Genomic DNA, 56,154 nt, shown 5'->3' on the forward strand with positions numbered 1-56,154 from the left:
ACAACCGGTGCAGAGTATGCGGCCGCCCGCGCGGTTATCTCCGCAAATTCGCGATGTGCCGGATCTGCTTCCGGGAGAACGCCCATCTGGGCGTCGTTCCGGGCGTGACCAAGGCGTCGTGGTAAGGAGGCTGTAGCACGTGTCGATAACCGATCCCATTGCGGACATGCTGACGCGGATTCGCAACGCGAATACCGCCAACCATAAGACGGTCGACGTCCCGGCCTCGCGGGCGAAGCAAGCCATCGCCCGAATTTTGCAGGACGAAGGGTTCATCGAGAGCTTCGAACGCCTCTCGGAGGGTCCGCAGGGCACGATTCGGATTGCGCTCCGGTACGGTCCTGAAAAAGAGAAGATCATCACGGGCCTGCGCCGCATCTCGCGTCCCGGTTTGCGCGTCTACACGCGTAAGACGGAGATCCCGCGCGTCCTCGGCGGCTTCGGCCTGGTCATCATGTCGACGCCGCAAGGCATCATGTCGGGGAAACTCGCGAAGAAGCGCGGCGTCGGAGGAGAGGTTCTTGCGTACATCTGGTAAGGCGGTGCAGCCGTGTCTCGGATAGGAAAGCTGCCGGTCGTCGTTCCCTCGGGCGTAAAGGTCGAGGTAGATGGCGGCGAGGTACTCGTTCGCGGCCCGAAGGGCGAGCTGCGCCAGCATATTCTCACGGACGTCGTCGAGGTGAAACTGCAGGACGATCGCGTCGTGGTCGACCGTAAGGGTGATGCCAAAGCGCACCGCAGCGCGCATGGCTTAACGCGCACGCTCATCGCCAACATGGTCGAGGGCGTCAGCAAAGGCTTCCGCAAGAGTCTCGAAATCACCGGTGTCGGCTACCGCGTCGCAAAGTCGGGCGAGAACCTCACCCTCAGTTTGGGTTACTCCCACCCGGTTCCGTTCGCGGCGCCCAAGGGCGTCGTGCTCTCGGTCGAGGGCCAGACGAAGATTCACGTCGAGGGCATCGATAAGCAGGCCGTCGGACAAGTCGCCGCCGATATCCGGCGGTTGCGCAAGCCCGAGCCCTATAAAGGAAAAGGGGTTCGCTACGAGGGCGAGCGCATCCGCAAGAAGCTCGGTAAGGCCGGAAAGGCTGGTAAGAAATGACGAGCCGTCGAGACGCCCGTCGGGAGCGACACGCTCGCCTGCGCAAGAAGTTGTCGGGCACGACCGCGCGTCCGCGCCTCTACGTGCGGCGCTCGCTCCATCACATCTACGCGCTGATCGTCGACGACAGCAAGGGCCACACGCTGGCCTCCGCCTCGACGGTCGATAAGTCGTTCGCGTCCTCGCTCGGTTCGAAGACCAATGTTGCCGCCGCCCAAGCGGTCGGCACGGCGATCGCCGGCAAAGCGAAAGAGGCGGGCATTTCGGAGGTCGTTTTCGATCGTGGCGGTTTCAAATATCATGGCCGGGTGCGCGCGCTCGCCGATGCGGCGCGTGAAGCGGGGTTGAGTTTCTAATGCAATATCGTGGTAGAGATCGAGATAACAGCGGCATCGATGAGACGGTCGTACGCGTCAATCGGGTCGCCAAGGTCGTCAAGGGCGGCAAACGTTTCAGCTTCAGCGCGTTGGTCGTCGTCGGCGATCGCAAGGGCAAGGTCGGCTACGCCATCGGCAAAGCCACCGAAGTTCCCGAGGCGATTCGCAAAGCCGTCGAGCAGGCTCGCAAGAACATGGTGACCGTCGCGATGGTCGAAAAGACGATTCCGCACGAAGTGCGGCACGAGGTCGGTGCGGCCACGGTTCTGCTCAAGCCCGCGGCACCGGGTACCGGTGTGATCGCGGGCGGATCGATGCGCGCCGTTTTGGAGCTCGCCGGCATCCATGACATCCTCACGAAGTGCTTGGGGACGACCAACCCGATCAACGTCGTCATGGCGACGGTCTCGGCGTTGAAGTCGCTGCGCACCGTCGAGCAGGTCGCGGCGATGCGCGGCAAGACCGTCAAAGAAATCTACGCGGCATAGGATCATGGCAGACAAACAAATTCTCAAGCTTGGAGCCCTCAAGCCGGCACCCGGAAGCCGGCCGAAACGTCAGCGCATCGGCCGCGGCCACGGTTCGGGCATGGTCAAGACGGGCGGCGAAGGCGGCAAAGGCCAGACGGTTCGCTCGGGCGGCGGCAAGGGGCCGGCGTTCGAAGGCGGCCAGACCGCGTGGGCGCGGCGCCTGCCGCACAAGCGCGGCTACTCGCAAAAAGCGCGCGACTACGGCCACTTCCGCTCGCGTCTCGCGGTCGTCAACCTCGGCCGTTTGGCGGAATGGGACCCGAGCGTCGAAGTCTCCCCGGAATCGCTGCGCAGCCGCGGCGTCCTCAAGTCCGAACGGGACGGCGTGAAGATTCTCGGCAGCGGCGCGCCCGCGAGCCTGCCGTCCGGACTGCGTTTCCGCGACGTGCTCTTCTCGAGGAGTGCGCGCGAAGCGCTCGAGGCTGCAGGAGCCGTCATCTCCGACGGAGCGAAAGAATAACTTAGGTGTTCGATAACCTGCGGGCGGCGGTGCTCGTACCGGAGATCCGCCAGCGTATCCTCTTCGTCTTTTTCGCCTTCGCGTGGTTCGTCTTCATGATCCACGTGCAGCTGCCCAACGTCAATCAGGCAGCCTGGCAGCGGGTGCTGCAGAGCGGCGCCTTCTACAACCTGCTGGGCTTCCTCTCGGGCGGCGCGCTGCAGAAGCTTTCGATCATCGCGATGGGCATCACGCCTTACATCAACGCGTCGATCATCATGCAGCTCATGACGGTCGTCATGCCGCAGCTCGAAGAGCTCGCCAAGAAAGGCGGCGAGGAAGGCCGTAAGAAGATCAGCCAGTACACCCGCTGGCTGACGATCGTTCTGGCGGCGGTTCAGGCGACGTTCATGGCGATCTCGATGGAGCGCTCCGGCGTCTTCTACGACACGAGCATCTGGTATCTGCTCTACGCGATCGTCGCGATGGTCGGCGGAACGCTCTTCTTGATGTGGCTGGGGGAGCAGATCAGCGATAAAGGCATCGGCAACGGCGTCTCGCTGATCATCTTCATCGGTATCGTGCTGCGCTATCCGCAGTACGTCACGCAGACCTACGCATCGGCGAGCCAGGGGGCAGAGTCGACGCTGAACTTGGTTCTCTACGTCCTGACCGCGATCGTCATCATCATCTCGATCATCTTTCTGTATCAGGGGCAGCGGCGCGTTCCCGTGCAGCAAGCGCGGCGGGTCGTCGGCCGAAAGATGTTCGCGGGGCGCTCGACGTACATTCCCCTGCGCCTCAACAACGCGGGCGTCATCTCGATGATCTTCGCGATCTCGATCCTGCTCTTGCCGCAGCAGGCGCTTTCGTGGTTCGGCCGCGGGCAGACGATTACAGCCTCGGGCATCTGGGGTGCGTTACAGCACGGCCTGCAGGCCTTCTCGGCCTGGCTCAACGTCTGGTTCACGCCCAACGGCCTGCTCTACAACATCGTCTACTTCGTACTCGTCGTCATCTTTACGTTCTTCTATAGCGGCATCGTGCTCAACACGCGCGACGTCGCGGATAACCTCAAGAAGACCGGCGCCTTCATCCCGGGAATTCGCCCCGGCCAGCCGACCGTCGATTATCTGAATAAGATCCTCACCCGCATCACGACGGCGGCGGCGATCTACCTCGGCTTGCTGGCGGTGCTCCCGGGTGCGCTGCAGCGCGGCCTTTCGGTGACGACCTTCTATCTCGGCTCCACCTCTCTGCTCATCGTCGTCGGCGTGGCGCTCGACACGATCACGCAGATCGAGGCGCGTTTGGCGATGCGCGACTATCGCGGCTTCATCAAGCGGTAGGGCCTCGCGGAATTACGTGCGAGTCGTCTTTTTGGGGCCGCCCGGTGCCGGCAAGGGCACGCAGGCGCGCATTCTTCACGAACGCTTTGGGTTGGAGCAAATCTCGACCGGTGACATCCTGCGGCGAAACGTCTCCGATGGAACCGAGCTGGGCCGCCGTGCCGAAGGGTACATGCATCGCGGCGAGCTGGTCCCCGACGACCTCGTGATCGCGATGATCGAAGCCGAGTTACGAAAAATGCCGGCGGGCTTCGTGATGGACGGTTTTCCGCGGACGGTCGCACAAGCGGAAGCGCTCGACAAAATGCTCGAACGCCGCCGTTGGCCGCTGGACGCTGCCGTGCTCTTCAAGACGGATCGCGCCGTGCTGATCGAACGGCTTGCCTCGCGCTGGACGAATCCGCGCACCGGCCGCACCTACAACGTTCTGACCAACCCGCCCAAGCGTGCGGGCATCTGCGACGAAGACGGCGGCGAGCTGATCCAGCGCGACGACGATCGTCCCGAAACGGTCGCAACCCGGCTCGACGTTTACGACGCGCAGACCAAGCCGCTGATCGAGTACTACCGTCGGACCGGCAGGCTCGTCGAGGTCGACGCGCTCGCCAGCGTGAAATCGGTCGCCGAGAAGATCGCGGCGGCGATCGGTTCGGCGCAGACTCCGGGCGCGCGATGGTAAGTCTCAAGTCACCGCGCGAGATCGAGCTGATGCGGCGCAGCGGCAAGATCACCGCGCGCGTGCTCGCCGAATTGATGAAGACCGCTCGTGCCGGAATGACGACCGGCGAGTTAGATGAGATCGCCGAGCGCGAGATTCGCAATGCGGGCGGCATCCCGACGTTCAAGGGATACAACGGTTTTCGCGCCTCGATCTGCGCCTCGGTGAACGAGGAGGTCGTGCACGGGATTCCGGGTTCGCGCACGCTGCACGACGGGGACTTGCTCTCGATCGATATCGGGACGACGCTGGCGGACTACGTCAGCGACAGCGCCGCGACGATTGGGATCGGCAACATCTCTGCGGGCGCGCAGCGCCTGCTCGAGGTGACGCGCGAGTGCCTGACGGTCGGCATTGGGCAGATGCAGCGCGGCAACCACGTCGGCGATATTGGGGCCGCCGTGGCGGAACACGCGGAAAAACACGGCTTCGGGGTCGTGCGCGAGCTGGTGGGCCACGGCGTCGGCCGGGCCATGCACGAGGAGCCTCAGGTTCCCAACTACGGGGAACGAGGCACCGGGATGGAGCTTCGGCCGGGGCTTGTCCTGGCCATCGAGCCGATGATCACTCAGGGAGGCCCGAAGGTGAACGTGCTGCGGGACGGCTGGACAGTTGTCACCGCGGATGGTAAACTCGCAGCGCACTTCGAACACACGATCGCCGTGACGGAGGACGGGCCCAAGATTCTTACCCTGCGCGACTATGCTGAGGATCCGGCAGTCGAGCAGTACCGTCCTTTAACGCAGGCCTTGGCGTGATTCGCCCGCGGCTTGAGGGCTTGGGCGAAGCGAAGGCGGCAGAACAACCTATCGATATAAGTAGAAGAAAAAGAACATGAAAGTACGACCCTCGGTCAAGAAAATGTGTGAGAAATGCAAGGTCATCCGCCGCCACGGAAAAGTGCGGGTGATCTGCGACGCCAATCCAAAACACAAACAGGTTCAAGGATAATCCTTCGACAGGCTCAGGATGACACGAAAATAAAGGAAAGGTTTTAATGGCTCGTATCGCTGGTATCGATCTTCCTCGCGAGAAGCGCGTTGAAATTGCGCTGACCTATATCTACGGCATCGGCACGCAGACGGCGCGCCGGCTGCTGGAGTTCGCCCACGTGGACCCGGACGTCCGCGTGAAAGCGCTGAGCGAAGAGGATGAGAAGAAGCTTCGCGATGCGATCGATTCCCTCCAGCTGCGGGTCGAGGGCGACCTGCGCCGTGAAGTGCAGGGAAACATCAAGCGCCTGATGGACATCGGGTGTTATCGCGGCATGCGCCATCGCCGCGGACTGCCGGTACGCGGGCAGCGCACAAAAACCAACGCGCGCACCCGCAAGGGTCCGAAGCGGACCGTCGCCGGCAAGAAGAAAACGCTAGCCAAGAAGTAGCGCTCTGCCGTGAAAGCGGTGATCACCGCCGGCGGCAGGATCGACGGGGCCTTCGCGCAGGTGGCCGGCACGCAAGTCAAGGCACTCGCGAATCTGCGCGGCATGACGATGCTCGAGCGCGTCGTGGAATCGTTGCGCGCCTGCGGCGTGACCCGCATCGCGATCGTGGGCGGTGCCGAGGTCCGCGCGTCGTTTGCGTCACGGGTCGAGGCGATCGTCGATGAGAGCCCCTCGGGAAGCCAGAATCTGCTTCGTGCGTTGCGCGCCTGGCCCGAAGACGGCGAGGCGCTGCTCTACGCCACAAGTGATCTGCCCTACGTAACGGCGGCTGCCGTCGGCGATTTCGTCGACCGCCTCGACCCCGGGGCGATCGCCGTCTCCCTAAGCGAGTTCGCTGCCTACGCGTCACGCTTTCCCGGATCGCCGGCCGCCGGGATTACGCTCGGCGGCGAACGCGTCGTCAACGGCGGTATTTTTTCGATTCCCGCCGGCGCGTCCGCTCCGATCGCGAACACGGCGAGCCGCTTTTTCGAGGCGAGAAAACAGCCCTGGCGCATGGCCGGGCTCGTGAGCCCGCCGGCACTGCTTCGCTTTCTCTTCGGGCGGCTGCGCATCGCAGATCTCGAGGCGGAGGCGACGCGCGTCCTGGCCTATCCGGCTCGTGCAGTTCGCAACTGCGCGCCCGAGCTTGCATTCGATGTCGACGGTATCGCCGAGTACGAGTATGTCTGCGCGCAAGCCTAACCCGCTATCGCTCGCGCTCTTCTGGCTTGGCATCCAGGCGGTATGGGGCGCGCTGCTGGGGATCTCGCTGCAATCGCGCACGATCGAACTCGTCAGCAGCGACGCACTCATCGCCTACGGGCGTCTGGCGACGATCGGCGCCGTCGTCGCGGCCGTCACGCAAGTACTCGTCGGATTCCTCTCCGATTCGCGGCGCCGCCGGGGGAGCCGGCGCATCGAGTTCTACATCGCGGGCGCGGTGGGGGGCGCCGCCGGCATCGCATTCTTTTACGGCGCCTCGAGCTTCACCGCGCTGGTCGTTGCGTACGTGGTGCTGCAGGCGGCACTCAATCTCGCCATCGGCCCCTATCAAGCGATCATTCCGGATTTCGTCGAACGCGCACGCACCGGAATTGCGTCGTCGGCGATGGCGGCGCTGCAGAGCGCGGGCAACGCCGCAGGAGCGCTCGCTGCGAGCTTCATCACGAGCGCCCGCGGGCTCGCCGCAACGCTCGACGTGCTGCTCCTGGGAACGTGTTTTGTAACCTGCACGCACGTACGCGACCTGCCGTTGATCTCGGCACCGCAAGAGACGCCGGAGCGTCCGCGCATAACCAAAGCGTTCGTCGACCTCTTCATTTCGCGCGCGCTTATCTATGTCGGTTTTTACACGCTGCTGGGCTATCTGCTGTTTTACGTGAACGCCGTGCTTGCGCCCTCGACGCTCGCCGGCGCGCGCATGCAGACGGGAATCATTATCGTGAGTTTTACGCTCGTCGGCGCGGCGGGCGCGGCGTTGGCGGCCCGGCCGAGCGATCGCCTCGATAAACGGATCGTGGCAACGGCGGGCGCGGCGGCGTTCATCTGCGCGCTCGGGATCTTCATCGCATCGTCGGGAATGGCCGGCATCGGTGCGGCCACGATCGTGGCTGGGCTCGGGTGGGGCGCCTTTCTGGTTGCCGATTGGGCGATTGCCTGCCGCCTGTTGCCGAGAGGGGCGATGGCCGCAGCGATGGGCATCTGGAATCTCGCGATAGTCGTGCCGCAGATCGTCGCTCCGGCGCTTACGACGGCGGTCCTTGCGGGGCTTCGCCAGAGCGGCAGCCACTCGGCTCCCAGGCTGGCTTTCGGCCTGGCGCTTCTTGAGACTTTGGTCGGGGCGGCGTGGCTCTGGCGGCTTCCGAAGTTGCGAAATTGAGCAAGAACGCGTATCGTGTGCTTGTACGGGCGCCGGAAGTCCGGTCGCTCGACAAGTATGAACTGGTAAGGAAGCGCCTTACCAGAGTGTTCTTTCTAAGGAGGCATATTCGTGAAACGACTGAGCTCCGGCGTGCTCGCGGCGTTGATAGCAACGCTTTTCGGGTTGAACGCGGTAGCTGTCCCAGCGATCGCGTCGACGCTAGGAAACAATGGAAACGGCGTTGCGCAGGCGGGAGGCCCTCCGCCGGCTGATTTCGGAAGTCCGCCGTCGGGCCAGATTCCCATTCTCTATAACGATCATCACGTCTACAGTAAACCTGACGTCCTCAAGCAAGGCCGCGTTCTCGCGGCGCTCGTCAAGGGCGGAACGATCCTGATTCCATTGCGCTCGATGTTCGAGCAGATGGGCGCGACCGTTTCGTACGATGCGGGCAGCAAGACTGCGACGGTCAGCAAGCCTGGAGCCGAGGTAAAGGTAACGGTAGGTAAACCGGAAGTCATCATCAACGGCGAATCGCGCCCGTTGGACGTACCGCCGATGCTCTACCAGGGCTCCGTGCTCGTGCCGGTCCGCGTAATCTCTGAAGGCATGGGCGCGTACGTGCAGTGGGTTCCCGACAAGCGTTTGGTCGTCGTTCGGTATATTCCGGCGACGCCGCCGCCGAGTCCGGCACCTCCGCCGCCCGCACCACCGCCGCCGCCGCCGCCGCCGCCGGTTGCGAAGAAACCCCCGAACCTATTCTGGGTCGCGGGCGACTATCTCATCTCACCGAAGGTCTACAACCAGTTCGCGCCCGGAAACCAAGGCAACGGCTCGTTTACCGCGCGCGGCGGTGTGGAGTTCAATGGTCTGGGCCTGCCGTTCATGCTCGAGGTCGACTATAAGAACTGGCAGTACCCGCATAACTGCGGCGTGCCGCCTTCGACGGCATCGATCGGCAACGCTCCGCAATGCTTCGTGACGACCGTCGGCGGCCGTGGATCGGCATACGTGCCGGCATTCACGGCGACCAATCGTGACGTCGACGTGCGCTTGGGTTACAAGATCCTCGATCCGCACGTTTACATCGCGGTCGGTTACATGTGGGGTTCGAACAACTACGGCTATCCCAACGAGAACGCCGTCGGGTTCGGTCTTGAGAAACTCCCCGACTTCGGTCACGCGTTCCAGTACTACGGATCGGTCTACTACTATCCGAACGTCAACGGAACGTACACGACGGCAGCTAACGAAAGTCCGGCGAGCACGTCGTTCGGCATCGGTTACAACGTACTGAAGTACCAGGTCGGAATCGGCTGGGCGTTCGTACCGAACGTCTACCTCGATGCTGGTTGGGCCGGCGAAAACTGGGCCAACAAGAACAACGCTCCGATCTCGGAAAGCTTCAACGGTCCATATGTCGGTCTCGGCTTCCTAATCCCGTTCTAACGAACAGAGTCGAATCCGGCATAGCCTAGAATAGGCGCCGGCTGCAAGATTGCAGCCGGCGCCTTTATTTACGGCGTGCAAGGGCTCGCTAGTGTGATTAACGTTTACTCAGGAATATCACGGGGCAAAAACGCACAATCGGGCTACTAGGCCGGCGGAAGCGGGAGCTCGCCGGCATTGGACTTTCAACTTAAGGAGGATCTCGTGAAACGAATCAGCACCGGAATACTCGCAGCGCTCATCATTGCATGCTGTGGGTTGAGTGCGGTTGCTGCTCCGTCACCCGCGTCGCAAGGAAACAATGGAAACGGCGTCGCGCAAGCCGGGGCAGCTCCGCCGGCGGATTTTGGCAGTCCGCCGTCCGGACAAATTCCGATACTTTTCAACGACCACCACGTCTACACAAAGCCCGACCTTCTCAAACAAGGTCGCGTACTCGGTGCACTCGTGCGTAACGGAACTCTCTTGATTCCGCTGCGCTCGATGTTCGAGCAAATGGGCGCTACCGTCTCTTGGGATGCTGGTAGCAAAACGGCGACCGTTACAAAACCCGGCGCCGAGGTCAAGGTGACCGTCGGCAAGCCGGAGGTCGTCATCAATGGTGAATCGCGTCCGCTCGACGTCCCCCCGATGGTCTATCAGGGCGTCGTCGTCGTTCCGGTTCGTGTAATTTCTGAAGGCATGGGCGCCTACGTGCAGTGGGTTCCGGATCGCCGTCTGGTCGTCGTGCGATATATTCCCGCGACGCCGCCGCCGAGCCCGGCTCCGCCGCCGCCGTCGGCCGCTCCGCCGCCGCCCCCGCCGCCGACGCCGAAGCCGCTTGCCGGCGAGTTCTTCGTCGCCGGTGATTACGTCTTCTCGCCGAAAGTGTACAACGAGTTCAGTCCCGGCAACACCGGTACGAGTTCGTTCGCAGTTCGCGGCGCGGGCGAATTCTCGCTCGGCAGCATCCCCTTCATGGCTGAGGGATCCTACGAGCGCTGGCAGTATCCGCACAACTGCAACGGCAGCGCTGCTGCGGCATCGTTCTCAGCGCAGTGCTTCGTGACGACGATCGGCGGTCAAGGGAACTCGCCGGTTCTTACCAACACGCAGCTCAACGATCAGGACGTCGATGCCCGGCTCGCGGTGCGAGTGCTCAATCCGCGCGTCTACGTCGGCGTTGGGTACATGTGGGTCTCGACGAACTACGGCTACCCGACCATGAACGGTGTCGGCTTCGGCGTTGAGAAACTGCCCGATCTCAATCACGCTTTTTCCGTCTTCGGCAGTGCGTGGTACTATCCGAACATCAAGGGGACGTACACGAACGTTGCGAGCGCTCCGATCAATCCGCAATCCTACGATCTGCAGTACAATCTTTTGAAGTACCAGATCGGGGTCAACTACGTTATCGGCAACAGCCCGATCTTCGTGGAAGCGGGTTGGATGGGCGACCAGTGGAGCAATAAACAGAACGCTCCGGTCAGCCGAAGCTACAACGGCCCGTTCGCCGGCTTGGGCTTCCGGTTGCTCTATCCGTAGTTAAGCAAGCGACCATGCGGGGTCAGCCCGCGCCATCCTGACAGTGAAGCGGGGCTCGGCCGAAATGGCCGGGCCCCCACCTTGTGCGGGAACCCGCGCGTCACCCCCGGTCACGTCATTGACCGGGCCACGCCGCCTAAGGTAAGATACCTTCTTGGCGCCTTTAGGGCGCCGGGGAAGCACCACGTCCAAATCGGGAGAGACTTTGGCTGCCAAAAAGCAAACGAAGACACGGCGGAAACGCGAGGTCAAAAACGTCCTGGCGGGCGTCGCGCACGTCCACGCCTCGTTCAACAACACGATCGTAACGATCAGCGACCCACACGGCGGCGTCATCTCGTGGGCATCCGCCGGAAATCTCGGATTCAAGGGTTCAAAGAAGTCGACGCCGTTCGCCGCCCAGATGGCGGCCGAAGCCGCCGCCCGCAAGGCGATGGAGCATGGCATGAAGTCGACCGAGGTGCTCGTTAAGGGACCGGGCGCCGGACGCGAGGCGGCGATTCGCTCGCTGCAGGCCGCCGGGCTCGAGATCACCATGATCAAAGACGTTACGCCGATTCCCTATAACGGTTGCCGTCCGCCGAAGCGGCGCCGGGTGTAAGGAGCGGGATGTCGCGTTATACCGGCCCCGTCTGCCGCCTCTGCCGTCGCGAGACGGCCGCGAGCAAGACCGGCGAAAAGATCAAGCTGTTTCTAAAAGGCGACCGCTGCCTCTCCCGCAACTGCGCGGTCGAGCGGCGCGGCACCGCCCCCGGCCAGAAGACGACCGGCAAGTCCCGAACGAAGGTTTCGGAATACGGCCGCCAGCTGCGCGAGAAGCAGAAGATGCGCCGCTACTACGGCGTTCACGAAACCCAGTTCGAGAACTACTTCCGCGAAGCGGCAAGTGTGCCTGGTCAGACCGGCCGCACGTTCCTGCAGCTGCTCGAACGCCGCTTCGACAACGTCGTCTACCGCTTGAATTTGGCGACGAGCCGCGCGCAGGCTCGCCAGCTGATCACCCACCGGCATTTCCGCATCAACGGAAAGATCGTCAACATTCCGTCGTACGTCGTCCGCGCGGGCGACGTCATCTCGGTCGCTCCGGCGAGTATGAAGTCGCCGGTCTTCGAATCGAATCTCGAGATCGCCCAGAGCCGCCGGCCTCCCGAGTGGCTCGAGTGGAACGATCAGGAGAAGACGGCCAAAGTGCTGCTGCAGGGGCCGCCGCGCGAGCAAATCGACACGCCGGTCGACGAGCAGCTCATCGTCGAATATTATTCGCGATAACCTAAAAACCACAACTCTGCTGCTAGGCGTACGATCGTACGCCGTCGAGGACGGCGCGCGGATAACGTAAGCAGTGCAAAGGAAACCGAAAAACAGACCATGACCATGCTGGAAACGCCGGTTGGCGCAGCCATCGAAGTTCGCGAGCGTCGCGACAACTATGCCAAGTTCGTTATCGAGCCGCTCGAGCGGGGTTTTGGAATCACGCTCGGCAACGCGCTGCGTCGCGTTCTGCTGAGCTCGATTCCGGGCGCCGCCGTCACGTACATGAAGATCGACGGCGTGCTCCACGAGTTCTCGACGATCCCGGGGATGGTCGAAGATACGATTGCTCTGATGCTCAATCTCAAGGGCCTCCCGGTCAAGCTCAACAGCGAAGAACCGAAGGTGCTGACGCTCTCGGTCAGCGGAGCCCGCGAAGTGACCGCCGGCGACATCGTTCCCGATGCCGACGTCGAGATTCTCGATCCGGGCTACCGGCTCTGCAGCCTCTCGTCGAAGGACGCGAAGCTCACGATGGAGATCGGCGTCGAGAAAGGCCGCGGCTACGTGATGGCCGATCGCCAGCGCAACGTCGAGCACATGATCGGCCTGATTCCGCTGGATTCGATCTTCTCGCCGATCCGCAAGGTGAACTTCACGGTCGACGACACGCGCGTCGGACAGAGCGTCGATTTCGACCGTCTGACGGTCGAAGTCGAGACCAACGGCTCGATCACGCCCGACGAGTCGCTCTCGCAGGCGGCCCAGATCATGCAGGAGCAGCTCGATCTCTTCGTCTCGTTCAACAATCGCGCCGAGCCGTTGCCGGAGGCGCCCCCGAACGAGTGGGATGTTCCGGTCGAGACGCTCAACCTCTCGGTGCGTTCGTTCAACTGTCTCAAGCGCGCGGGTATCTCGAAGGTATCCGAGCTGCTCGATCTGACCGAAGACGAGATCATGAAGATGCGCAACTTCGGTAAGAAGTCGCTCGATGAGATCAAACAGGTTCTTGCTGAGAGGGGGCTGATGCTGCGCCAAGCGTAGCGTCGTGAAACCACATGCCGCATTCGATCGCCTATAAACGACTCTCCCGCACCGACGGTCATCGCAAGGCCCTGCTGCGCAACCTCGCGACGTCGCTCTTCAAACACGAAAAGATCGAGACGACCTCGACCAAAGCCAAGGAGATCAGCCGTATCGCCGAGCGTTTGATCACGACGGCAATGGCCGGCGATCTCCCGGCACGGCGGCAAATCGCCGAGTATCTCACCGAACCGGCGGTCGTCAAGAAGCTGGTCGAGCAGATCGCACCGGCGCTCAAGGGCCGAACCGGAGGCTATACCCGAATCACGAAGACGCGAGTCCGGCAAGGCGACGCCGCCGAGCTCTCGCTCATCGAAATCGTCACTTAGCCGCGGCGACGCGTCGAACGTGTCACCCTGCGCCTGTTGAAGGGCTGTCGAAGGGTGTCGACGGGTGACCAAAACCCATGAACTACAAAGCGGAAGCGCGCGCACTTGATTCCGAACTCCTCGCAGCCATCGCGGCATGGCACGAGCGAGGCGAGGAGCTCGAGGAGCGCGCTTTCGACAATTTAGCACTGCGCATCTTCGCGCACCAACTGCGCTATAACCGGCGCTACGCGCGGTATTGCGAGCGGCTCGGGGTCACGCTCGATTCGCTGCCGTCGTCGTGGGAAGGAATACCGGCGGTGCCGGCCCCAGCGTTCAAAGAGGCCGCGATTACGACGTTTGACCCCGCGAACGCCGCGCTCGTCTTCGAGACGAGCGGCACAACCGAGGGGCGCAGCGGGCGGCACTACCTCGAAAGCTCCGCACTCTACGACGCTGCCTTGCTCGCCGGCTTCGATCGCTTCGTGCTGCACGACGGTGCCGCGCTGCGCTACCTCAACCTCGTGCCGAACCCGCAAGACTCGCCGCACTCCTCGCTCGGATACATGATGGCGCGCGTTGCGCAGACGCGCGGCGACGGGAGAACCGGCTGGTATCTGCGGGGCGGCCAACTGCTCTTCGATCCGTTGCGGCACGATCTTGAGGAGGCCGTCACGCAAAATCGTCCGGTCTGTCTCGCCGCAACCGCCTTCGCACTGGTCCATCTGCTCGAAGCATTGGAGGCTGCGAATCTGCGCGTTCGCCTGCCAGAGGGATCACGCGTGATGGAGACCGGCGGCTTTAAAGGACGCTCCCGCGCGCTTTCACGAGACGATCTATACCGCCGGACCGGCGAGCGGCTTGGCGTCGGCAGCGAGCAGATCGTTGCCGAGTACGGCATGACCGAGCTCACCTCTCAGCATTACGATGCGCTTGCGCGCAGCGATGCGGCGACGCGCCGCAAGTCTTCGCCGCCGTGGCTTCGCGCGCGCGTCGTCGGCCCCGATCGCCGCACGCTGCGCAAGGGCGAGATCGGCTCGCTCATTCACGTCGATCTCGCAAATCGCGCGTCGTGCATCGCGATTCAAACCGAAGATCTCGGGGTCGCGGGTGACGACGGGTTCACGCTGCTTGGACGCACCCTCGGAGCGGAGCCGCGCGGCTGCTCGCTCGACGCCGAAGACCTTAGACCGCTCTCCTTCGGGAGGTAATCAGGCCGCTGTTGAGCCCGCTGGTGGAAAGGCCGCCGCGGAAACGCGCCTGTTCGACCTTGATGCAGCGGTCGACGACAACGCTCATCCCGGCGCCGTCGGCGAGCGCGATGGCCTCGTCGTTGATGACGCCGTACTGAAACCAGATCGCCGCAGCTTCGATGGCGATCGCCTCTCGCACGATGGCGACCAGTTCGCTCGGCCGCCGGAAGACGTCGACGAGATCGGGCGCGCCGCGCGCCGCGGCGTAGGCCTGCAGCGAGGGAAAGGCCGCGACGCCGTCGATTTCGGCGAGCGTCGGGTTGATCGGCGTTACGACATACGGAGTCTGCGTCCGCAGGTACGAGAAGACGGTATAGCTGGGGCGAAGCGGATCGTTCGAAGCACCGACCATCGCAATCGTCGCGGTCTTCGCGAGCAGGTCGCGTCGCTGGGACGGCGTCGTTAGAATCATTGCGAGGCGCGCAACCCGTTATCCAGATCCCACACGAGATCGTCGACCTCTTCGAGTCCGACCGAGAGGCGGATGCTCTCGGGCTCGACGCCCGCTTTGCGGAGCTCCTCGTCGGAGAGCTGCGAGTGAGTCGTCGAAGCCGGCGCAATGACGAGGCTTTTGGCATCGCCGACGTTGGCTAGGTGACTCCAGAGCTCGAGCGCGTCGATGAAGCGCCGCCCGGCCTCACGCCCGCCCTTGAGGCCAAAGGTGAAGATCGAGCCGATCTGCGGTTCGCGGATCCACGCGACCTCGGGGCGTTCCCGCAAGAACGCCGCGACCGCGCGCGCATTGCTGACGTGGCGTCGCATTCGCAGCTCGAGCGTTTCGAGACCGATGAGCATCAGCCACGCCTCCATCGGCGACATCGCTGCGCCGACGTCGCGCGAGACTTCCGCGCGTGCGCGCATTAGAAACGCGTACTCGCCGAACGTCTCCGTAAAAACCTTGCCGTGATATCCCAGGCTGGGGGTCGAAAGCAGCGGAAAGCGGCCGTTTTCCCAGGGGAACTTCCCGGACTCGACCAGCACGCCGCCGATCGCGGTGCCGTGTCCGTTGATGAACTTGGTTGCGGAGTGAAGGACGACGTCGGCGCCGAGATCGATCGGGCGGCAGAGATACGGCGTCGCAAACGTGTTGTCGACCACCAGCGGGATCCCGGCCTCGTGCGCGACCTCTGCGAAGGCGTGCAGATCGGCGACGACGCCCGACGGGTTGCCGACCGTCTCGACGAAGAGCAGCTTGGTTTCGGGGCGGATCGCCGCGCGAACCGCATCGAGATCCTCGGCCGAGACAAAAGTCGTCTCAATGCCCATGCGCTTGACGGTCACGCTGAGCTGGGTAACCGTCCCGCCGTAGACGTTCTGCGTGCAGACTAGATGGTCGCCCGCCTGCGCGAGCGTCAACACCGTGCAGAGCTGCGCCGCCAAGCCGCTCGAGAAAGCGATCGCGCCGAGGCCGCCCTCCAGGCTGGCCATGCGCTCCTCGAACGCGGCGACCGTTGGATTGCTGATGCGGCTGTAGATGTGCCCGTAACTGCGCAGTGCAAAAAGCTCCGCGGCCTGCTCGGTAGATCCGAAGACAAAGGAAGCGGTCTGATAGATCGGGGCGGCACGCGATCCGGTGGCCGGGTCGGGCGCCGCCCCGGCGTGAATCGCGCGCGTTGCAAAGCCGAATTCTCGCTCGTGCTGCATTTCAAAGGTCTCAACGCCTACTTCGCCTTATAATCCTCTTATCATGGGCATGACACTCACCGAAAAAATTCTCGCGCGGCACTCGGGGCTCGAACGCGTCGAACCCGGCCAGATCATCAACGCGAAGGTCGATCTCGTACTGGCAAACGAGCTCTCCGCGGCGGTTGCGATCAAGGTGATGCGCGGCATAAAAGGCGCGGGCCGAGTCTTCGACCCCGCCAGAATTGCGCTCGTCGCCGACCACTTCGTGCCCGCAAAGGACGCGCAGTCGGCGAGCCTTGCGAAGCTCATGAAAGAGTTTGCCGCCGAGCAGAAGATCGAGCACTTCTTCGACGTCGGCCGCGGCGGCATCGAGCACGTCGTTTTACCCGAAGAAGGTTTGGTCGCGCCCGGCGAGCTGATCGTCGGCGGCGATTCGCACACCTGCACGTACGGCGCATTCGGCGCGTTCGCAACCGGAATGGGATCGACGGATATTGCGGCCGCGTTCCTCCTCGGCGAAGTGTGGCTGAAGGTTCCGGCTTCGATCAAGCTCGTCTACAGCGGGACGCCCGGCCCGATGGTCTACGCGAAAGACATCATGCTGCGAACCGTCGGCGAACTGGGCATCGACGGTGGCACCTACCGCGCCCTCGAGTACCACGGAACGACCGTCGACCAGCTCTCGATCACCGGACGGATCACGATGGCAAACATGGCGATCGAGGCCGGCGCAAAGAACGGCATCTTCCACGCCGACCAGAAGACGCTTGCCTACGTCGAAGAGCGCACCAATCGTCCCTTCATGCTCGAGCGAGCGGATCTCGACGCCGTCTACGAGCGCACGATCGCGATCGACATCGCCGGCATGGAGCCGCAGGTCGCGTGTCCGCACACGCCCGACAACGTGCACCCGATCTCCGAGGTGACGCGCGATACGCTCCCGGTAGATCAAGTCTTCATCGGCTCGTGCACGAACGGCTACATCGAAGACCTGCGTATCGTCGCCAAGATCCTCGAAGGCAAACAGATCGCCTCGAGCCTTCGCGTGATCGTCAATCCGGGGTCGCAGAAAGTTTGGATGAAGGCCGCAGAGGAAGGCATCCTGACGACGCTAGCGGCCGCGGGCTGCGCGGTAAACACGCCCGGCTGCGGCGCCTGCTTCGGCGGCCACATGGGAACGCTCGGCGATAACGAGCGCGCGATTTCGACGACCAACCGCAACTACGTCGGCCGCATGGGCTCGCCCAAGGCCGAGATCTACCTCGCTTCACCGGCAACCTGCGCCGCCTCGGCGCTGACCGGCCGAATAACCGATCCTCGCGTCCTCGAGCTGGCAGGAGTCTAACGTGGAAGAGAGTCTGCGCGGGCACGCGCACAAGTACGGTAAGAACGTCGATACCGACGTCATCATCCCCGGCAAGTACTGTAACATCGTCGATCAGGCCGAGCTCGGCAAACACGCGCTCGAAGGACTCGATCCGGAGTATACCGCCAGGATGAAGCCGGGCGACATCATCGTGGCCGACACGAACTTCGGCTGCGGGTCAAGCCGCGAAGTCGCGCCGATCGCGATCAAGGGGTCGGGCACATCCGCCGTCATCGCCAAGAGCTTCGCGCGCATCTTTTACCGCAACGCACTCAACATCGGCCTGCCGATCTTCGAATCGGCCGAAGCGGTCGACGGAATCGAGATGGGCGACGAAATCGAACTCGAGCCCGCGAGCGGCGTCGTGCGCAACGTCACCAAGGGCACGACCTATCAAGCCGCCGAGTTTCCGCCATTCATGCGCGCGCTCATCGATGCGGGCGGCCTCGTTCCGTATGTCGAGCGCCGTCTTGCGGAGCAACCTTCGTAGAGCAGGATACCCCGCCGCAGCGCCCGCCCGCGACGCCGAATCTTCGGTGGGGTTGCGGGGGCTGTCTCGTGATGGTCGTGGTGGCCGTCGCTATCGTGTGGGCGCTGGCGACGTGCAGCCGATCGCCCTCGTCCTCGAACGACGCCGCTTCGGTAGCGACTTCCAGCCCCAGCGCGACGAGCGCGGCGCAGGGACGCCAGTACGACGAGCAACAGTTTTTAGCCAGCGCGGATAAATCGATCTCGGGGCCGATGATCGCGCGCGATAAATCGAAGTATGTCGGCGACAGCGTTGCCATTGCGTGTACCGTGGCGTCGATCATCGACGAGAATTCCTTCAACGCGCAATGCGCGCAAAGAGGCGATCCCGTCCCGGCGATCATTCTCGTCGACTACGACGACACGGTATCGCTCAATAAAGGGCAGGCCGTTCGCATCATGGGCACGGTAGAAGAACCAGCGCAGGGACTCGACGCTTCAGGGAAACAAGCGACCTTCGCCGCCGTCAAGGCCCAATTCATCGAATAGCACCCGCTGCGTATAAAGCGCCGGCCGGGTCTAAGACGCTTTTGAGTATTGTTCGGAGCGGCTGAGTTCCGATGAGGACTGTCTGACCGAGCGCCGGAGCACGGATGCGGGAGGCGCGAGGCAGACGAATAGGAGGGCCACACGGATGTGGCCCGACGAAATGTGTCCGAGTCGGAACTCAGCCGGCCCGAACAATACGGCCGCTACGGCGGCGTGTAGCCTCCCGGCTGCGAGATGCCGCCCGGTGCGGCATTGACGTTCTCGATCCACTTTTCTTTGGGGCGGTAGGAGGCGGTGAACGCGGTATCGCCGCCGGCCATCGAAAGAATGCCGACCATATCGGTCATTCCGTCGAGCTTGGCTTCGGCGAGGATCGTCGTGCCGCCGGGCATCGTCACGATCAAGCGGACATTTTGGCCCTCGATCGTTCCGACGAGCGGATACTTCTTGTTCTTGGAATCGAGATAGGTGCCGCTCAGTTGGTCACCCTGCTGTTTGATGTAAAGGTGGGTGTAATCGGTGGTGTTGGAATGCTGGATCGCCACTTCCCAGACGCCGTCGAGTCCGCGCCGCGCAGAGGCCGGCGGCGGGCTCGGAGTGCCCGACGCGGCCGGCTTTGGTGCGCTTCCGCCCATGGGGAAGGCCGCCGAGGGAGTCGGCAGGTTCGAGGGGGTGTCCACGGCTGGCGGCGGCGGAGTGACCGCTCCGTTGATCGGCGGCGGCGATGGGGGCGGAGTGGCGGCAACGGCCACCAGCCCACGGGGAGTTCCGGCAAAACCAGCAAGCGCAAGCAGCGCGCTGCCTGCAACGACGACGAACGAAGTGGACTTCACGTGTTAAAGCTTTTGGGGGCGCGGGCAAGCCTCCTCCGGGCCCTGCCCATGCTTGCCACCTCTGATATAATGCTAAGGCTGTGAAGAGTAAGATTCATCCCAAGTGGTTTCCCGAGGCGCGCGTGCACTGTGCTTGCGGCAATACTTTTACCACCGGTTCGACGATTCCCGAAATCGCCGTCGAGATTTGCGCCGCGTGCCATCCGCTCTTTACCGGCCAGCAGAAGCTGGTCGACACGGCCGGCCGCGTCGATAAATTCAACCAGCGCACCGCCGCCGCCCGCAAGAAGCAAGAGGAGGCTGCAGCCCGCCAGGCCGCTCGCGATGCGAAGAAGGCCGCTGCTTCAGTCTAACGGCGCCGCAAACTGACGCGCTGTCCGAGCGCCTCGACACGATGGCGCGCCGGTTCGACGAAATCGAAGCGGCACTCGCTAATCCTTCGGGAACCTTCGACCAAACGCGCTATACCGCGCTTGTAAAAGAGCGCGCGCAGCTCGAAGCGCCGGTGCAGACTTTTCGCCGGCTCGTTGAGTTGCGCGCGGAAATCGCCGCGAACGAGGAGTTGGCTCGCCATGAAGATGGCGAGCTGCGCGAACTCGCGCAGGCGGAGAACCGCGCGCTGCAAGAGCGCGGCGCGCAGCTCGAGACGGATCTCGCGGCGCTGATGGTTCCGCGCGATCCGAACGATTCCAAGGACGTCTTTGTCGAGATCCGCGCCGGCACCGGCGGCGACGAAGCGGCGATCTTCGCCGGCGACCTGGCGCGCATGTACATGCGCTTTGCCGAGACGGTGGGCTCCCGGGTCGAACTCGTTTCGGAGAGCCTCAGCGAAGCCGGCGGCTACAAGGAGATCGTCTTTGCCGTCAAAGGCGATCGGCCGTATCGTTTGCTCAAGCATGAATCGGGCGTTCACCGCGTGCAGCGCGTTCCGGCGACCGAAGCGCAAGGGCGCATTCATACGAGCACCGCGACGGTCGCGGTGCTGCCGCAGGTCGAAGACGACGACGGCGAGATCGAAATCCGGCCGTCCGACCTGCAGGTCGATACCTATAAAGCCTCGGGCGCCGGCGGCCAGCACGTCAACAAGACGGAATCGGCGATCCGCATCACGCACCTTCCCAGCGGCATCATCGTCGCCTCGCAGCAGGAACGCTCCCAGCAGCAGAATCGCGAGCGGGCAATGCAGATGCTGCGCGCGACGCTCTTTGACCGGAAACGCCGGGAACAGGAAGAGGCGACGGATTCGCTGCGCCGCTCGCAGGTCGGCAGCGGCGAGCGTTCGGAGAAGATTCGAACCTACAACTACCCACAAGATCGCGTGACGGACCATCGGATCAACCGCAGCTACGGCAACATCCGCGGTATCGTCGACGGCGATCTCGGACGCATTGCCGAGGAACTTTTAGCCGACGAGCAGGCCCGCCGGCTCGCCGGCGAACGCGTGTGACCACCGTCGCCGGCGCGCTGTGCGACGCGACGGCGCGTCTGCGCGCGCGTGAATCGGCACGGGCCGACGCGCTGCTCTTGCTCGAGTATACGCTCGGGCGAACGCGCGCGTGGATCGCCGCCTACGGCGAGACGGCGCTCTCCCCCGAGTCCGAAGCCGAGTTCCGGGCCCTTTGCGATCGCCGCGATACCGGCGCCCCGGCGGCGTACCTCGTGCGGTCGGCAGGATTTTACGGTCGCGAGTTCGTCGTCAACGAGAACGTCCTGATTCCTCGACCCGAGACCGAGCATCTCATCGACGAAGCGATTGCGTTCATCGGCGAAACGCCCGCTGCCGTGCTCGACGTCGGTACCGGCTGCGGCGCAATCGCCTGCACGATCGCCGCGCGGACGAACGCCCGGGTCGACGCGACGGACATCTCGGTCGCGGCGCTCGACGTCGCGAGAACCAATGCCGCGCGCCTCGAGGTGGCGGAGCGCTGCCGCTTCCATCACGGCGATCTGGCTGAGCCCGTGAAGCACTCGTCGTTCGGCGTCGTGCTGGCGAACTTACCGTACATTCCAACGCCGGACGTTCCGCAGCCCCCGGACCCGGTCGCGTTCGAGCCGATGGTCGCGCTCGACGGCGGCGCTGACGGCCTCGTCTACTACCGCCGGCTGCTGGCCGACCTCGCGGCGATGCTCAACGCGCGGGCGCTCGTACTGCTCGAGGGCGCGCCCCCGACGATCGGCGGATTGAGTGAACTCGTCCGTGCTGCACTTCCCGGCTTCGCGATCTCGGTGCACCGCGACTATGCGGGCCTCGACCGCTACGTCCAGGCCGAGCGGCTGACGGATTAGCTGCCCGGGGCGGCGGCAGCCGAGGGTCTGCGGCAGTCCCCAGCGAACGACAACCGCCCGAGATGGCGAAGTATATATTCTTCACCGGGGGCGTCGTGAGTTCGCTCGGCAAAGGCATCACGGCTGCCTCGCTCGGACGTCTGCTCAAGTCGCGCGGCTTCAGCGTTTCGATCCAAAAACTCGACCCGTATATCAACGTCGACGCTGGCACGATGAATCCGTACCAGCACGGCGAGGTCTTCGTGACCGAAGACGGAGCGGAGACCGACCTCGATCTCGGCCACTACGAGCGCTTCATCGATGAGAATCTGCAGCGCGCGAACAACGTCACGACGGGTCAAGTCTACAACTCGGTGATCGAAAAAGAACGGCGCGGCGACTACCTCGGCGCGACCGTCCAGGTCATCCCGCATATTACCAACGAAATCAAGGCGCACGTCAAGCGCGTCGCCGAAGCGAGCCGCGCGGAGGTCTGCATCGTCGAAGTCGGCGGCACCGTCGGCGACATCGAGTCGCTCCCGTTTCTCGAAGCGATCCGTCAGATGCGCTACGACGTCGGCGATGAGAACGTGATGTACGTGCATTTGACGCTCGTGCCGCATTTGGGAGCCGCCGACGAACTGAAGACCAAGCCGACGCAGCACTCGGTCCGCGAGCTGCGGGGAATCGGGATCTCGCCCGACGCGATCGTCTGCCGTACCCAAGCCGCGCTGCCGATGCCGCTCGAGCTCAAAGAGAAGATCGCGCTTTTCTGCGACGTCCCGCCGGGCGCCGTCGTGCAGAACGTCGACGCCAAGACGATCTACCAAGTCCCGCTCAATCTGGAAGCCGAGGGATTGGCGCAGGCCGCGATTCGCAAGCTGAATTTGCCGCCGTCGCGCCCGATGCTCGACGACTGGGTGGGCATCGCCGAGCGCCTGCTGCATCCCGAGCGCCGCGTGACGATCGCACTCGTCGGAAAGTACGTCGAACTCAAAGACGCGTACATTTCGATCAACGAGTCGCTGGCACACTCGGGCGTCTTCTATCACGCTGCCGTCGAGATCAGGCGAATCGACTCGGAGCTGATCGAGAACGAGGGGGTCGACGCGCTGCGGGGCGCGCACGGCGTCGTGGTCGCACCCGGTTTCGGCGCGCGCGGCGTTAAGGGCAAGCTGCGCGCCATCGAGTACGTTCGCCAGCGCAAGATTCCGTTTCTGGGAATCTGCTACGGCATGCAGCTCGCCTGCGTGGAGTTCGCGCGCAACGTGTGCGGGCTTCCGGATGCGAATACCAGCGAAGTCGACGAGACCAGCCCCGATCCGGTGATCGACTTCATGCCCGACCAGCGCAATCTCGAGATGTACGGCGGCACGATGCGGCTGGGGACCTATGCGTGTACGCTCGAAGAGGGGAGCCTGGCGGCGCGCGCCTACGGCGAGCTCGAGATCAGCGAGCGCCACCGCCATCGCTACGAGTTCAACAATCGCTACCGGCCGATCTTCGAAGAGCACGGCATGCGCTTTTCGGGACATCACTTCGTCGATAAGACGCGGCTCGTCGAAGTCATCGAGCTTCCCACGGAGATGCATCCGTGGTTCGTCGCGACGCAGGCTCACCCTGAGTTCAAGTCGCGGCCGAATCGGCCGGCGCCGCTCTATCGCGACTTCATCGCCGCATCACTGGCGCATCAAGAGCGAATCGACGGTCGCACGAGCGTGCGCGAGGCGGCAGCCTGGACCCAGGCCTAATCACCGCCGTCGTCCTGACGCGCGACGAAGAGCGCAACCTGCCGCGTGCTTTAACGAGCCTGCCGCGCGGAATCCGGATCCTCGTACTCGATGCGCGTTCGCGCGATCATACGGTGCAGTTTGCCCGCAGCGCCGGTGCGACCGTCGTCGAGCGGGACTGGACGGATTTCGTCGACGCACGGCGCTTTGCGCTCGAGCAGGTCGAGACGCCGTGGGTTCTGATGATCGATGCCGACGAGGCGCTCGACGATCTGCTGCGCGATGCAATCTGCGGCGCGCCGGAGAGCCTCGACGCGTACGTCGTGCGCCGCACGACCTACTTCTGCGGCCACCCGATGCGCATCTGGAGCAACGAACCGCTGGTGCGGCTCTTTCGCCCGGATCGCGTCAGGCTCGCCGCGCGGCCTGCCGCCGCCGGGGAGGCGCCGATTCACGAGGCCTGGACCTGCGACGGCCCGACGAGCGAGCTCGCCGGAACGCTGCTGCACTATTCCTATCCCGACGCGGCCGCGTATCGCGCGAAGTACGATCGCTACACGACGCTCGAGGCGCAGCAGATGCACGGCTCGTTGGGCGCCCTGGTGGTTGCCGGCGGAGCCGGACTGCTGCGCTTAGCGTGGCTGCTGCTGGCGAAGGCGGCGCTGCTCGATGGGCCGCGCGGCTGGTACGTCGCCTATCGGTCGGCCTTCTATCCGGCCGTGGCGATGCGCAAAACGTTGTGGAAGCGTTGAGGCGGTGAGCGGCGCGCGTGTCGGACTCGATGCACGGCAAACGCGTCAGCTCTCGGCCGGGATGAAAGCCTACGTGCGCGAGCTGGTTGCGCGGCTGCCTCGAGTGGCACCGCAGTACGAGTACGTGCCGTTTACTCTCGGCAGCAACTTCGGCTGGGACGAGCAGATCCGGCTGCCGCGTGCGATGAAACGAGCGCGCCTCGATCTGGCGCACTTCCTCGCACTCTACGTGCCCGTCGTCGTGCCGGTGCGCTTCGTCGTGACGATCCACGATCTGATTCACCTTCGCTTTCCGCACCACTTCAAAGCGAAGGTGCGGCCCTATTACGAGACGGTCGTGCGCTGGACGTGTGCGCGGGCCGCGCGCGTCATCACCGACGACGAGCGAACGGTCGAGGACCTAGTGGAGCTTCTCGGCGTAAAGCGTGAGAAGATCCGAGTCATCCCGCTGGGCGTGTCCGAGCCGTTTTTCGAACCGCGCGCACCGTTTAGGGGACCGCGGCCGTACGTGCTGTACGTGGGCAACCACCGCGCGCACAAGGACCTGGCAACCCTGTTCGAGGCGTGGTCGACGCTGCCGCCGGGGCTCGAGGTCGATCTGTACGTGACCGGTCCCGACGATTTCGGCGGAGATCTGCAGCGGCGCAGCGCGCCGAACCGTTCGATCGTCGCGTTAGGCGATGTCCCCGAGGAGCGTCTTGCAGCGTATTACGCCGGCGCGCGGGTACTGGTCTCACCCTCGCTGCGCGAAGGCTTCGGCCTTCCCGTGCTCGAGGCGATGGCCGCCGGCTGTCCGGTCATCGCCTGCGCCGATTCGGTGCCGCGCGTCGTCGAAGCGGCAGCCCGGACGTTTCCGGCGCGCGATTCGCTCCGGCTGGCCGGGCTGCTCGAAAGCATGCTCGTCAACCAGGGTGAGCGTGAGCGGTCGGTCAACGTAGGCCTAGAAACCGCACGCCGGCTGACCTGGGACTACTGTGCCCGGGCGACGGCGGGCGTCTATCGGGAGGTGCTGGAGTAACGTGAGATGGAGCCCTTTGACCGCGCTGCGGACAGGCTCCGTGCTGTTGCTGCTGTTGGTAGCGGCCGCTTCGCCTGCGCCCAAATCGCAAACGAAGGCACCGATCGGCATCGTCATCAACGGCGACGTCCTTTCGATCGATCCGCCGCCGCGATTCGAGCGAAATCTGCTCTACGTTCCCGTCCGGCGAACGATGGAGGCGCTCGGCCTCGCCTTCAACCGGTTCGGGAATCACATTACGACGCAGGTCGGCGCAAAGAGCGTAACGCTCACGCTCGGCAGCCGCGTGGCCCGCGTCGACACCAACGACGTTCTGCTCGAAGGGCCGCTCCTCGAGATCAAAGACGTGCTCTACGTGCCTCTGCGATTCTTTACCGACGTGCTCGGCGCGCAAGCGCAGTACGATCGCCGGCGCAACAACGTGAGCATCGTCGCGCAGCTCGTTGGGCGTTCGACCAACGGCCTCGTTCCGGTGGCCGGCGGTTTCGCCCGCTTCGGCACGGTCGTAGCCGTCGACGTGCTCTCCGATCCGCCGACGATTACCCTCGGCTCCAACGGCAGCGTCAAGACGATTCCGGTCGGCGCCAACGCCGCGATCGACGTCGAGGACGTCAACGTCGGGGTAACGACGCCCGGTGAGCTCGGAGATATTCGTCCCGGCGACTTCGCGCGCGTCGAGATGCAGAAGGACGGGCGGGTGCAGCGAGTCGTCGACGAGTACGGCTCGCGCAACGGGCACATCATCGCGATCGGCTCGGGGCAGTTCGTGCTCGACGACGGACAGGTGATTTCGGCCGGGCGCACGACCGAAATCTCGCTCAACGGCAAGGCCGCCTCGTTCACCGATCTGCTGCCGCACGATCAGGTCAGCGTGCGCTACAACGTCGAGACCAACGAGGTGCGCTCGGTGCTGGCATCGCGGAAGGTCGTCACCGCCGCACAGCGCCTGCAGATCTCGAACGTGCAAGCGCAACCCGACCGTCCGCTGCGCGCCGGCGACACGATTCGCGTCGAGCTGCACGGAACGCCGGGCGCCTCAGGAACGTTCGATATCGGATCGGACGTTACGAATCAAATGATGCGGGAGAGCCCCAGCGGCGTCTATACGGGCAGCTACGTCATTCCGCGCGGCGCAAACTTCGATGACGTCGCGCTGATCGGCCGCCTCTCCTTGGGCGATGAGATTGCGCAGGCGGCGGCCCCGCAGACGGTCTCTGCTTCGGGGACGCCGCCGGGCATCTCCGATTTCGCCCCCGACTCCAACGCGACGATCAATACGAATCGCCCGGCGGTCTATGCGAGCTTCGCGGCCGACGCCGTTCCGGTCAACCCGGGCAGCGCGATCCTCTGGATCAACGGTCGAGACGTAACCTCCGAATGCGTGCGCACCGAGCAGTTCATCCAGTATTTGCCCTCGTATGCCTATCCCAACGGGCTCGTGCGAGTGGTCGTAAAAGTATCGGACTTGGCCGGCAATACCACGACGAAGTCGTGGAGCTTTACGATTCGAGGACGCTGAATGAACGATTGCGTTTTCTGTCGCATCGCCGCAGGCGAGATTCCTGCGAAGGTCCTATATCGTGACGAGGATGTGCTTGCGATCGAAGATCTCAATCCGCAGGCGCCCTCGCACTTGCTCGTGATGCCCGTTGCGCACTATGCGACGATCCGCGAACTCTCCGCCGATACCGGTCTTGCCGCGCGCTTGCTCGCGGTCGCTTCGGATCTAGGTGCCGAACGCGGCGGCGAACGCGGCTACCGGCTCGTCATCAATACCGGCCCCGACGGCGGCCAGACGGTCGGGCACGTTCACGTTCACGTCCTCTCCGGACGCGAGATGACGTGGCCGCCCGGCTAGGCGGCGCGCTCCGCGGCGTTGACGCTGTCGCGGCCCTATGCTACGCTACGTCGGCGGCCCTTCGGGGCCTAATTTTTCGTGCCTATTGTGGGCATGCCGAGAGGGGGTCGTCAAAAGAATGGAAGTTCGCATCGCTCCGGGGGAGACCATCGAGAGCGCTTTGCGTCGTTTCAAGAAGGCTACCCAGAAGGCCGGCATCCTTGCCGAGGCGCGCAAGCACGAGCACTACGAAAAGCCTAGCGTTCGCCGCAAGAAGAAGTCCGCCGCGGCTCGTAAGCGCCGCGCGTAGCGCGTAGGCTCGTTCGCCAATGGGAGTTCTCAAGGACCGCATCGCCGCCGATTTAAAGGAGGCGATGCGAGCGCGCGACCAGCTGCGCCTCGATACGCTGCGATCGGCGCTCTCCGGCTTTATCTACAAGCGCTCGGAGAGCGGCACAGAGATATCGGACAACGACGAGCTGGAGGTCGTCCGCCGCCTCGTCAAACAGCGCAGCGACTCGGAGGCCGAGTTCGAACGCGCCGGCCGTCCGGAACTGGCCGATAAGGAGCGGCGGGAGCGCGAGATTCTTTTGGCTTACCTGCCGGCGCAACGCTCGGCCGCCGAGATCCGCGAGATCGTGCAGAGCGTTTTGGGCGAGCTGCCGGAGGCTTCGCGCAACATGGGTGCCGTGATGAAGGTCGTGATGCCGCAGCTGCGCGAGGTCGCCGACGGCAATCTCGTCCGTCAAATCGTCACCGAAGAACTGGCCTCGTAAGGATCGGCCGCCGCCTGCGGGCGGCGAAACTTCCGTCGCTTGCTCGAATACCTACAATCATGAAGAACTCTCGCCTGCGCGCGGCTCTTTGGCTGGCGTGCATGCTGTGCGGCATCGCCGGGCCCGCCGCCGGCGCGATTACGATGGGCCGGCCGGTCGTCGTCATTCCGATCGAGGGAACGGTCGATGACGGCATGGCGCACCTGGTGGAGCGCTCGGTCAATGAAGCCAACCAATCCAACGCCCGCGCGATCGTCCTCTCGGTCAACAGCCCTGGTGGCCTCGTCAGTTCGGCCTTCCGGATTCGCGATGCGCTGCTCTCCGCCCAGGAGCCCGTCGACGCGTACGTCGCGGAACGCGCCTACTCGGCGGCGGCGCTGATCTCGCTCTCAGCCGGGCGCATCATCATGGCTCCGGGCGCTTCGATCGGCGCGGCGGAACCCGTCGAAGCGGGCGGGACCGTCCCCCCAAGCGACAAAGTGATCTCCGCACTCCGCGGCGAGTTCGAGTCGACGGCACAGCGCACGCATCACGACGCCAACCTCGCGGGCGCGATGGTCGACAAACAAGTGAATCTTCCGCGCTACAAGCGCTCCGGCATGGTCCTGACGCTCAATACCGACGACGCGGTGCGTTCGGGTATCGCGGCGGGAACCGCGCCGAACCTCAACGCCGCGCTCTCGCAGCTCGGCCTCGCCGGCGCCCCCACCGTCACGCAGTCCTACACGTTCGCCGAGCAGCTCGTTCGCTTTGCGACCGATCCGGTCGTCAGCGGGCTCTTGCTGACGCTGGGCATGCTGGGGCTTCTCATCGAGATGCAGACGCTCCACGGCATCGCCGGCGTTATCGGCGTCGGCGCATTCGCGCTCTTCTTCGGAACCCACGTCTATGCCGGCTTCTCCAATGAGCTCGTCATCGTGCTTGCGGTGCTGGGACTCATCGGAATTCTTTGGGAACTGCACGTCGTACCGGGGCATGGACTGCCGGGGATTCTCGGTGCCGGCGCGCTCTTGGTCGCCGTGCTGCTCGCGTTCGGTACGCCGTTTCTCTTCATCGGTCTGGAAACGATCGCGACCGCGATCGTGCTGACGGTCATCGCGTTCTCTATCACGGTCCGCGCGGTTCCCCAGAATGCCTGGGCGCATCGCTTGGCGCTCTCCGCAGCGCAAGGGCCGGAGTACGTCGCGAGCGCCGATTTCGGCGCGCTGCGCGGCCGATTCGGGACCGCGACGAGTTATCTGCGCCCGTCCGGCATCGCGTCGATCGACGGGCGTCGAGTCGACGTGCTGACCGCGGGAGAGTTCATCTCAGCTGGCACCCCCATCCGCGTCGTGCGCGTCGAGGGCGCACGCATTTTCGTCGAACCCGTCACTGCATAAGGAGGCCCCATGGTAGCCGTCAGCGGCGTCATCATCGTCCTTATCCTGCTCTTCGCGTTCTTCGCGTTCTTGTATTACTTTCCGATCGGGCTCTGGATTCGGACGATTGCCGCGGGTGTTCCGCTCGGCATCATCGCGCTGGTCAGAATGCGTTTGATCGGAATCCCGCCGGGCGTCATAGTTACGAACTACGTTCGGGCGCGCAAAGCCGGCTTGGACCTCACCGTCGATCAGATGCAATCGCACTACCTTGCCGGCGGTAACGTCGAGAAGGTAACGCTGGCGATGATCGCCGCGCAGCGCGCGCAAATTCCCCTCGAATGGCAGCGCGCAGCCGCGATCGACTTGGCCGGCCGCGACGTGCTCGAGGCGCTGCAGACCTCGGTGAATCCGAAGGTCATCGAAACGCCGATCTTTCAGGGCGTCGCTCAGAACGGCATTCAACTCAACGTCAAGGCGCGAATCACCGTGCGCAGCAATCTCGATCGCTACGTCGGCGGTGCGGGCGAACCGACGATCGTCGCACGCGTCGGCGAAGGCGTCGTTTCCGCGGTCGGCGCGGCGATCGACCACAAGGAAGTGCTCGAATATCCCGATCGCATCAGCAAGGCGGTGCTCGCCAAGGGCTTGGACGCCGGAACCGCTTTCGAGATCGTCTCGATCGACATCGCGGACGTCGACGTCGGCAAGAATATCGGCGCCGAACTGCAGACGAGCCAAGCCGAAGCCGACCGCCGCATCGCTCAGGCGAAGGCCTCGGAGCGCCAGTACGCGGCCCAAGCGGCCGAACAAGAGCAGAAGGCCGAGACCCAGGCGATGCGCGCGAAGGTCGTCGAGGCGGAGGCATCCATTCCTCAAGCGATCGCCGAAGCGTTTCGCAACGGCAACCTCGGCGTCATGGACTACTACCGCCTGAAGAATATCCAGGCCGATACGGAAATGCGTTCGTCGATCGGCGTCTCGACCGAAGCCGCGACCGACGCGCAGCAGCCGCCGATCCCCGGGCAGCCGTCGAAGTAACGTCGGCGGCACGAGCGTAGGCGCAGATGCGTGATATCGGGCTCTTCATTTGGGTCGGGATCCTGATCCTCGGGGTCGTCAGCAGCATCGCCAGGAGCGCAAAGCGTCAACAGCAGGCCGCCCAGCAGGCGCCGGGGCCGCCGCCGGCCCCTGCCGCGGCGCAGCTAGTTCCGCCGGGCTCAAGCCCGCAGCAGGCGACTATCTTACGCGTGATGCAGGCGGTCGCCGCGCAACAGGGGCTCGCGCCCCCGCCGCCCCGGCCGGCGCGGCCCGCTCCCAAGCCGGCGCCTCCGCCGCCCCCTCCCCCACGCCCGCCGCAGCCCGTCCATCAGGTTGTCGAGCCCCCAATGGGAAAGCGGCGGCTCTTCGGCACCCAGCCGGAGCTGGTGCGCGCCGTCATCGCGGCCGAGGTGCTCGGCAAGCCAAAAGCCTTCAACGACGAATATCGTCTATAGTTTGACTCAGCGAGCGATCGATCTTCACGAACTCTCCGACCGCGTTCGGCTCTTTGGAGAGTACGATCGCAATCTTTCGGCAATCGAATCGTCGCTCGACGTCGCCGTTCATGCCGACGGCGACCAGCTGCTGCTTGCCGGTGACGACGCGGCGGTTGCACGGGCGGAGCGCGTCGTGAAACGAGTGCTCGATGCGGCCGTGGGGGGTGCGCACATCACCCCTGACGACGTCAAGCTCGCGCTGACCGACACCGCCTCCCCTTCGGAAAGCAGCGCGCTCACGCAGACGCTGCTGCGTACGCATCGCGGCCGCGAAGTGCGCCCGCGCACGCCGGGGCAACGCGAGTTTATCCAGGCCATCGACCGATTCACGCTGACGTTCGGAATCGGGCCAGCCGGCACGGGAAAGACGTATCTTGCGATTGTGATGGCGGTGCGAGCGCTCAAGCGCCGTGAAGCCTCGCGCATCGTTCTTTCGCGCCCCGCGGTCGAGGCCGGCGAGCGCCTCGGTTTTCTGCCCGGGGATCTGCGGGAGAAGGTCGATCCGTATATGCGGCCGCTCTTCGATGCACTCGGCGACCTGCTCGACGACACGGTGGTGAATAAATACATGGAGCGCGGCACGCTCGAGGTCGCGCCGCTCGCGTATATGCGCGGCCGCACGCTCTCCGACGCATTCGTCATCCTCGACGAAGCGCAGAACGCGACGGACGATCAGCTGAAGATGTTCCTGACGCGATTGGGAAGCGGCTCGAAGATGGTCGTCACCGGCGACGTCACCCAGATCGACCTGCCCGGAGGGCAGCGCAGCGGGCTGCGCGCCGCGGCGACGCGGCTGCGCGAAATCGACGACATCGGCGTCATCGAGATGGATGAAGCCGACGTCGTGCGCCATCCGCTGGTCGCCAAGATCGTCCACGCCTATGCAGCCGCACTGCCGCGGTGATCTACTACCGCAACGGCGTCCGCCGCAGCGGCGTCGACGGACGCGCGCTCGTGGCCACGGCGAAGCGCTTACTGGCGGCGATCGACCAACGGGATTCGGCGATCTCGCTCACGCTGATCGGCGACCGCGCCATGCGCGAGCTCAACCGCGAATATCGTGAAAAAGACGCGCCGACCGACGTGCTGAGCTTTCCGATGGGGCAGGCGCCGGCTGCGGACGCCGAACGGCTCTTGGGCGACGTCGTGATCTCGGTCGACACGGCGGCGCGACAGGCGGCCGAGTACGACGCGACGCTTCAGCGCGAACTCTACCGCCTGCTGATTCACGGGCTGCTGCACCTGCTCGGGCACGACCACGTGCTGGCCGCGGAGCGGCGAGCGATGGAGCGGGAGGAACGGCGGCTCGCGGCAGCGATTGCGCTGCCATGGCCCTACGATCCGGCTAAAGGCTGATGCATCAACCCGTAGACGATCGCGCAAAGCGTGAGCCGCACTACCTGCCCGTCGACCGAAGCCGCTTCTTTCGATCGTTCCACCATGCGTTCGAAGGAATCATCTACGCGACGCGCACGCAGCCGAACATGCGCGTGCACTTCATCATCGCGGCGCTCGTGCTGCTCGCAACGCTCATCCTGCGCCTCGATCGCTTATACGTCATCGCGACGGTCGGACTCATCGCGCTCGTGCTCAGCCTGGAGCTGGTCAACACGGCGGTCGAGTCGATCGTCGACCTGCTGATCGCGACGCACCATCCGCTGGCGAAGAACGCGAAGGACGCCGCCGCCGGCGCCGTGCTGATCGCGGCCGTCGGCGCCGCGCTCGCCGGCTATCTCATCTTTTATCAGGGACTGATGAGCAGCGAGACGCGCGTCTTCGCGGCCGTGCAGGCCGTGCCGGCCAACGTCGCGCTGATCGCGCTGGCGGTCGTTGCAATCGTGACGATCTTCGCCAAGGCCTGGGTGGGCCGCGGATCCGCCTTGCAAGGGGGAGCCGTCTCGGGACACGCGGCATTAGCGTTTGCAGTGGCAACGATGCTCGCGTTCTTCTACCAGAAGCCGCTCGCCGCGATCCTCGGCTACTTCGTGGCGTTCTTGGTCGCTCAAAGCCGCGTCGAAGCGCGGATTCACGCCCCGTTCGAAGTCTTTTGGGGAGCCGTCCTCGGCACGCTCGCCGCTCTGGCGATCTACGTGCTGGTGCGCCCCCACGTTATGCTATAATGGCGCCAATTTGAGCACCGACCCCGGTCGAAGTAACCTCGCCCTGCTCCCGTACCAGATCACTGCGCTCGTCGTGCTCGTGCTCCTGGCCGCCTTCTTCTCGGCCGCCGAAGCGGCACTGGTTTCGATCTCGCGGCTGCGCGCCCGCGCGATGGCCGACCGCCGGCTGCGCGGCTCGCAGCAGCTGCAGCTCATCGTGGACGACAAGAGCCGCTTTCTGACCTCGATGCTGGTCGGGAACACGATCGCGCTGCTCGCCGCGGACTCGCTGGCAACGTACCTGGCGCTCTCTCTGGGAATCCCCTCCGGCGCGATCGGTTCCACGATCGTGATGAGCGCGGTCTTCCTGCTGTTCGGCGAGATCGTCCCGAAGACGGCCGCCACCGGAGATAGCGAACGCTGGGCGCTGCGGCTGGCGGCGCCGATTCGCTATGTCTCCTTCGTCGTTTCGCCGGTAGCCCGGCTTTTTCAAATTACGACCGACCTCTTTTTGCGTCTCTTCGGTATCAAACACACGCTCGGCGCGTACGTCACCGAAGAAGACATTCGCGCGCTGGTCAACGTCGGCGCGGAGCAGCGCGTGATCGAAGAGCAGGAACGCCAGCTGATCCATTCGGTGATGGAGTTCGGCGATACGATCGTCCGCGAGGTCATGAAGCCGCGGCCGGAGATGGTCGCCGTCTCGATCGAAGACTCGCCCAGGCGAATCCTCGACGTCGTCATCGCAGAAGGCTATTCAAAGCTGCCGGTCTATCAGGAATCCAAAGACGACATCGTCGGCGTCATCCACGACCGCGAACTGCTCGTCGCCCTCGCCAACGGAACGCTCGCGCACGCAAACGTGCGCGCGCTGATGCGAACGGCCGTGCACGTTCCCGAGACAAAGAAGATCGCGGATCTGCTGCGAGAGATGCAGCGCGATAAGTTTTCCTTGGCGATCGTCGTCGACGAGTACGGCGGAACGGCCGGCCTCGTGACGATGGAGGACCTTTTGGAAGAGATCGTCGGCGAGATCCGCGACGAGCACGACACCGACGAACAGGAGCCGATCTCGGTGCTCTCCGATCTCGAAGCGGTGGTCGAGGCCGGCACGAATATCGAAGACGTCAACGCGACGCTCGGAACCGAGCTGCCGACGGCGGATTTCGAGACAATCGGCGGGTATACCGTCGGCCTTTTCGGCCGGCTCCCGAACGAAGGCGAAGAGATCCAAGCCGACGATCACACGCGCTTGCGCGTCGACCGGACGCGCGGCCGGCGAATTTTGGCGGTGCGCATCTACAGCAACGGCATCGCCGCGCGCGCTGCGAACGCGGAGGATCCGGACGCCGCCGCGCAGCTATAAAGCCCGCGGCATCGTCCTGCGCGGACGCCAACTCTCGGAGGCCGATCGGATCGTCACCCTCTTTACGGTCGAGCGCGGCAAGCTCGATGCCGTGGGCAAGGGCGTGCGCCGCATGCGCAGCCATCTGGCGGGACGTCTCGAGCTGGCCAACGAGTGCGATTTCGTGATGCACCGCGGTCGCTCGCTCGACGTGATCGTCTCGGCCGAAACGCTGCGCGCGCCGTGGCCTTCGCTCGTCGAGCCGGAGCGCTTCGCGGTCGTTTCGCTGGTGATCGAGACGATCGACGCCTTCTGCGAACCGGACCTGCCGATTCCCGAGATCTACGATCTGCTCGCCGGAGCGATCGCCGCGGTGGCCAGGGCCGCGCAGCCGCGCGACCTGCTGCCGCGCTTTTCACTGCGCTTGTTGGACGTGCTGGGACTCGCGCCGCCACTCGACCGCTGCGTGCGCTGCGGAGCCGCCCTGCCGGCCGGACGCGTGTGGCTTGACGCCGAAGCGGGCGGCTTCATCGACGAACGCTGCCGGGAGCGTTGGCGAGATCTGCCCGAGCTCGAGGCTGCCGACCTCGAGAACCTTCGGGCCCTGGCGCTGCCCAAGGGGAGCGGGCCGGGCGCACGGCTGCGCGCAACCCCCGCCGGCGCGCGGGCCACCGAAGAGCTGGTCGCTCACCATCTCGGGCGCCGTCCGAAGGCCGTTGCCTACGCCGACAGCCTCAGCCCCTCGGGCGCACCGCGCGCGTGATCATGGCCCTGGACGTCGGCCGCAAGCGCATCGGCGTGGCGATCTCGGATCCCAGCGCCAGCTTCGCCTTGCCGGTCGCCACGATCGAGCGGACGAACCGCCAGCAGGTGCTCGAGGAGATCGGCGAGCTGATCGCTTCCTACCAAGTAGACGAACTGGTGGTAGGCGATCCCGTGACCTTGAGCGGCGAGCGCGGGCCGGCGGCGCAGCAGATGGACGCCTTCGTCGAGATACTTCGGACGGTCTTTCCGGGTACGATTCACCGAATGGACGAGCGTCTCACGACCGCGCAGGCAACCAAGAGCCTGATCGCCGTCGACGTTTCACGCCGCAAGCGCCGCAGCATCGTCGACCGGATGGCCGCGGCGCTGATTCTCGACGCCTTTCTCGCCCGCCGCCGCCGCGAGGGCGGAGCGTGAAACGTCTGCTCGCCGGGCTCTCCGTCTGCGTGCTCCTAGCAGTCGCCCTGCTTGGAGCCGCATGGTACTCGGTCTACGGCGACCGCACGCACCCGCAGTCGCAGATCCGGGTGGTCGTGGAGCGGGGCGCGACGTTTGACGATATCGCGCGGCAACTCGCCGGCGACGGCGTGATCGGCAACGTTCTGACGTTCCGCGCCTTAGCGAAGCTGCGCGGACAAGACGTAGCCGTACGCGCCGGAGAGTACCGTTTCGAGCCGCACGTCACGCAGAGTGAAGTTCTGCGCGCGCTGGTTAGCGGCGGTGCGCAGGTTGCATCGTGGGTGACGATCCCCGAGGGTTTCACCGCGGCCCAGATCGCGGCGCGGCTGGCGGCCGAGGGCCTCGGCTCGGAACCGGCCCTGCACGCCGATTTCATGTCGGAGCAGATCGTCGTCGACGGTTCGCGCACGAAAAACCTCGAAGGCTTTCTTTTCCCGAGCACCTACCTCGTGCCGCTGGGCGACGAGCCGCGTCACGTCGCTTCGCTCTTCACCGCACAGTTTTATAAAGCGCTGCCGCGCGACGCCGCGGCGCGGGCGAAAGCCTTGCACGTTACGGTACCGCAAGCGGTGACCGTCGCCTCGCTCGTGGAGCGCGAGGCGAAGAACGACGCCGACCGTCCGAAGATCGCCGCGGTGATCTACAACCGGCTGCGGCTGCGTATGCCGCTGCAGGTCGACGCGACGATCGAGTACGCGCTGCCGGCGCACAAGAGCGAGCTTTCGTTCGCGGATCTGCGGATCGACTCGCCGTACAATAGCTACGTGCACGCTGGGCTGCCGCCGACGCCGATCGCCAATCCGGGCCTCCCCTCGCTGCTGGCTGCGCTCAAGCCGGCAAGAACCGAGGACCTCTACTACGTTTACTGCGGCAACGGACGACACGTCTTCGCAAAGACCCTGGCGGAGCACCAGGCAAACGTCGCACGCTGCCTCCAATAAAGGGAGTAATTTCATGACTTCTTCCAACGGCGAAAGCTCGTCCCCGCACGCGCCCCTCGAACTGCAAGACATCCTGCAGATCCAAACCAAGGAGGGCGCCTCTCTGCCGTTCGAGGTCGTGGGGATACTCGAGGATCCCGACGAGGGGCACTCCTACGCCGTCCTGCTGCACGAGCTGGAGGACGAACTGGAGGGCGAACAGTTCATCGTGACGGACACCGCCGGCAATCTGTTGGAAAACGAACAGCTCGCCCAGGAGATCCTCGACGACTTCATCGCGTACGCGCAGGAAGAAGAGGGCGGCGATTCAGAGGGGGGCCGCTGATTCGCGTTCTCTTCCTCTCCGCTAGCGTCGGCGTCGGCCATCTCTCGGCGGCCAACGCCGTCAGCGACGCATTACGGCGCATCGAGCCGGCGGCGAAGACCCGTGTGGTCGATTCGTACAAGTATGCGGCGCTGGTGGTCTCGCGCGTCGTCTCAGACGGCTACTTGCAGATGGTCAAAACAATTCCGCAAATGTATCGTTACATCTACGATCGGGCCGAGCGCGCGACCGAGGTCGGGCGCTTTCGCCTTTGGGCGCATCAGTTTACCGCCGATAACCTGCGCGCGCTTATCCTGCGGGAGCGGCCCGACGCGGTCGTCTGCACGCACGCGTTTCCCTGCGGGGCCATGGCCGAATACAAGCGGCGTTTTGGAGACGCGCCGCCGGTCGTCGCGATCGTAACGGACTTTGCGGTCCACGGCTTCTGGATTCATCGAAACATCGACGGCTACGTGGTCGCGACCGAGGCGATGCGCGACGCGCTGCTGGCGCGTCACGTCCGCGCCGACTCGATCTCGGTCAGCGGAATTCCGGTTCGGCCGGAATTCATCCCGACGAGCGAGCCTCGCGACGCGTTGCGCGAACGGCTCGATCTGCCGCGCGACCGGTACGTCGCTCTGCTGATGGGCGGCGGCTTGGGAATTGCTCCGCTCGAGCGAATGCTCGGCGCGTTGGACGCCGTGCGCGTGCCTTTAGCGGCCGTCGTCGTCGCGGGGCAAAACGCGCGGATCGAGCGGCGCCTGACGCGTGCTGCGGAGAGCGTCGCGTATCCGGTGCGCGCGCTGCGCTTCGTGGAGAACATCTACGATTACATGCATGCAGCCGACGTCTTCGTGACCAAGCCTGGGGGCCTCAGCACCTCGGAGGCACTGGTGGCGCGCGTCCCGCTCGTATTGTCCAAGCCCCTGCCGGGTCAGGAAGAGCGCAACGCCCGCGTGCTCGCCGGCGCCGGAGCAGCCGTGCGCACGTCGCGGCTCGACGATCTTCCGGAAGTCATCGAGGACGTTCTTGAAAATCGCGCGCGGCGGGAAGAAATGATTACGGCCGCCGAGCGGTTGAGGCGCCCGAACGCAGCCGCCGACGCTGCGTTGCTGATCGCGCGGCTCGCGCAGATACGAAAGGACGTGGTAGCGTGAATCTTCCCTCGTCGCGAAGCTACGGCGGATGGCTGGCGATCGTTCGTATCCTGACGGGATGCATCTGGATCATCCACGCGGTACCGAAGTTCATTCACGCCGAAGACTTTCTGCCGCCTAACGGCGCGTTCGGACAGTACGTGACGCAAGGCATCGCCAAAGTCGGCGCCCCGTACCACGGCTTTCTCGTCAACGTCGTGCAGCCAAACGCGCTCGTCTTTGCCGAACTCGTCCGTTTCGGCGAACTGCTCGTCGGAATTTCGCTGGTCGTCGGTCTCTTCTCGCGGCTCGGCGGTCTGTTCGGTATCGTACTTACCGTAGACTACCTGGCGGCGCGCGGCGCGCTGACGTCGTTCAGCGGCTGGGCGTCGATCGACGGATGTTTGATGCTGCTCTCCGCCATCAGCCTCGTGCTGCCGACGGGGCGCGTCCTCGGGCTGGATGCGTTTAACGCGCGGCGGACGCCGCGCCGGGCGGTCGTGGTGCCGGAGGTCGTGCCGGAACGTCCGCTCGACGGGCCGCGCGCAGCGCAATAGCCGGCGCCGGCAGGCGGCCGGGCTTCAACGTAAAAGGTGGGCCGGTCGAGGTTACAGTGGGGAGAGATGGCCGAGCGGCTGAAGGCGGCGGTTTGCTAAACCGTTATACGATGTAAAGTCGTATCGAGGGTTCGAATCCCTCTCTCTCCGAATCGGGCTTGGGCACGCGCGGTCGTAGCTCAATTGGATAGAGCAACAGGCTACGAACTTGTAGGTTGGGGGTTCGAGTCCCTCCGACCGCGATTCTCAAAAGAGCAGCTGCGGTAAGGATTTTTACACGGGCTGCTCGTTTGTTTTGCGGGCCGAAAATGCGGCGGACGGGGTGACGGGGCCGTTAGCGGGCCCTTCAGGCTCCGCCGAGCGTCGACGTAGGTCGGCCGGCCCAGCGTCGGCCGCCGCCGTGCAGGATCTCTAGGAGGCGCTTTCCTGCGCCGCTCGGATCCGGGGAGAGGACGCTGCTACTCCGCACGCTCATCGCTTGCACGCATCTCGGCACCAGGACTCTATTTGAGCGCGGATCGCGTCCCGTACGGCGCGGGTTTTCGCCAAGCGTTCCTCCCAAGATCCCTGCAATACCGCGGGGTCAGGGAAGCTCCAATGCACCCGCTGTGCGTGTCCCGGGAAGATTGGGCATTTCTCCGCACTCGTCTCGTCGCAGACCGTAATGACGTATGAGTAGAGCCTTCCCGCTTTGAACAGGTCGAAGGCACTCTTGGTTTTGCTCGCCGATATGTCAAGGCCGACTTCACCCATCACGGTAACGGCGAGTGGGTTAAGAGTTCCGGGCTCGAGCCCGGCGCTCTCGGCGACAAAGTCCTGGGGACACCGCTCATTGAGCAGCGCTGCCGCCATCTGACTGCGCGCCGAGTTGTGAACGCAGACGAACAGGACCGAACGCTTCACGTCATATCTCCTTTGAAGGGGAGTGTGGAACGACGACGGCCTTGGCGGCCAACGGAGTCGACGAAAGCCAAGCAAACAATGCAGTCGCCGCGAATGCTCCGAGCAGTTGAGCGACAATAAATCCCAAGACGTCCGGCGGGGCGATTCCCGCGAACGTATCGCTCAAGGACCGCGCGATCGTCACGGCAGGATTCGCAAACGAGGTCGAGGCCGTGAACCAATAAGCGGCCACAATATACGCGGCGACAGCGAAGGGAACGACGCTCGAACGGTAACGCGTGCACCCCCAGATCACCAGGAGCAGGCCAAAGGTCGCAACGAACTCGCTAAGCAGTTGTGATGCGCCGTGCCGCGCACGGTGCGAAGCGAAAAGCAACGGCTCGCCGAACATAGCATTCGCGACTGCCACGCCCACGATCGCGCCAAGGACTTGAACCCCCACGTATGCCGGCACGAATCGCCACTCGAGACCGCCGCGCCAGGCGTCGGCGATCGAAACTGCAGGGTTAAAATGGCCGCCGGAGATAGAACCGAACGCCAGGATTATCGCAACGAGGACTCCGCCCGTGGCCAACGTATTCGCAAGCAGCGCGACCGCAACGTTCCCTCCGGCGAGACGCTGGGCCATAATGCCCGAGCCTACGACGCCCGCGAGCAGCAGTGCGGTGCCGACCCCTTCGGCCGCCAGTCGCCTCCCTAGAGAATGCTCCAACGCTCAAACCGAGCAGCAGGACTCGGCGCCGACGTCTGACCTGCAGCAACTCGTTTCGCGATCGCCGCGCGTCTGCGTATCTTTGAGAACCGTATAGATCTCCCAACGGCGACCATCGGGATCGGCAACCCACACTTTCGTCTGTAACGCGTAGCAGCACGTCTCGTCGCGCTCCACGGTGGTTCGGAGGTTTGCTGCCTGTAGCCGAAGGATCGCGGCCTCTACGTCGTCAGGCGTGCCGACAACGATCCCATAGTGCGCGGGATCCGTGACCTCGGCGGACGGGTCACTGTCGAGGGCTAGCTCCAGTCCGGGATCCTCCGTGATAAACAGGGCGTAGTCGCCGAAGTGCTTTTCGGGTTCGGCTTGGAGGAGCGTTCGATAGAAGCTCACGCTCGCCGCTAGATTCTTCGTGCGGAGATTCACGTGAGTTTTCATGCCGGCACCGTGGTCTCTAATACAGACCTCAGAGCGTCTTTGAGTGTTCGCCTCGCGCCTGACGCGAGGCGATAGTAAACCCACGTTCCGCGACGTTCACACGTCACCAATCCGCTCTCCCGTAAGATTCTAAGGTGATGCGACACGGTCGGCTGATTTAGCGGAAGCGCGCCGGTGAAGTCGCACACGCAAACTTCTTCAAGCGCAGCGGAAAGGGTTGCGAGAATGGCCAGCCGGTGGGGGTCGGCAAGAGCTTTGAAGAGTGAGGCGGCGGAGTTGAAGTCCTCATCGGAAACGTGCGTCGGAGGGCAGCAGTGCTGCATTGACATTCGTCGATACTAATTCTTGTATCGACGCCTGTCAATCCACAGTGCCGCCGCGGTTCCTGAGGCCGTCCTGGATAACCGGAGGGCGCTCTTCGATCGCCCACCATTGCTGCGGGCAGCCTCTCGTTCCCTTACGCTGACGCGGGCTTGGGTGAAAGCCTTATTTCTACGGCCGTTTCTTGCTTTTTTGAGCCGGGAATCGGCAAGCGACCACCGAATCGCTTGGTAAAGGAGAGATTAACGATGAAAGCACTTATTTGTTCGCTGGTTTTAGGCATTGCCGTTTCGCTGGGGAACACCGTTGCGACGTCGCAGCCGGCCGCGGCGGCGGCGCTGCCGGCCTCGCTTTCGGCGCTCATCGGGAACTGGAACTGCACGTATACCGGACCAAAGGGCACGGCGAAGTCGACCTACGCGATCTCCGAGATGAACGATCTCTGGATCCAAGGCACGGGCAAAAGCGGCGCCTACGGCGGACGTCCGGCAAGCAAGTCGTTCTTCTTTTTTGGCTACGATCCGAAAAGGCACGTCTTCATCAATATGGGCGGGAGCTCGAACCCCGGAGATTACGGCTCCTCGACGGCTGACGCCGCGGCGAGCGCGATGACGATGACGTACACGAACATCTGGCCGGCCGATCCGACCCACGAGCACGACGTCTGGCACTTTGCCCCCAGCGGCATCACGATCGCCTCGAGCTGGACGGAGAAGGGTAAGGCGATGACTGGAAAAGGCAGCTGCACGAAGCAGTAACCCCGCTTTCGGCGCCCCGCCGCTGTAACCGGTTGTCGCCGGCCTGCGGTCCTGGTATACTGCGGTCGCAAAACGCGGCGGTGGGGCGCCTACGGCTCGGTAGCTCAGTGGTAGAGCAGGGGACTCATAAGCCCTTGGTCGTAGGTTCGAGTCCTACCCGAGCCAGAACGATAACGAGTCCGGCCGCTCCAGCGGAGACGGCCGGTTTCATTCTGAGGTATCAAAAAGTCATGTCGACGATTCCCTGCGATTTCTGTCCCCATCCGGTCGATCGGGGACAAATGGAGGAGATCGAAATCTCGCACTACGTTCCGGATAGCTCCGGGGAAGATCTGGCGTACGCCAGAACGTACTTCTTCGGGCATCCCGACTGCGTGCGCAAGTTCTACCGTACACTCGTCGACCACAAGCTCGACTTGTTCAAACACATTCCGAGCGCGGGATCTCCACCCGATGCACCTCGCTGACTTCGTGCGCCCGTAGCGTAGCTGGATAACGCACAGCCCTCCGAAGGCTGGGATCGGGGGTTCGAATCCCTCCGGGCGCGCATTTCACTATGAACGACGATGAACGGTACGTGCGCCGCGCGCTCGAGCTTGCCGCGGCGGCAGCGGACGACGGCGACGTGCCGATCGGCGCGGTGCTCGTCAGCGGCGAGCTCGTTCTCGAGGCGAAGAACGAAAAGGAAGCGCGCCGCGATCCGACCGCGCACGCCGAGATGCTGCTGCTGCAAGAGGCGGCCCGCCGCCTCGGTGCCTGGCGTCTCTCGGATGCGACGCTCTACGTCACCAAAGAGCCGTGCGTGATGTGCGCGGGCGCGATGATTGCCGCGCGCATCAAACGTCTTGTTTACGGCGCTCCCGACCCGAAGGGCGGTGCGGACGGCGGCGCGTTCGACGTGTTGCGCTCGGCGCGCACGAACCACCGCATCGAGATCACCGAAGGTGTGCTGCAAACCGAGGCAGCCGAACAGTTGCAGCACTTTTTCCGGCAAAAGCGCGATGACGCGCAGAGGGAGGCAGGTCCGGACGCCTCCGCGTTCCAACGGTAGGCCTCGGAGAGGTGGTCGAGTGGTTGAAGGCACCCGCCTCGAAAGCGGGCGAACGTTAACAGCGTTCCGTGAGTTCGAATCTCACCCTCTCCGCCACTACGCGCGGGGGAGACTTACGGTAAAGCGCGAGCCGGTCGGACTTGAATCGAGCGAGATTCTGCCGTGCGCGCGTTCGACGGCGCGCTTGACGATCGCTAAACCGAGGCCCGATCCCGCAACGTCGCGCTGCGTGCCGCGATAGAAACGATCGAAGACGCGGACCGCATCGGAAGACGGAATGCCGGGACCCTGATCTTTAACTTCGATGACGGCGTTGGAGTCACGCGCGCAGACGCGCACGTCGATATCGCCGAGCCCGTATTTGAGCGCGTTATCGGTTAGGTTGGTCACCACATAGCCAAGCTCGGTGGGATCGATCGCGGCGAGGACGCCGGGCTCCGCGGCGATCGCGAAGCTCCGATCGGGGTGAGCGTCGGCGATCGGCGAGACTAAATCGGCGACGAGCCGGCCGACGTCGATGGGCGAGATGTTTTCCCCAACCTCAACGTTCTCCCAGCGCTCCAGCAGGATCAGCTTATCGATCAGCGAGCCCATGATTCGGCTTTGGTCGTTCATCGTGTCCAAGATACGGTCACGATCGGGCGCGCTCTCCATCCCGCCGCGCCGGAGAATCGCGATGAAGCCCTGCACGACCGTGAGGGGCGTTCGGAGCTGGTGGCCGGCATCGGCGATGAACTGCCGCATCGACGTGTTCGCCCGGTCGCGTGCCGCAAAGGCGCGCTCCATCTGTTCGATCGCTCCGTTATATGCCACCGCAAGCGCGCCGAGCTGCTGCCGTTCGTCGGCGGCGATCAGCTGCGGCGTGAGATCGCCCGATGCGAAACGCTGCAGGGCAGCGGTGACGTCGTCGAGCGGCCGAAGCGCTTGGCGGGTAAGCGCTCGGGCGACCAGAGCGGAACTGACGATCACCAGTGCCAGCGCGACCAATAGAGGGATCGCAAACGAGCGTACGGTGCTGACAAGCGTCGCGTCGTTGCTCTTGACGATGATGAAGAGATTACCGGCCTGCGCGTGCAGGGCTTGCAGCCCAAACGCCGTCGCGAGGCCGAGGATGACTCGTGCGAGCGGCCCGGATGCCTCCGGGTCGCCCGATAGGTCGCCGCGCGGCCGAAACGTCACGATGACCCGCGAGTCCGCGCGATGCGCGCGGAAGACCGTGACGCGCGTCGTCGCGTCGTTAAAGACGATCTCGCTTCCGCTTCCTAAAAGGAGCGAGGCGGCGAAGACGCCGCCGGCGCGGGCATCGGGCAGCGGCGCTCGCGCCAAGACCGTCTGCATCTGCGCGAGCGTTCCGCTCAGCTCGTTGGAGATTGCGCGAATGTAGACGCCAAAGGCGAAGAGCGCGCCGGCGATGATGACCGCCGCGAGCACCAGCGCGATCTCCACCGCCGCGAGGGTTTCGATGCGCCGCGCAAGCCGAGTCTTCACGGCGATGCCGATGCCCGTAACGAATAGCCCTGCCCGCGCAGCGTCTGAATCAGCTTGACCGCTTCGCCACTGTCGACCTTTGCACGCAGGAACGAAACGTACGTCTCGACGGTGTTCGGGATCACGTCGCGGTCGATGCCCCAGACCATGTCGAGGAGCTCGGAGCGCGTCAGCACCTCTTCGGCGTGCTCGGCGAAGACGCGCAGCAAATCGAACTCGCGGGCCGAGAGCTCGATGCGCCGGTTGCCGCGGTAGACCGTCCGGCTCGGGGTGTCGATGCTCAGATCCGCGTAGGTCAGCGTGTCGCGCCGTTCGATCGCCGGACGGCGCATCAAGGTGTGAAGGCGAGCGATGAGTTCCTCCAGATCGAACGGCTTGCCGACGTAGTCGTCCGCACCCGCCGAAAGGCCTGCGACCCGCTCCGAAACCTCGGTGCGGGCCGTCAGCATGACGACCGGCACGGTCGTGAGACGGCGGATCTCCGGTAGAAGCGTGAAACCGTCGGCGTCGGGCAGCATGACGTCCAGGACGATGACGTCGGGGGGCCAGGTGCGCAAGAGCGGCAGCGCAGCCGAGCCTTCGGTCACGCTGCGCACCTCGAAGCCGGCCTGCCCGAGGCCGTACTCGAGCAGTTCGCGCAGCCCGCGCTCGTCGTCTATCACTAAGACCCGCGGCCGTTCGGTCGCTTCACCCATTCTCAGACTCACTCCAGGACTGGGAACCGGCGCTTTCGGTACAATCGCCAAGTAGCATGACACGACGCGACGGCCTCGGCGGACTCTTCGGTGCCGCCTTGATCTTCCTAGCCGGAGCGGGCTGCGCGCGGCACGCACCCGCACGCGCCCAGACGCCGGTCGTGCAAACCTCGGTCGTTGCGTTCGGAGCGATTCTGCCGGCGCGCCAGCTGGCCGGCGTCGTCGCGCCCTACCAGAACGTCGCGATTCAGAGCACGCTTGCCGAGCCGGCGGACGCCGTCTACGTTCGCGAGGGCGACGCGGTGCACGCAGGCCAGGTGCTCGCCACGCTCGATACCGCCGACCTGCAAGCGCAGCTGCAGTCGGACCTTGCCACGGCGAACAGCAACCACGCGAATACCGAGCATTCGGTATACCAAGGCTCGCTGTCAATTGCGCAGGGCGTCGATAGCCTGCGCACCAACGAGGCCGCGGTTCACCAGGCGCAGCAGACGCTGAACAACGACACGCGCAACCTCCAGCGCGACCAAACGCTTTTGTCGCAGGGCTACATCTCGCAGCAATCGGTCGATGCGCAGCAGACGCTGGTCCGTAACGATCAGCAAGCGCTCAACACCGCGAGCGCAAATCTCTCGTCGGCGCAGTCGAATGTCGAGGCAAACGGCTCGATCGGCGGGAACGGACTGCAGGCGGCCGCCGTCAAGCAGTCGCAAGCACAGGAACAAGTCGCGACCGCGCAGGCCCAGCAGGTGCGCGTGCAGATCGGCAAAGCCTCGATCGTGTCGCCGATCGATGGTGTGGTCGTCAACCGCAACATCAATCCCGGCGAGTACCCCGGAAATCGTCAGATCTTCACGCTCCAGCAGGTCAATCCGATCTATGCCGTGCTGCACGCTTCGAGCGAACAGGTGTCGAGTATCGCCAACGGCGCCCCTGCGACCGTCGTCGCCGAAGATCTCAACGGCAAAGCGCGCTTCACCGGGCACGTTGCCGGCGTCCTCAATGAAATCAACCCGGGTTCGACCGATTTTCAGGTGAAAGTTTTACTCTCGAATCCCGGCCAGCGACTGCGCCCCGGCATGGTCGTCCAGGGAATGGTCGACGCCGCGCAGGTACGCGGCGTTCGCGTTCCCGTCACCGCGTTTACGGACGATAACCACGACGCCGTCATGACGGTCCAAGGCGGCGACAGCGTCAAGACGATAAAAGTTGCCGAGCTCGGCAGCGACGGGACGATCTCCGTCGTCAGCGGGCTGATCCCCGGGACGCGAATCGTCGACAACGGTCAGGCGAGCCTCGGCGACGGCGAGAAAGTCTCTTACCAGCAGTGAAGTTCAGCCTAACACGGCTCTTCATCAATCGGCCCACGCTCGTTTTCGTCATCATCGCCCTGATGGCGTTCGCGGGCATCCTATCTGCCGTAACGATCGTCAAGGAGCTCTATCCCGACGTCAGCCAGCCGACGGTAACCATCTCGGTCCAATATAACGGCGCGTCGGTCACCGAAATGCGCGACAACATCGTCGCGCCGATCGAGCAGAATTTGGCCGGCACCGCCGATCTGCAAACCTTCAACTCGGTCGTGCAGCAGGGTCAGGCGCGGATCACCGCCATCTTCGACATCAACTCCGCGTCGGCGACGGACCTCGCTTTGACGAACAAAGCGATTCAGGCCGCCGCAAAGTACCTGCCGACGAATCTAACCCCGCCGACGGTCAACCTCTACGATCCCACGCAATCCACGGTAGTCACCCTGGCGCTCTATTCGAAGAAGCTTTCGCTGTCGCGCCTCGCCCTCTACGCCACCAACGTCATTGCGCCGCAGCTCGAGCAAGTCCCCGGAATATCGTTCGCCAACGTCGGCGGCGTAGTGACGCCGGCCTACGAGGTCGTGGTCGATCCAGCGCGCCTGGCGGCCGCGAACCTCACGCTCGACGACGTCATCAACGCGTTGCAGAACAACAATCAGCGCGTGCCGGGCGGCTACGCCTACGAGCCGAACCGGCAGACGACCATCGATATCCGCGGCGACATCCAGAATCTCGACACGGTCCGCAATCTGCCGATCGTCACCACGACCGGCAGCGGTTCTACGGTTGTAAACTCTACCGGGTCCCAGGTCGAGAGCTACTCGGGCGGACTATCGGCCTTACCAGGCGTCGTCAACCCCTGGAGCGCGACCAACTCCGTGGTGCGCATTGGGGACGTCGCTACGGTAAATGAGGGCTTCGAGCCGCAGCTGCAGTTCGCACACATCAGCGGCCAGACCGGCCTCTTTCTTCAAATTCAAAAGGCCTCGACCGGCAGCGAAGTCGACGCTTCGAACAACGTCATAGCGGCGCTGCCGCAGATCGAGCGCCGCTTCCCGGAGATCAGCTTCCGCGTTATCCACGTCCAGTCGGTGTTTACCGAGCAACAGATCGTCATCGTCAGCCGCACGCTGATGCTCGCGATCCTGCTGACCGGCAGCGCGATGATCTTTTTCCTGCGCTCGTGGCGCAGCGCGATCGTGGTCTGCGTCTCGATTCCGACGTCGCTCGCGATCGCGATCACGGTGATGCGCGCGATGAACCTCACGATCGATACGATCTCGCTCCTGGGCATGTCGCTGGTGATCGGCATCTTGGTAGACGACTCGACCGTCGTACTGGAGAACATCGAGCGGCACTTTACCGAGCTCAAACAGCCCCCCGCGGAGGCGGCGGTGACCGGTCGTGAAGAGATCGGCGCGGCGGCGGTCGTCATCACGCTCGTGGACGTTGTCGTCTTCCTGCCGATCGCGTTCATTCAAGGCCAGGTCGGGCGGCAGATCGCCGAGTTCGGTATCGTCGTCGTGATCTCGACGCTCACCTCGCTCTTCGTCTCCTTTACGATTACGCCGACGCTGGCCGGCCTGTGGGCATTGCGTTCGCACTGGAAGCCCTGGGGTGTGGTCGAGTGGTTCGGCGAACGATTCGACGGTCTGCGCAGCTGGTACACCGATCGCGCGCTGCCCTGGAGCCTCGCGCACGGCCGCCTAGTGGCGGCGTTCTGCGGCGTGACCTTCTTGCTGGCGCTGGCGATGGTCGCCCTCGGCGCGGTCGGCGAGGAGTTCATTCCGCCGGTCGACCGCGGCGAGCTCTACATTCAGCTCGTCTATCCGATCGGTACGCCGATTCAAACGGTCGAAAAAGGCACCTTCGGCCTGGAGAAAAAGGTCCTCAACACCCCGGACACCTTTGCGAACACCGCCGTCGCCGGCGCCTACGCGGCTTCGTTCGGCGGTTTCGTCTCGCAAAGCAACGTCGGTCAAGTGCACATCTGGCTGAAAGACGCGCGCAAGCACTCGACGGACTACTGGCTCACGCAGTTCCGCTCGATCGCGCACAAGTATCTGCCGCAGAACGTCGAGGCCGTCGTCGTGCCGTCGACGTCGACCTCGGGCGGCAACGCACAGCCGATCGACTTCTTGGTGACCGACGTGACCGGCGGCGATCCGACGCCCTACGCCCAACAGGTCGTTTCTTTGCTGCAGAAAGTGCCGGGCGCGGTCAGCGTAAACAGCACGGGCACTTTGCTGGCCCCAGAGATCTCGATCCAGTTCGATCGCAACAAGGCGCAGGCACTCGGCGTCAACCTGCAAGACGCGGCCAACGCCGCCGGCGCGGCGTTCGGCGGGAACGTCGCGACGCAGTTCGAGACGACGGCCGGCTTAGAGCAGGTCCAAGTGATCTATCCAACTTCTTATCAGACGAGCCTCGATGCGCTGAAGTCGGTCGCGATACGCTCCTCGAGCGGTGGTATCGTCTACCTCAGCGACATCGCGCGTTTCGAATCGACGCCGACCGCGCCGTTAATCACGCGAACCGACCGGAACAACGTCATCCACGTCAATGCCAACTACGCGCCGAACTCTTCCCTATCTGCCGTGGAAGAGGGCCTGGTCAAGCGGCTGCCGTCGCTCCACCTGCCGCCCAACATCGAGGTGCGGCCGGCGCCGCTTGGTCAGCAAGACTTCATGCACCAGACGCTGGTCGGCATGGGGCTCTCGATGATCGTCTCGGTGATTCTGGTCTACCTGCTGATGGTGGCGCTCTACAACAGCTACGTCTCGCCGTTCATCATCATCTTCTCGGTTCCGGTCGCGGCGATCGGCGCCGTTAGTGCCCTGTTCCTTACCCATCGCACGCTCAACCTGTTCTCGCTGATCGGGACGATTCTGCTCATCGGCATCGCGACGAAAAACGGAATTCTGCTCGTCGACTACGCGAATACCCTGCGCGAACGCGGGCGCGACAAGCTCGCGGCGATCAAGGAGAGCGCGCACACGCGGTTCCGCCCGATCATCATGACGAGCTTCTCGGTGGTTGCGGGCAACCTTCCGCTCGCAATCGCGCTCGACCCGGGGGCGTCTTCTCGCTCGAGCCTTGGCATCGTCGTGATCGGCGGCGTGCTCAGCTCGCTCGTGCTCACGCTGCTGCTGGTTCCCAACGTTTACATGTGGGTCGCACCGAAGGATCTTCCCTCGCGTAACGGAGCCGCGCACCCCGTGCCCGACGAACTCACGCTCGCGCCGCCTCGGGAGCCTGCGCCCGCGGCGCGGTAATCGCGGCCGTTAAGGAACCGCCGATGCGGCGGGGGACGGCGACGGCGTACCGGCTAGACGCGGATCCGGCGGCGACGCCGGAAATGCGATGTCGCTGAACGTTACGTCGGCCAGCACCTTGACCGTCATAAACACCACGTGCTGCGTCGCGCTGAAGCTGCCGTGCACGACGATCCAGTGTCCGTCGACGACTTTGTAGTCGAGTGAGAAGGCCTCGTCGCCCTCGACCGCGCGCATCTCGATGTGCGAGGGAAGGTGTGTGACCGGGTCTTCGACGACCGCCGCCGGATAGAGACCGTGCTTCACGCGCGGCGTCGGCTCGATGAGCAGGTGGAGCGCCGCGTCGGTTGAGTCGGGCGCGTAGCTGGCCGCCCAGTAACTATTGTAGGGAACGACGACGTTGACGCTGGGGTCGGGCTGCGGAATTGGGAACTGGTAAGTCTTTCCGCGCTGCAGCATGATGTCGACACGTTTGAGATTTGCGAAATAGCCGAAGCTGAAGTTGGAAAAAGGGTCGAAATAGGCGACGATCGGGAATGCCTCGCCGGTGCGCTGCATGCCGTTGGGGAGGTCTTGCATCACCGCGTAGTTGTCGGCCACGCGTACCGCGATCGAACGATTGAGATCTTGGGTGCGGCCCATGCCGGCCGCGCTGACGTGCGTGTGCTCGGTGTAGGTCATGTAGACCGGCGGATTCGCCAGATAGTACGCGCTCGTGCGATTGATCAAGAGCGCGAGCGCGAGATCTGCGGTCATCATTGCGGTACAAGGGATTACTCAGAGCGCCCTTAACTCCGCTTGGAATGTCGATCGAAGTAGACGAAGCGCTAGCCGGCCACGTCGTCGAGCTGCGACGGGCAATCCATCTGCATCCCGAGCTTGGTTTCGAAGAGCACGAAACGGCGGCACTGGTCGAGCGGGAACTCGACGCGCTCGGAATCGCGCACCGGCGGCTCGCCGGAACCGGCGTCGCGGCGCGAATCGAAGGCCGCGAAGGCGGGCGAGTCGTTGCACTGCGCGCCGACATGGACGCGCTGCCGATCGGCGAGAAGACCGGCCTGCCGTACGCGTCACGGGTCGACGGGAAGATGCACGCCTGCGGCCACGACGCGCATACCGCAATGCTGCTCGGCGCAGCCGCGTTGCTGCAGAATGCTCGCGAGCGGCTGCGCGGCAGCGTCGTGCTGATCTTTCAGCCGGCAGAAGAAGGGCCCGGCGGTGCGTTGCCGATGATCGAAGCGGGCGTGCTCGATGAGCCGCCGGTCGACTGCGTCGCGATGCTGCACGTCGATCCGCGGCTCGATGTTGGCACGATCGGCGTAACGCCCGGGCCGGTCAGTGCCTCCGCGGACGAACTCTACATCGACGTCAAAGGCGTCGGCGGGCACGGCGCCTACCCGCACGAGTCCGTCGACGCGCTCGTCGCTTCGGCCGCGATCGTGTTGGCCTTGCAGAACGTCGTTGCACGCGAGATCGATCCGTTCTGCAGTGCGGTGGTGACGATCGGGACGATTTCGGGGGGCTACCGCAACAACGTCATCGCCGACGAAGTCAAGATGAGCGGGACGCTGCGGGCGCACGAACCCGCGATACGAGATGCGCTCGAGGAGCGCGTTCGGCGTATCGTCGCGGGCGTGGCCGCCGCCTATCGGGTGCAGACGGACGTGCGCGTCGTGCGGGGCTATCCTCCGGTCGTCAACGACGATGCGCTCGCCGAGCAGTTTAGCACCTACGTTCGCGAGCACAGCGCGATCCGAGTCGAGCGGCCGGCGCCGACGATGGGCGCCGAAGACTTCGCATACTTTGCGGGCCGGTTGCCTGGACTGCTTATTCGGCTGGGCGTTCGCAGCGAAGCGGCCGGTGCGGTGCACCCCGCGCACAGCCCGATCTTTCGCATCGACGAGCGGGCACTTCCGGTCGGCATCGAATCGCTCGTGCTGTTCGCGCGCTGTGGATTGAGTTCATAACGATCCACACGCGAATGTGCATGGATTCATAAAGGACGGTTAAGGGCGCCCTCCCGAATACCACAGTCCATCATGCTCATTGCGGATACTTCGTTAATCGCTGGGCTGCAGTCGCATAGTGCCAGCCTCGAGCTCGAATGCCCGGCAGAAGATGCGTTTTCGCTTTTGTGCGCGGTCGAGAAATGGCCGGTATGGTTGTCGTTTTTACGAAGCGCCCGCCGGCATAGCACCGATGGTGAACTGGACGTCGGCAGCGAGGTCATCATTCGTTCCTCGCTTCCGGGTGAAGAAGAACAGCTCTTCGAGATCGACGACTACATTACGAATCACCGGCTCTCGCTCGTGGGCGCTTTCTCGCTGCGTCGCCGCCTCGATTTCCGGATCGAACGGCGTACGTCGCGTTCGAAGCTGCACGTCCGTCTTTCGTATCCCGCGTATCACGGGCGTCTCGGCGGTCTGCTCGATCGCTGGCAGCGGGGGCGGCGTCTCTCGACGGCCTTAGGCGATTCGCTCGTCCACTTCAAGGGTTTGGTCGAGTACCAGCGCGACGCCGCGGTTCTCGCGGATTTCTAGGTACGCCGCCCGCTCGCCGGACGAGCAGCTAGCAGTCATTGACCGGGAGTGCTAGGGTCGCTATACTCTGGCCATGCCGCTCTATGATTACGCCTGTACGAAATGCGGCCACACGATCGAAGTGCGGCACGGTTTCGATGAGACCTATGCGGAGCCGTGCGCCGTCTGCGGTGCCCCGGTTCGGCGGGTCTTCAATCCCGCGCCGGTGCTCTTTAAGGGATCGGGCTTCTACGTAACCGATTCACGCCGCTCGTCGGCCGCAAGCAAGCCGGAGAAGGCGGAGAAACCCAAGGGCGAGCCGAGCTCCGAATCGTCGGGCGCATCGACGGCAAAGAGCGAGGCCAAACCCTCAGAACCGGCCGCTTAGGCCTGCTGCAGGCCCTCTAGGGCCTTCGCGAAGTCAGGGAAACTGACATCGGCCCCGGCGGCGTTATCGACGGCTAACGGCCCCGCGGCACAAGCGAGTACCGCAGCGCCCATCACGATTCGGTGATCGCCCTCGGCTTCGATCTGGGTGCCGTTCGCAAGGGGTCTCCCACCCTCGATCGCGATCTCTCGCCGCTGCGTGCGAACCGTAATACCGACGGCGCCGAGCAGCCGTTCGATGGCCGCGACCCGGTCGGATTCTTTGGTGCGCAGCGCTTCGATCCCCGAGATCGTCGTTTCGCCGCGAGCGAACGCCGCCGCCACGGCCAGCAGCGGAATCTCGTCAATCGCGCGCAGTGCGAGGTCGCCGTCGACGGCGATGCCGCGAAGCGCGCTGTGGGCGGCGGCAACGTCGGCGACCGGCTCGCCGGCCACCGTGCGCTGGTTGCGAAGGTCGATGGCCGCGCCCATCTGCCGCAGTGCGTCGAGGAGGCCGGTACGCGTCGGATTGACGCCCACATTCTCGACGAGCACGCTGCTGCCGGGCGTCACGGCGGCTGCGGTTAGAAAGAACGCCGCCGAGGAGAAGTCGCCGGCGACGCGCACCTCGCGCGCGTGGAGTTGGCCCGGCCGCAGCGCGACGGTGCGTCCGTCCCAGTCGACGGCGGCGCCCAGATAGCGAAGCAGCCGTTCAGTATGGTCGCGCGAGAAGCGATCGCCGTCAATTTGCACGGCAACGCCCGCAAAAAGACCCGCAAAAAGGAGTGCGGACTTCACCTGGGCGGACGGTCCCAGCAGGATGAACCGGCGCGTTTCGACGCGGTTTCGAGCCCCCAGCAGAAGTGGAAGATACCCGTCTGCGGTCTCGATTTTCGCGCCGAACGCACGCAGTTGCGCCGCGACCGGTTCCATCGGCCGGCGTCGCAACGACTCGTCCCCGTCGAAACGTGCGGCCACGCCGGCGCCGGCGCACGCGCCCAGGAGCATCCGGGCGCTCGAACCCGAGTTCACGCAGTCGAGGGTGGCGGCCGGGTTGGAAAGCGCGCCGGGATATACCACCGTTTCGTCGGCAAGTCGTTCGATCCGCAGGCCCAGTGCGACAAGCGCCTCGCGCGTGGCCGCGACGTCCAGCCCCGGATTGAGATTTGAGATGCGCACCGGTTCGTTGCAGCGAGCCGCGCAGATGAGCGCCCGATGGGAGATCGATTTGTCCCCGGGCACGCCGACGCTGCCGCGTAAATGCCCATTTTTAAAGGTCACCACAAGGAGTCCCTCAGCGTTGCGTAGCAAGCAGCGCGAAACGATTTTGCTCGGTTGGCGACTGCTTTTCCACACGAAAGGAAACGATGAATAAACAAGATCTGGTGCGCTCGACGGTCGAACGTCTCGAAATCTCGCGCAAGGATGCCGTCGATCTCGTCGACGGTCTCTTCGAAGACATTCTGGCGGCGGTCGTTTCGGGTGAGGCCGTCAAGATTCCCGGCTTTGGTCAGTTCAAAGTGCGCGATCGCGCCGCTCGCATGGCGCGCAACCCCGCAACGGGAGAACAGGTGAAAGTCCCTGCGAAGCGAGTCTTCAAATTCTTGCCGGCCAAGGCGCTTAAAGAAGCGGTGATGGCCAAGCGCGGATCGCGCTCGACGGGCGCGCGTAAGGCGTCCAAGAGCAAGGCCGCCGGTAAAGCGTCCGCGGGCAAAGCGGCCGCCGGCAGAGCGTCCGCCGGTAGAGCGGCGGCGAGTAAAGCCGGCGCCAGAAAGACAACGGCGCGCAAGAAACGCTAAGCGGACTCCCCCACACCGTCGCTCGCTTGTAGGAGTCAAAGATCCAATGCAATTCGTACGCCTCGCGTTCGCGAGTGCGGTAGCGGCTTCGTTACTGGCCGCTTGCGGCGGAGCCAATCCCAGTTCTCCGGTCTCCGGGATGCCGCAAATGCCTTCGGCGCTGCACGGTAAGCTGCCGAAGCTTCTGCGCGTGGGGCACACACCGGCGCGGCCTCCGCGGCACACGCACGCGATCACCGCGGCCATGCGGCAGCGGGCGAAAGCCGGAGGCTGGGCACCGCTTATGGCGCCGCCGCCGTTTACCAACGGCGCCGGCACCCAGATTCAGATGACTGACGGCACGATTTTGGTGCAAGATTACTGCTCGTCGGACTGGTACCCGCTCATCCCGGATAAGACCGGCAGCTACGTCAACGGCACCTGGGGTAAGAAAACGTCGATGCCTTCCTCGTACGCACCGCTCTACTTTGCCTCGGCGGTTCTGCCGGACGGCAAACTGATCGTCCAGGGCGGTGAGTACCAGTTCTGCAAGTCGGCTGAGACGAACCTCGGCGCGATCTACGATCCCGTCGCCAACACGTGGACGCCCGTAACGGCACCGACAGGCTGGAGCGAGATCGGCGACGGGCAGAGTGCCGTGCTTGCAAACGGAACGTACATGCTCGGCAACTGCTGCTACACGAGTCAGGCCCTGCTCGACGAAAGTTCGCTGTCGTGGACGATCATCGGAAACGGTAAATCGGACACGAACAGCGAGGAAGGCTGGACGCTGCTGCGCAACGGCGAGCTGCTGGACGCGGACGTCTTTGGAGCGCCGAGCTCCGAGCTCTACAACCCGAAGAAGAACAGCTGGTCTTCGGCCGGGACGCTGCCGCAGAACCTCACCCAGGCGTTTGAAATCGGACCTCAGACGATGATGGCCAACAACACCGTCTTCGTCGTCGGTGCAAATCAGTACACTGCGATCTACAATGCGAACACCGGGAAGTGGGGCCAGGGGCCGAACAATCCGGTGATCGGCGGCGCGCAGTACGACGCTGCCGACGCCCCGACGTCGCTGCTGCCCGACGGCGAGGGCATGATCCCGGAGAGCCCGGGCGTCTACGCGACACCGGCGCAGTTCTTCCTCTTCAATGAAAAGAAGTTCAAGCAGATCGCGAATCCGCCGGACGCAATCAATGACTCGAGCTACAACGTCCGGCTGCTGGTCCTGCCCACGGGTCAGATCCTCGAGGACGACGGCTCGACCGACGTCGAGGTGTACAGCGCCAAGGGCGCAAACGTTCCGGTCGCCGGCGGCAGGCCGCAGATCACTTCCGTGGCGACGACGCTCACGCACGGGAGCAGCTACAAGATCTCCGGCAAACGCTTCAGCGGCCTTTCGCAGGCAAACTTCTACGGCGATGACGATCAACAGGCCTCGAACTATCCGCTCGTGCGGATCACGAACTCGGGATCCGGAAACGTCACCTACGCTCGCACCCACGGCTTCAGCTTCATGGGTATCGGATCGAACAGCAAGGTCTCGGCGATGTTCGACGTGCCGTCGAAGATCCAGACCGGTGCGAGCACGATACAGGTCGTAACGAACGGAATTGCGTCGAACCCCGTCAGCGTCACGATCCAGTAGTCGAACCTCGAAGATAACGAAGGCGCCTCGCCGTGCTTAGCACGATGGGCGCCTTCGACTACCTCACGATCCTGACGTCGATCGTGCTGGGCCTTGCGGTAACCAACGTGCTGACCCGCCTCGCCGGCGTCATCACCGCTCGCGAGCGCGTCGATTTTTACTGGCCGCCGATCGCCTGGGGAATCTGGCTTTTCTTCATTGCGGTGCAGCACTGGTGGGCGGAGTGGAGCGTCCGTCACACCGCGCACTGGAGCTTCGGAGCCTTCTGGCTCGTGCTGCTCACGCCGGTCGTTCTCTTCGTGCTGACGTCGCTGGTTTTGCCCGAACCCAAAGCCGAGGCCGCAGTCCTCGATCTCGGCGAGTGGTACTTTCGCAATCGGCGGTGGTTCTTCGGTTTTTTAGCACTCTTGCCGGCGCTCAGCGTCGCCGAGGAGCTGGCCAGAACGGCGCGCATCTCGTCCCCGCTCAACTTTGCGTTTCTCGTCGCCTTCGAAGTC

Annotated in this window: 66 protein-coding genes, 5 tRNA genes and 1 pseudogene (2 of these 72 only partly in view); 62 read left to right on the top strand and 10 right to left on the bottom strand. The window is 64.2% G+C overall.

Going from position 1 to position 56,154, the window contains the following annotated elements; translation table 11 throughout:
- The 20 genes from VGG51_03675 to VGG51_03770 all read left to right on the top strand — a co-directional run.
- A protein-coding gene (locus VGG51_03675) for a type Z 30S ribosomal protein S14 (protein HEY1882126.1) crosses the window boundary here: on the top strand, positions 1-125 show its 3' portion. 61 nt of this gene lie to the left of the window's left edge; 125 of the gene's 186 nt are visible here — the last part of the coding sequence; the start codon falls outside the window, past its left edge; it ends in the stop codon at positions 123-125.
- 14 nt (positions 126-139) lie between these two features.
- A complete protein-coding gene (gene rpsH / locus VGG51_03680) occupies positions 140-538 on the top strand; it encodes a 30S ribosomal protein S8 (protein ID HEY1882127.1) in 399 nt (132 codons plus the stop codon).
- 12 nt (positions 539-550) lie between these two features.
- Positions 551-1,102, top strand: a complete 552-nt coding sequence (rplF, locus tag VGG51_03685; protein HEY1882128.1) for a 50S ribosomal protein L6 — start codon at positions 551-553, stop codon at positions 1,100-1,102.
- Entirely contained in the window at positions 1,099-1,458 is a 360-nt protein-coding gene (gene rplR, locus VGG51_03690; GenBank protein HEY1882129.1) for a 50S ribosomal protein L18, read from the top strand. Before rplF ends, rplR begins: the two co-directional genes overlap by 4 nt.
- Positions 1,458-1,967, top strand: coding sequence for a 30S ribosomal protein S5 (rpsE, locus tag VGG51_03695; GenBank protein ID HEY1882130.1), 510 nt, complete (start codon positions 1,458-1,460; stop codon positions 1,965-1,967). Before rplR ends, rpsE begins: the two co-directional genes overlap by 1 nt.
- A 4-nt stretch (positions 1,968-1,971) precedes the next feature.
- Positions 1,972-2,469: a 50S ribosomal protein L15 gene (gene rplO / locus VGG51_03700; protein HEY1882131.1), complete on the top strand. Its 498-nt coding sequence runs from the start codon at positions 1,972-1,974 to the stop codon at positions 2,467-2,469.
- A 5-nt stretch (positions 2,470-2,474) separates the two neighbouring features.
- The gene (gene secY, locus VGG51_03705; protein ID HEY1882132.1) at positions 2,475-3,797 is read left to right on the top strand and encodes a preprotein translocase subunit SecY; all 1,323 of its coding nucleotides are present in this window, start codon (positions 2,475-2,477) and stop codon (positions 3,795-3,797) included.
- A 16-nt stretch (positions 3,798-3,813) separates the two neighbouring features.
- Positions 3,814-4,476, top strand: a complete 663-nt coding sequence (locus VGG51_03710) for an adenylate kinase (GenBank protein HEY1882133.1) — start codon at positions 3,814-3,816, stop codon at positions 4,474-4,476.
- Entirely contained in the window at positions 4,470-5,273 is an 804-nt protein-coding gene (map, locus tag VGG51_03715) for a type I methionyl aminopeptidase (GenBank protein HEY1882134.1), read from the top strand. Before VGG51_03710 ends, map begins: the two co-directional genes overlap by 7 nt.
- A 76-nt stretch (positions 5,274-5,349) precedes the next feature.
- On the top strand, positions 5,350-5,466 hold the full coding sequence (gene rpmJ, locus VGG51_03720; protein HEY1882135.1) for a 50S ribosomal protein L36: 117 nt from the start codon (positions 5,350-5,352) through the stop codon (positions 5,464-5,466).
- Between the two features lie 46 nt (positions 5,467-5,512).
- The gene (rpsM, locus tag VGG51_03725; protein ID HEY1882136.1) at positions 5,513-5,899 is read left to right on the top strand and encodes a 30S ribosomal protein S13; all 387 of its coding nucleotides are present in this window, start codon (positions 5,513-5,515) and stop codon (positions 5,897-5,899) included.
- Between the two features lie 9 nt (positions 5,900-5,908).
- Entirely contained in the window at positions 5,909-6,643 is a 735-nt protein-coding gene (locus VGG51_03730; protein HEY1882137.1) for an NTP transferase domain-containing protein, read from the top strand.
- On the top strand, positions 6,624-7,820 hold the full coding sequence (locus VGG51_03735; protein ID HEY1882138.1) for an MFS transporter: 1,197 nt from the start codon (positions 6,624-6,626) through the stop codon (positions 7,818-7,820). Before VGG51_03730 ends, VGG51_03735 begins: the two co-directional genes overlap by 20 nt.
- 111 nt (positions 7,821-7,931) lie before the next feature.
- Positions 7,932-9,251, top strand: coding sequence for a copper amine oxidase N-terminal domain-containing protein (locus VGG51_03740; protein ID HEY1882139.1), 1,320 nt, complete (start codon positions 7,932-7,934; stop codon positions 9,249-9,251).
- Between the two features lie 204 nt (positions 9,252-9,455).
- Positions 9,456-10,775 carry a copper amine oxidase N-terminal domain-containing protein gene (locus tag VGG51_03745; GenBank protein ID HEY1882140.1) on the top strand — a complete coding sequence of 440 codons (1,320 nt, stop codon included), beginning with the start codon at positions 9,456-9,458 and terminating at the stop codon, positions 10,773-10,775.
- Positions 10,776-10,980: 205 nt separating this feature from the next.
- Complete coding sequence (gene rpsK, locus VGG51_03750; GenBank protein HEY1882141.1) at positions 10,981-11,376, top strand: 30S ribosomal protein S11; 396 nt, start codon at positions 10,981-10,983, stop codon at positions 11,374-11,376.
- 8 nt (positions 11,377-11,384) lie between these two features.
- Positions 11,385-12,044 carry a 30S ribosomal protein S4 gene (gene rpsD / locus VGG51_03755; protein HEY1882142.1) on the top strand — a complete coding sequence of 220 codons (660 nt, stop codon included), beginning with the start codon at positions 11,385-11,387 and terminating at the stop codon, positions 12,042-12,044.
- A gap of 99 nt (positions 12,045-12,143) precedes the next feature.
- Positions 12,144-13,070, top strand: coding sequence for a DNA-directed RNA polymerase subunit alpha (locus tag VGG51_03760; GenBank protein HEY1882143.1), 927 nt, complete (start codon positions 12,144-12,146; stop codon positions 13,068-13,070).
- 14 nt (positions 13,071-13,084) lie between these two features.
- On the top strand, positions 13,085-13,438 hold the full coding sequence (rplQ, locus tag VGG51_03765; protein HEY1882144.1) for a 50S ribosomal protein L17: 354 nt from the start codon (positions 13,085-13,087) through the stop codon (positions 13,436-13,438).
- Between the two features lie 77 nt (positions 13,439-13,515).
- Entirely contained in the window at positions 13,516-14,628 is a 1,113-nt protein-coding gene (locus VGG51_03770; GenBank protein ID HEY1882145.1) for a hypothetical protein, read from the top strand.
- On the opposite strand, the gene VGG51_03775 is transcribed toward VGG51_03770, so the two are convergent.
- Together VGG51_03775 and VGG51_03780 are read right to left on the bottom strand one after the other, a co-directional pair.
- On the bottom strand, positions 14,603-15,082 hold the full coding sequence (locus VGG51_03775) for a CoA-binding protein (protein ID HEY1882146.1): 480 nt from the start codon (positions 15,080-15,082) through the stop codon (positions 14,603-14,605). The two genes, VGG51_03770 and VGG51_03775, sit on opposite strands and share 26 nt — an antisense overlap.
- Positions 15,079-16,314, bottom strand: a complete 1,236-nt coding sequence (locus tag VGG51_03780) for an O-acetylhomoserine aminocarboxypropyltransferase/cysteine synthase family protein (protein HEY1882147.1) — start codon at positions 16,312-16,314, stop codon at positions 15,079-15,081. The genes VGG51_03775 and VGG51_03780 overlap by 4 nt, the downstream gene beginning before the upstream one ends.
- 43 nt (positions 16,315-16,357) lie before the next feature.
- Between VGG51_03780 and VGG51_03785 the strand changes: the two genes are divergently transcribed.
- From VGG51_03785 to VGG51_03795, 3 genes are all read left to right on the top strand, one after another.
- Positions 16,358-17,641 (top strand): 3-isopropylmalate dehydratase large subunit, encoded by a 1,284-nt coding sequence (locus tag VGG51_03785; GenBank protein ID HEY1882148.1) that lies wholly within the window; start codon positions 16,358-16,360, stop codon positions 17,639-17,641.
- A 1-nt stretch (position 17,642) separates the two neighbouring features.
- Entirely contained in the window at positions 17,643-18,152 is a 510-nt protein-coding gene (locus tag VGG51_03790) for a 3-isopropylmalate dehydratase small subunit (protein HEY1882149.1), read from the top strand.
- 68 nt (positions 18,153-18,220) lie between these two features.
- Positions 18,221-18,679: a hypothetical protein gene (locus tag VGG51_03795; protein HEY1882150.1), complete on the top strand. Its 459-nt coding sequence runs from the start codon at positions 18,221-18,223 to the stop codon at positions 18,677-18,679.
- 203 nt (positions 18,680-18,882) lie between these two features.
- On the opposite strand, the gene VGG51_03800 is transcribed toward VGG51_03795, so the two are convergent.
- The gene (locus VGG51_03800; protein ID HEY1882151.1) at positions 18,883-19,512 is read right to left on the bottom strand and encodes a hypothetical protein; all 630 of its coding nucleotides are present in this window, start codon (positions 19,510-19,512) and stop codon (positions 18,883-18,885) included.
- Between the two features lie 80 nt (positions 19,513-19,592).
- Here VGG51_03800 and rpmE point away from each other — a divergent pair, with 80 nt between their 5' ends.
- From rpmE to VGG51_03925, 25 genes are all read left to right on the top strand, one after another.
- Positions 19,593-19,865 (top strand): 50S ribosomal protein L31, encoded by a 273-nt coding sequence (gene rpmE / locus VGG51_03805; protein ID HEY1882152.1) that lies wholly within the window; start codon positions 19,593-19,595, stop codon positions 19,863-19,865.
- A 20-nt stretch (positions 19,866-19,885) separates the two neighbouring features.
- The gene (gene prfA / locus VGG51_03810; GenBank protein ID HEY1882153.1) at positions 19,886-20,959 is read left to right on the top strand and encodes a peptide chain release factor 1; all 1,074 of its coding nucleotides are present in this window, start codon (positions 19,886-19,888) and stop codon (positions 20,957-20,959) included.
- Positions 20,956-21,798 (top strand): peptide chain release factor N(5)-glutamine methyltransferase, encoded by an 843-nt coding sequence (prmC, locus tag VGG51_03815; protein HEY1882154.1) that lies wholly within the window; start codon positions 20,956-20,958, stop codon positions 21,796-21,798. Before prfA ends, prmC begins: the two co-directional genes overlap by 4 nt.
- A 62-nt stretch (positions 21,799-21,860) precedes the next feature.
- Positions 21,861-23,528, top strand: coding sequence for a CTP synthase (locus tag VGG51_03820; GenBank protein ID HEY1882155.1), 1,668 nt, complete (start codon positions 21,861-21,863; stop codon positions 23,526-23,528).
- A gap of 14 nt (positions 23,529-23,542) precedes the next feature.
- The gene (locus VGG51_03825) at positions 23,543-24,259 is read left to right on the top strand and encodes a glycosyltransferase family 2 protein (protein HEY1882156.1); all 717 of its coding nucleotides are present in this window, start codon (positions 23,543-23,545) and stop codon (positions 24,257-24,259) included.
- A 4-nt stretch (positions 24,260-24,263) separates the two neighbouring features.
- Entirely contained in the window at positions 24,264-25,277 is a 1,014-nt protein-coding gene (locus VGG51_03830) for a glycosyltransferase family 1 protein (GenBank protein ID HEY1882157.1), read from the top strand.
- A gap of 40 nt (positions 25,278-25,317) precedes the next feature.
- Entirely contained in the window at positions 25,318-26,796 is a 1,479-nt protein-coding gene (locus VGG51_03835) for a copper amine oxidase N-terminal domain-containing protein (GenBank protein ID HEY1882158.1), read from the top strand.
- Positions 26,797-27,135: a histidine triad nucleotide-binding protein gene (locus VGG51_03840; protein ID HEY1882159.1), complete on the top strand. Its 339-nt coding sequence runs from the start codon at positions 26,797-26,799 to the stop codon at positions 27,133-27,135.
- A gap of 118 nt (positions 27,136-27,253) precedes the next feature.
- Positions 27,254-27,424 carry a 30S ribosomal protein S21 gene (gene rpsU / locus VGG51_03845; GenBank protein HEY1882160.1) on the top strand — a complete coding sequence of 57 codons (171 nt, stop codon included), beginning with the start codon at positions 27,254-27,256 and terminating at the stop codon, positions 27,422-27,424.
- A gap of 19 nt (positions 27,425-27,443) precedes the next feature.
- Positions 27,444-27,890 (top strand): GatB/YqeY domain-containing protein, encoded by a 447-nt coding sequence (locus VGG51_03850; GenBank protein ID HEY1882161.1) that lies wholly within the window; start codon positions 27,444-27,446, stop codon positions 27,888-27,890.
- A gap of 59 nt (positions 27,891-27,949) precedes the next feature.
- A complete protein-coding gene (locus tag VGG51_03855) occupies positions 27,950-29,269 on the top strand; it encodes an NfeD family protein (GenBank protein ID HEY1882162.1) in 1,320 nt (439 codons plus the stop codon).
- A 9-nt stretch (positions 29,270-29,278) separates the two neighbouring features.
- Positions 29,279-30,289, top strand: coding sequence for a flotillin-like protein FloA (floA, locus tag VGG51_03860; protein HEY1882163.1), 1,011 nt, complete (start codon positions 29,279-29,281; stop codon positions 30,287-30,289).
- 26 nt (positions 30,290-30,315) lie between these two features.
- Positions 30,316-30,744 carry a hypothetical protein gene (locus VGG51_03865; GenBank protein ID HEY1882164.1) on the top strand — a complete coding sequence of 143 codons (429 nt, stop codon included), beginning with the start codon at positions 30,316-30,318 and terminating at the stop codon, positions 30,742-30,744.
- Position 30,745: 1 nt separating this feature from the next.
- Positions 30,746-31,690: a PhoH family protein gene (locus tag VGG51_03870; protein ID HEY1882165.1), complete on the top strand. Its 945-nt coding sequence runs from the start codon at positions 30,746-30,748 to the stop codon at positions 31,688-31,690.
- Positions 31,687-32,142: an rRNA maturation RNase YbeY gene (gene ybeY, locus VGG51_03875; protein HEY1882166.1), complete on the top strand. Its 456-nt coding sequence runs from the start codon at positions 31,687-31,689 to the stop codon at positions 32,140-32,142. Before VGG51_03870 ends, ybeY begins: the two co-directional genes overlap by 4 nt.
- Positions 32,142-32,906 (top strand): diacylglycerol kinase, encoded by a 765-nt coding sequence (locus VGG51_03880; GenBank protein HEY1882167.1) that lies wholly within the window; start codon positions 32,142-32,144, stop codon positions 32,904-32,906. Before ybeY ends, VGG51_03880 begins: the two co-directional genes overlap by 1 nt.
- 10 nt (positions 32,907-32,916) lie before the next feature.
- Positions 32,917-34,251 (top strand): hemolysin family protein, encoded by a 1,335-nt coding sequence (locus VGG51_03885; GenBank protein HEY1882168.1) that lies wholly within the window; start codon positions 32,917-32,919, stop codon positions 34,249-34,251.
- A gap of 10 nt (positions 34,252-34,261) precedes the next feature.
- The gene (recO, locus tag VGG51_03890) at positions 34,262-34,993 is read left to right on the top strand and encodes a DNA repair protein RecO (GenBank protein ID HEY1882169.1); all 732 of its coding nucleotides are present in this window, start codon (positions 34,262-34,264) and stop codon (positions 34,991-34,993) included.
- Between the two features lie 2 nt (positions 34,994-34,995).
- Positions 34,996-35,412 carry a Holliday junction resolvase RuvX gene (gene ruvX / locus VGG51_03895; GenBank protein HEY1882170.1) on the top strand — a complete coding sequence of 139 codons (417 nt, stop codon included), beginning with the start codon at positions 34,996-34,998 and terminating at the stop codon, positions 35,410-35,412.
- On the top strand, positions 35,409-36,395 hold the full coding sequence (gene mltG, locus VGG51_03900; protein HEY1882171.1) for an endolytic transglycosylase MltG: 987 nt from the start codon (positions 35,409-35,411) through the stop codon (positions 36,393-36,395). The genes ruvX and mltG overlap by 4 nt, the downstream gene beginning before the upstream one ends.
- Positions 36,396-36,408: 13 nt before the next feature.
- On the top strand, positions 36,409-36,720 hold the full coding sequence (locus VGG51_03905; GenBank protein ID HEY1882172.1) for a hypothetical protein: 312 nt from the start codon (positions 36,409-36,411) through the stop codon (positions 36,718-36,720).
- On the top strand, positions 36,720-37,856 hold the full coding sequence (locus tag VGG51_03910; protein ID HEY1882173.1) for a glycosyltransferase: 1,137 nt from the start codon (positions 36,720-36,722) through the stop codon (positions 37,854-37,856). The genes VGG51_03905 and VGG51_03910 overlap by 1 nt, the downstream gene beginning before the upstream one ends.
- Positions 37,853-38,392: a TQO small subunit DoxD gene (locus VGG51_03915; protein HEY1882174.1), complete on the top strand. Its 540-nt coding sequence runs from the start codon at positions 37,853-37,855 to the stop codon at positions 38,390-38,392. Before VGG51_03910 ends, VGG51_03915 begins: the two co-directional genes overlap by 4 nt.
- 60 nt (positions 38,393-38,452) lie before the next feature.
- Positions 38,453-38,542, top strand: a tRNA-Ser gene (locus VGG51_03920).
- An 18-nt stretch (positions 38,543-38,560) separates the two neighbouring features.
- Positions 38,561-38,634: transfer RNA gene (locus VGG51_03925), tRNA-Arg, on the top strand.
- Between the two features lie 229 nt (positions 38,635-38,863).
- Here VGG51_03925 and VGG51_03930 read toward each other — a convergent pair.
- The 3 genes from VGG51_03930 to VGG51_03940 are packed head-to-tail and all read right to left on the bottom strand — an operon-like array spanning position 38,864 to position 40,445.
- A complete protein-coding gene (locus VGG51_03930) occupies positions 38,864-39,295 on the bottom strand; it encodes an arsenate reductase ArsC (protein ID HEY1882175.1) in 432 nt (143 codons plus the stop codon).
- 1 nt (position 39,296) lies between these two features.
- Complete coding sequence (locus VGG51_03935; protein ID HEY1882176.1) at positions 39,297-40,007, bottom strand: MIP/aquaporin family protein; 711 nt, start codon at positions 40,005-40,007, stop codon at positions 39,297-39,299.
- 3 nt (positions 40,008-40,010) lie between these two features.
- On the bottom strand, positions 40,011-40,445 hold the full coding sequence (locus VGG51_03940; GenBank protein HEY1882177.1) for an ArsI/CadI family heavy metal resistance metalloenzyme: 435 nt from the start codon (positions 40,443-40,445) through the stop codon (positions 40,011-40,013).
- 569 nt (positions 40,446-41,014) lie between these two features.
- Between VGG51_03940 and VGG51_03945 the strand changes: the two genes are divergently transcribed.
- From VGG51_03945 to VGG51_03970, 6 genes are all read left to right on the top strand, one after another.
- Complete coding sequence (locus tag VGG51_03945; GenBank protein ID HEY1882178.1) at positions 41,015-41,524, top strand: hypothetical protein; 510 nt, start codon at positions 41,015-41,017, stop codon at positions 41,522-41,524.
- A gap of 93 nt (positions 41,525-41,617) precedes the next feature.
- Positions 41,618-41,689 (top strand) — tRNA-Met (locus VGG51_03950).
- A gap of 65 nt (positions 41,690-41,754) precedes the next feature.
- Positions 41,755-41,991 (top strand): hypothetical protein, encoded by a 237-nt coding sequence (locus VGG51_03955; protein ID HEY1882179.1) that lies wholly within the window; start codon positions 41,755-41,757, stop codon positions 41,989-41,991.
- 6 nt (positions 41,992-41,997) lie between these two features.
- A tRNA-Arg gene (locus VGG51_03960) sits at positions 41,998-42,071 on the top strand.
- Positions 42,072-42,080: 9 nt separating this feature from the next.
- A complete protein-coding gene (tadA, locus tag VGG51_03965; GenBank protein HEY1882180.1) occupies positions 42,081-42,575 on the top strand; it encodes a tRNA adenosine(34) deaminase TadA in 495 nt (164 codons plus the stop codon).
- A gap of 5 nt (positions 42,576-42,580) precedes the next feature.
- Positions 42,581-42,671 (top strand) — tRNA-Ser (locus tag VGG51_03970).
- On the opposite strand, the gene VGG51_03975 is transcribed toward VGG51_03970, so the two are convergent.
- Both VGG51_03975 and VGG51_03980 read right to left on the bottom strand, forming a co-directional pair.
- Positions 42,672-44,063: a HAMP domain-containing sensor histidine kinase gene (locus tag VGG51_03975; GenBank protein HEY1882181.1), complete on the bottom strand. Its 1,392-nt coding sequence runs from the start codon at positions 44,061-44,063 to the stop codon at positions 42,672-42,674.
- Complete coding sequence (locus VGG51_03980; protein ID HEY1882182.1) at positions 44,060-44,725, bottom strand: response regulator transcription factor; 666 nt, start codon at positions 44,723-44,725, stop codon at positions 44,060-44,062. Before VGG51_03980 ends, VGG51_03975 begins: the two co-directional genes overlap by 4 nt.
- A gap of 89 nt (positions 44,726-44,814) precedes the next feature.
- Between VGG51_03980 and VGG51_03985 the strand changes: the two genes are divergently transcribed.
- Positions 44,815-46,089: an efflux RND transporter periplasmic adaptor subunit gene (locus VGG51_03985; GenBank protein HEY1882183.1), complete on the top strand. Its 1,275-nt coding sequence runs from the start codon at positions 44,815-44,817 to the stop codon at positions 46,087-46,089.
- Positions 46,086-49,343 carry an efflux RND transporter permease subunit gene (locus tag VGG51_03990; protein HEY1882184.1) on the top strand — a complete coding sequence of 1,086 codons (3,258 nt, stop codon included), beginning with the start codon at positions 46,086-46,088 and terminating at the stop codon, positions 49,341-49,343. Before VGG51_03985 ends, VGG51_03990 begins: the two co-directional genes overlap by 4 nt.
- A 9-nt stretch (positions 49,344-49,352) precedes the next feature.
- Here VGG51_03990 and VGG51_03995 read toward each other — a convergent pair whose 3' ends face one another.
- Entirely contained in the window at positions 49,353-50,102 is a 750-nt protein-coding gene (locus VGG51_03995; GenBank protein ID HEY1882185.1) for a hypothetical protein, read from the bottom strand.
- 44 nt (positions 50,103-50,146) lie between these two features.
- On the opposite strand from VGG51_03995, the gene VGG51_04000 reads away from it, so the two are divergent.
- The 3 genes from VGG51_04000 (at position 50,147) to VGG51_04010 (ending at position 52,250) form a co-directional block, all read left to right on the top strand.
- Positions 50,147-51,310: a M20 family metallopeptidase gene (locus VGG51_04000; GenBank protein ID HEY1882186.1), complete on the top strand. Its 1,164-nt coding sequence runs from the start codon at positions 50,147-50,149 to the stop codon at positions 51,308-51,310.
- A gap of 195 nt (positions 51,311-51,505) precedes the next feature.
- A complete protein-coding gene (locus VGG51_04005; protein HEY1882187.1) occupies positions 51,506-51,883 on the top strand; it encodes a hypothetical protein in 378 nt (125 codons plus the stop codon).
- A 73-nt stretch (positions 51,884-51,956) separates the two neighbouring features.
- A complete protein-coding gene (locus VGG51_04010) occupies positions 51,957-52,250 on the top strand; it encodes an FmdB family zinc ribbon protein (protein ID HEY1882188.1) in 294 nt (97 codons plus the stop codon).
- Here the strand turns inward: VGG51_04010 and aroA are convergent.
- Positions 52,247-53,509, bottom strand: a complete 1,263-nt coding sequence (aroA, locus tag VGG51_04015) for a 3-phosphoshikimate 1-carboxyvinyltransferase (GenBank protein HEY1882189.1) — start codon at positions 53,507-53,509, stop codon at positions 52,247-52,249. The two genes, VGG51_04010 and aroA, sit on opposite strands and share 4 nt — an antisense overlap.
- A gap of 86 nt (positions 53,510-53,595) precedes the next feature.
- Here aroA and VGG51_04020 point away from each other — a divergent pair.
- The 3 genes and pseudogenes from VGG51_04020 to VGG51_04030 all read left to right on the top strand — a co-directional run.
- Positions 53,596-53,862, top strand: a pseudogene (locus VGG51_04020) (HU family DNA-binding protein).
- A 211-nt stretch (positions 53,863-54,073) separates the two neighbouring features.
- Positions 54,074-55,657, top strand: coding sequence for a hypothetical protein (locus tag VGG51_04025; GenBank protein HEY1882190.1), 1,584 nt, complete (start codon positions 54,074-54,076; stop codon positions 55,655-55,657).
- Positions 55,658-55,689: 32 nt separating this feature from the next.
- On the top strand, positions 55,690-56,154 hold the 5' portion of the coding sequence (locus VGG51_04030; GenBank protein ID HEY1882191.1) for a hypothetical protein. It continues 117 nt past the right edge of the window; the window shows 465 of its 582 coding nt (coding positions 1-465); the start codon lies at positions 55,690-55,692; its stop codon lies off the right edge, out of view.

Origin of the sequence: Candidatus Cybelea sp. (assembly GCA_036489315.1) — a bacterium.
Lineage (GTDB): Bacteria > Vulcanimicrobiota > Vulcanimicrobiia > Vulcanimicrobiales > Vulcanimicrobiaceae > Cybelea.

Coding starts and splice junctions, on each gene's coding strand:
- rpmJ (HEY1882135.1), top strand. CDS start 5,350: ATGAAAGTACGACCCTCGGTCAAGAAAATGTGTGAGAAATGCAAGGTC.
- VGG51_03865 (HEY1882164.1), top strand. CDS start 30,316: ATGCGTGATATCGGGCTCTTCATTTGGGTCGGGATCCTGATCCTCGGG.
- floA (HEY1882163.1), top strand. CDS start 29,279: ATGGTAGCCGTCAGCGGCGTCATCATCGTCCTTATCCTGCTCTTCGCG.
- VGG51_03995 (HEY1882185.1), bottom strand. CDS start 50,102: ATGATGACCGCAGATCTCGCGCTCGCGCTCTTGATCAATCGCACGAGC.
- VGG51_03735 (HEY1882138.1), top strand. CDS start 6,624: ATGTCTGCGCGCAAGCCTAACCCGCTATCGCTCGCGCTCTTCTGGCTT.
- ruvX (HEY1882170.1), top strand. CDS start 34,996: ATGGCCCTGGACGTCGGCCGCAAGCGCATCGGCGTGGCGATCTCGGAT.
- rpsD (HEY1882142.1), top strand. CDS start 11,385: ATGTCGCGTTATACCGGCCCCGTCTGCCGCCTCTGCCGTCGCGAGACG.
- rpsU (HEY1882160.1), top strand. CDS start 27,254: ATGGAAGTTCGCATCGCTCCGGGGGAGACCATCGAGAGCGCTTTGCGT.
- VGG51_03880 (HEY1882167.1), top strand. CDS start 32,142: ATGCATCAACCCGTAGACGATCGCGCAAAGCGTGAGCCGCACTACCTG.
- VGG51_03760 (HEY1882143.1), top strand. CDS start 12,144: ATGACCATGCTGGAAACGCCGGTTGGCGCAGCCATCGAAGTTCGCGAG.
- VGG51_03775 (HEY1882146.1), bottom strand. CDS start 15,082: ATGATTCTAACGACGCCGTCCCAGCGACGCGACCTGCTCGCGAAGACC.
- rplR (HEY1882129.1), top strand. CDS start 1,099: ATGACGAGCCGTCGAGACGCCCGTCGGGAGCGACACGCTCGCCTGCGC.
- VGG51_03785 (HEY1882148.1), top strand. CDS start 16,358: ATGGGCATGACACTCACCGAAAAAATTCTCGCGCGGCACTCGGGGCTC.
- VGG51_03820 (HEY1882155.1), top strand. CDS start 21,861: ATGGCGAAGTATATATTCTTCACCGGGGGCGTCGTGAGTTCGCTCGGC.
- VGG51_04025 (HEY1882190.1), top strand. CDS start 54,074: ATGCAATTCGTACGCCTCGCGTTCGCGAGTGCGGTAGCGGCTTCGTTA.
- VGG51_03770 (HEY1882145.1), top strand. CDS start 13,516: ATGAACTACAAAGCGGAAGCGCGCGCACTTGATTCCGAACTCCTCGCA.
- VGG51_03940 (HEY1882177.1), bottom strand. CDS start 40,445: ATGAAAACTCACGTGAATCTCCGCACGAAGAATCTAGCGGCGAGCGTG.
- VGG51_03780 (HEY1882147.1), bottom strand. CDS start 16,314: ATGCAGCACGAGCGAGAATTCGGCTTTGCAACGCGCGCGATTCACGCC.
- VGG51_03905 (HEY1882172.1), top strand. CDS start 36,409: ATGACTTCTTCCAACGGCGAAAGCTCGTCCCCGCACGCGCCCCTCGAA.
- rpsM (HEY1882136.1), top strand. CDS start 5,513: ATGGCTCGTATCGCTGGTATCGATCTTCCTCGCGAGAAGCGCGTTGAA.
- VGG51_03955 (HEY1882179.1), top strand. CDS start 41,755: ATGTCGACGATTCCCTGCGATTTCTGTCCCCATCCGGTCGATCGGGGA.
- map (HEY1882134.1), top strand. CDS start 4,470: ATGGTAAGTCTCAAGTCACCGCGCGAGATCGAGCTGATGCGGCGCAGC.
- VGG51_04010 (HEY1882188.1), top strand. CDS start 51,957: ATGCCGCTCTATGATTACGCCTGTACGAAATGCGGCCACACGATCGAA.
- VGG51_03855 (HEY1882162.1), top strand. CDS start 27,950: ATGAAGAACTCTCGCCTGCGCGCGGCTCTTTGGCTGGCGTGCATGCTG.
- VGG51_03840 (HEY1882159.1), top strand. CDS start 26,797: ATGAACGATTGCGTTTTCTGTCGCATCGCCGCAGGCGAGATTCCTGCG.
- VGG51_03985 (HEY1882183.1), top strand. CDS start 44,815: ATGACACGACGCGACGGCCTCGGCGGACTCTTCGGTGCCGCCTTGATC.
- VGG51_03945 (HEY1882178.1), top strand. CDS start 41,015: ATGAAAGCACTTATTTGTTCGCTGGTTTTAGGCATTGCCGTTTCGCTG.
- tadA (HEY1882180.1), top strand. CDS start 42,081: ATGAACGACGATGAACGGTACGTGCGCCGCGCGCTCGAGCTTGCCGCG.
- rplQ (HEY1882144.1), top strand. CDS start 13,085: ATGCCGCATTCGATCGCCTATAAACGACTCTCCCGCACCGACGGTCAT.
- VGG51_03850 (HEY1882161.1), top strand. CDS start 27,444: ATGGGAGTTCTCAAGGACCGCATCGCCGCCGATTTAAAGGAGGCGATG.
- VGG51_04000 (HEY1882186.1), top strand. CDS start 50,147: ATGTCGATCGAAGTAGACGAAGCGCTAGCCGGCCACGTCGTCGAGCTG.
- rplO (HEY1882131.1), top strand. CDS start 1,972: ATGGCAGACAAACAAATTCTCAAGCTTGGAGCCCTCAAGCCGGCACCC.
- rpsE (HEY1882130.1), top strand. CDS start 1,458: ATGCAATATCGTGGTAGAGATCGAGATAACAGCGGCATCGATGAGACG.